Raw genomic sequence first — 56164 nt, 5'->3', positions numbered from 1 at the left:
TACGAGGAACGGGAGGAGGATGCCTGCAGCACCGAGAACCGCTCCCGCCGCAATCTGAACCGCGTATCGTCTCTTCATCGTTGCACCTGTTATGTATATCTAACATTGTGTTAGAAAAATATAACTTTATCGGTCTTGAGCGGTCAGGCTCCGGGGACGAGACGCCCGACCGGCCGTAACTACCTGTCCTGCTCACGTTTCGGGGGGATTAGCGTCCTGAAACGCTCCCGCTGCCGCGGATGTCCCGGCGGGATCGCCGCGTTCGGGCGTGCACGGCATGCGTGGGGTCTCCGGGGAACGGCGGAGCCGGGGAGAAGGGTTGACTTCCCGATCTTCGATATCTGCAATCTCTTGAGATTTCGCCAAAACCTTAATTTTGGTTGAGAATCTTTAGATGGATCATACCACGAGTGTGAACAGGGTCGAACCATGAAACGGTTACTGATAGTCTCAAACAGGCTTCCGATCAGCGTATCCCGCAAAAACGGCGATCTCCGTCTCCAGCGGAGCGTCGGCGGCCTTGCCACCGGGGTTGGTTCGTTTTACAAATCCTACGAGAGCCTCTGGGTTGGGTGGCCCGGCATGAACGTCCAGAAGCAGCAGAACGAAGAGAAAGACCGGATCGTCGATGTGCTCAGAAAAGAGCAGTGCCACCCGGTATTCCTCTCCCCGTACGACATCAGGCACTACTACGACGGGTTCTGCAACAACACCCTCTGGCCGCTCCTTCACTACTTCAACCTCCATGCAGAGTACGACCCCAGGACATGGCAGGTCTATCAGCGGGTGAACGAAAAGTTCTGCGACGCCGTGATGGAGGTGGCCCGGCCCGACGACACCATCTGGGTTCACGACTACCACTTGATGCTCCTCCCGCAGATGCTCCGGGAGCGTCTCCCCGATGCCGAGATCGGCTACTTCCACCACATTCCCTTCCCGTCGTTCGAAGTCTTCCGGCACCTGCCCTGGAGAAGGGAGATCCTCTCCGGCCTGCTTGGAGCGGACCTCATCGGGTTCCATACCTACGGCTACGTCCGCCATTTCCTCTCCAGTGTCCGGCGTCTCCTCGGGTACGAGCATACCTTCGGGGAGGTCAGGACCGGCACCCGGGTGATCCGGACCGATCTCTTCCCGATGGGCATCGATTACCACCGGTTCGCCGACTCCGCGGGCAGCGCTCCAGTCCAGAAGGAGATAGCCCGGATCCGGCAGAAATACGGGAAGCACAAGATCATCCTCTCCTTCGATCGCATGGACTACACGAAGGGGATCCCGCTCCGCCTCGAGGCGTTCGATGCGCTTCTCGAGAAGAAGCCGGAGTACCGGGGGAAGGTCTCCCTCGTTCTTGTCGCAGTCCCGTCCCGGACCGGCGTCAGCAGTTACCGGGAACTGAAGAAACGGATCGACGAGCTTGTCGGCCGGATCAACGGGAAGTACGGGACGACAGACTGGGTTCCCGTCCGCTACTTCTACAACTTCCTCCCGTTCGAGACGCTGGTGGCGTTCTACAGCGCCGCCGATGTCGCCCTGGTGACGCCGCTCCGGGACGGCATGAACCTGATGGCGAAAGAGTATGTTGCCACGAGGACCGATGGCACAGGGGTGCTCATCCTCTCCGAGATGGCAGGGGCGGCCGAGGAACTCGGCGAAGCGATCATCGTCAACCCGAACGACCAGGACGCGGTGATCGAGGCGATCGAGACTGCGCTCGCCATGCCGGAGAAGGAGCAGATCGAGCGGAACCGGACGATGCAGAGGAGGTTGATGCGCTACGACATCGAGCACTGGGTCGGCGACTTCCTCACACGCCTCGGCGACGCCCGGGCGGTCCGGGTTGAACGCTCTGAACAGGTCGTCACCCCCGCTATCAGGGACGAGCTGGTCTCCGACTACGCTGCCGGCAAGGATCGTCTCCTCCTCCTCGACTACGACGGCACCCTGGTGCCGTTCGCCGCAAGGCCGCAGAAGGCGGTTCCCGGAGACGCAACCCGGGAAGTGCTCAAGTCCCTCGCCCGGACGCCCAGAAACGAGGTGGTGGTGATCAGCGGCAGGGACCGCTCAACGCTGGATGACTGGTTCGGGGAGCTGGATATCGGGATCATCGCCGAGCACGGTGTCTGGGTCAGGGAGCGCTCCGGGGAATGGCGGATGCCCGAGCCCCTCTCGGACGAGTGGAAAGGGGAGATCTACCCGCTCCTCGAACTCTACACGGATCGCACGCCTGGCGCCTTCATCGAGGAGAAGGACTACTCGCTCGTCTGGCATTACCGGAGAACCGAGCCGCTGCTCGGTGCGCAGCGGGCGAAAGACCTCAAGGACGACCTCCTGCACCTGACGTCGAACCTGAACGTCGGGGTCATGGACGGGAACAAGGTCGTCGAGATCAAGAACAACGTCGTCAACAAGGGCAGAGCAGCGCTGAACTGGGTGTCCCGGCACGCCTGGGACTTCATACTTGCCATCGGGGACGACCGGACGGACGAAGACCTCTTCGAGGCGATGCCGCCGGAAGCCTACTCGATAAAGGTCGGGCTCGCCCCGAGCAGGGCCCGGTTCAACCTGGTCGGCCAGCGGGACGTGCTGCCCCTCTTGAAAAAGTGCATCGAGAGCGACAAGAAAGGAGTTTCCAGAAAAAAAGAGAGGCCGGGAAAGGAGAAGAGTGTTATTGAGTCGGCTGCTCCAGGATGACAGACCTGACCGTCAGGAAGACCGGGCCCCGGAGGTCCACCTTTTTGTTGTGGTCGGTGACGTAGCGCATCGCATAGTCCTCGATGCGCAGGTTGACGTCTGAAGGGAGTTTCGACATCTTCACCTGGACGTGCGTCCCTTCGCCGCACCGTGCCGCCTCCTCGATCCGGGTGGCGGCGAGGCTCGATACCGCGTCGAGGTAGGTTATCCCGGTGGAGACGCCTTCCTCCCGGACCTTCGCCCACTTCTCGATGTCCGGGACACCGAGCACCGAGCCGTCGTGAACAAAGACCTCGTTTGCGCAGGCCGGCCCGCAGAGTTTCGTGTTGGACTCGGGCTCCTCGACGATCACTTCCACCTCCCTCCCGGCGATCTCGCCTTTCCACGCGGTGAAAGCGCACGGTCCCGGCGCGGTTGCGTGCTCGGCGGCTGTGGCGCGAATGGCTTTTGCCATCTGCTTTCCGGTTGCGGACGTCGGCTCTTCGCGGAGGTGGATGGCACCGGCGATCTCGCGGTCGGAGACCTCCTTCGGGAAGAACTGCGGGTAGGTGAGCTGGCGCACGTCATTTGACTGGTAGGCGATCATCGCAAGCCGCTCCACCCCGAGGCCGAGGTTCATCACCGGCACGCCGATCCCGTACTCCGCGAGCGCCGAGGGGGAGTAGATGCCGAAGGTGGCGACCTCGACCCAGCCGAGGGCCGGGTGGCGGGCGTAAACCTCCGTCTGGGTCTCGGGCATGTAGTACTTCGACCGCTTCTCGTCGGGCTGGAACCGGAACTCAGTAAACCCGAACGCCGAGAGGAGGGCTTCGCTGATGGCTTTCCCCTCCTCGAGGGTGACGTCCTCGCCTGCGACGATGCAGGAGGCCGAGTGATAGGTCATCAGGCGGGTGGCCCCCTCCTCCTGCTCACGCCGGAAACAGCGGTCGACCGAGAAGAGCTTTATCGGGAGGTGGCGTTTCTCCCAGAGCGAGGAAAGCGTCAGGAACCAGCCGCTCGTCATGTGGCTCCGGAGGGTGTTGCGCGACGACTCGGGAGCCAGTTCCCGGAACTCGGGGAAGACCGCGTCCAGGATATGCACCACGGTGGCGTCGTCGGCCTCGAGGACGGCCGCGAGTTCGTGCGCCAGTTCGTCGCCGTCGATCGTCCCCTTCTTGTAGCCGTGAAGGGTCTCGCGGAGTTTCCCCTCGATCCCGGACGGCACCGCACGGCCGAGGATGGCCTCGATCTCATCAAGCTGCTTTCGTGCAATCCCGACGTTCGGGCGGGGAAGCCCGCCGAGGTAGAAGACCCGGTCAAGGACGGCCATTGCTTCAGGGCCGAACTGCCGGTAGATGTCCGATTCTTCAACAATCAAGGGGTTGATTGTTTCGTCGAACCCCATCGCGAGGTAGGTCTCGCGGAGCCGCTGCACGATCTCGAAGATCGGGTGCGGTGTCGCCCGGGTGTACCTCAGCCGCGGGTAACTTCCCGAGACTCCCGGCGGGGTCAGCACCGACGGCCCTTCGTGCCATGCGTGCTCGAAGTCCTCTCTCGCCCTCTTTTTGAACTCTTCCACATCGAATCTCATACATCTCGCTCCAGGCAGACGACCCGGCTCACCGGGCTCTCGTCCCTGATACTATAGTCGCAGTGCTTTGCAATAAGCTCTGAAAATGCCCTCACTTCGCGGTGTTCGGGCATCTGCGTCCTCTGCAGTCGATTTCTACTGTACCCCAGATACATATAACCCTTTACCTCCACGAACCGGGCGCCGGAGTCCTGGTAGATCGCCGCATACCGCTCGGGGGAGAAGTCGTTGTAGCCGCGCACCACCGTGGTGCGGATGGCCGATCGGCGGTCCCGAAGTCCGGCGAGGCTCTCCTGTATGCAGTCCCAGTAGTCCTCCTTCGGCCGGCAGAGGGAGAGGTAGGTCTCCCGGTCGGGAGCGTCCAACGAGACGTAGGTCTGGTAGGGCCGGCACCGGGCGAGAACGTCGGGCCGGGTGCCGTTCGAGACGAGGAAGGTCGTATACCCTTCTCCGTTGAGGCCATCGACCAGCTCCGGGAGGCGCGAGTAGCAGGTCGGCTCTCCCGAGAGGGATATCGCGACCATGGTGGGGTCGAGCGCTTCCGCGAACTGTTCCGGTGCGACGTAGGGCGAGACCTTGTAGCCCGAGAGCGCCTTCTTCTGGACGCGGCGGAGGTTTGCGACGATGACGTCCGGCGGGCACTCCTCCTCCTCCACGACCTCGTGCTCGAACGACCGCCAGCAGAAGAGACACTGTTGGTTGCACCGGAGGGTCGGTGTCATCTGGACGCAGCGGTGGCTCTCGATGCCGTAGAACTGTGCCTTGTAACACATCTCCCCGCCCTTGAGCGCCCGCTTGTTCCACATGCAGGGTTTTACGGCCGCCGAAGAGTCCGGGCTGATGAACTGATAGCCCTGTTTTTTGAGGGCTTTACATGCTTCTGAGCGCATCGATTCCGAGAGTCTCAAGCGACTCCTTTAAGGTGTTCCTGACCGCGTCCACAAGCGCGAGGCGGCTGTTCCGGGTCTCTCCCTCGCTCTTCAAGACCGGGTCATAGTGGTAGAAGGCGTTGAAGAGGTCGGCGAGTTCGCGGGCGTAGGAAGCGAGCAGGTGCGGGCGGAGTTCCTGCATGGTATGCTCGATGGCGACCGGGAACTTCGCGAGATGCCGGGCGAGCGCGACCTCGTGGTCGGTCTCGTAGTGGTAGGCCCGCTCGAACTCGCCGGCCTTCTCGAGGATGCTGCAGGCGCGGGCGTGGGCGTACTGGATGTAGGGCCCGCTCTGCCGCTCGAAGTCCAGCGCCGCCTTCCAGTTAAAGACCGTGCTCTTCTCCGGAGAGACCTTCACAATGTCGTAACGGATGGCGGCGATGGCGACCGACTTCGCGATAGCAAACCGCTCTGCTTCGGGGAGTTCCGGCCGGCGGGCGGTCACCTCTTCGTAGGCCTTCGCGGCAACCTCTTCGATCAGTTCGTCCGCCGAGATGAACTTGCCCGCCCGGGTGCTCATCGAGCCTTCGGGGAGGGAGACGAACTCGAAGAAGACGATCTCGGGCGGCTTCTCGCCGAGGAGTCCGAGGGTGGCGCGGAGCTGGGCGCCGATCAGTTTGTGGTCCGCTCCGAGGACGTCGATCATCCGGTCGTAGTTGCGCGCCTTCCAGGTGTGGTAGGCGAGGTCGCGGGTGCTGTAGACCGAGGTGCCGTCACTGCGCCGGAGGATATACTTCTTCTCGAACCCCTGTTCGGTGAGGTCGACCCAGAGCGTCTCGTCCTCGTGGGCCTGCGGCAGCCGCCGGACCTGCTCGACGATCCGGTCGACGTCGCCGATCCGCACAAAGTCGCTCTCCCAGACGAACCGGTCGTGGTGGGCATTTAAGGCAGCAAGAGTCGCCTTGATCCCCTCCGCGCAGAGATAAACGGCTCTACGGAATTTTGTGACGGTCTCGGCGTCGCCGCGCTCCACCTTCTGCATGAGGTGGTCGATCTCCTCGGTGATGATGGGGTTCTTCTCGATTTCACGGTTCGCCGCGACGTAGACCCGGGCGACGTAGTGATCCTCCTTCTCGCCCTCTTCGCGGGGGATATCGAGGTGGTCGAACCCCCATGAGACGATGGCGATCTGGCGGCCCATATCATTGAGATAATACTGCACCTCGAGCGAGTGCCCGGCCTTGCGGAACGCCCGGGCGAGGGTATCGCCGATGACGGTGTTTCGGATGTGGCCGACATGGAGGGGGCCGTTCGGGTTGGCGCTCGTGTGTTCGAGCACGACCCTGCCGGAACGGCGCTGAAGGGCCCCGTAACCAGGCTCGATCGCCTCTCTGACGGCTTCGCCGAGAAGCGTCGGGCCGAACCGGAAGTTGACGTAAGGCCCTGTCGCCTCGACACGGACGTCGCCGAGTTCGGGGTTCCCTGAGAGTTTCTCCGCGATATCGGCGGCGATCTTCTGGGGAGCCCGCTTCTCAATCTTCGCGAGTTTGAACGCTATCGTCGAGGCGAGATCGGCATGATCCCCGCCTGTCGTAAGGAGGATGTCCTCCTCGCTGGTGCATGCCCGGAGCATGCGCTCGATCTGGTGGTACTTCTCCTGATACATCATCAGTATCCTGTCCTGTAGCGCAGAATTGCAGCGATCCCGCCGAATGCGTTGGAAAGCATCGAGCCTTCTTCGAAATCGTCCGAGATGATCCTGACCACCGTGCTGGTCTGGTCGGCGAGCTCGGTCAGTTCGTCGATGATATCGGTCTCCTCGGCCACGTAGAGCGATGCACCGTCTTTGGGACAGGTGCCGAGGTCGAGGTCTTTGATATGCATGCCTGGCTCAATACTGATCGTCCGCTCCTCGGTGTAGTCATCGTTCGGGCAGGCGAGTTTCAGCCGGGCTCTCCGGAGTTTGTCGGAGAGGAGGAGGGTATCGACAGCGCCGAGCTCCAGATTCTTCCTGACACTTTCTTCCCCGTAAGCGGCCGCTCCGTCGTCCTTGACCAGTTCCTGGAGGAACCGGTTCATAATGTTCTTCTCCTTGATGATGTCGAGGCCTTTTAAGGCATCCGATGCGTTCTCGACGAGTTCGGCAAGCCCGGACTCATTCGTGTAAGATACGTCGAAGAGCCCGATGATCCTTTTTTGCAGTTCGTGGTGGAGGTAATTGCCGGCCTCGAACTCCTCCTTGGTCGGGGTCGGGCCGCCAATCAGCACGCCTTTGAACCGCTCGAAGAAGTCCTTCTCGGCAAGGAAGACTTCGCTCGCGAGGTCGCCGATCTTCTTGTAGAACTCGTTGATGGCGATCAGCCGCAACCGCTGGAAACGGGCGCTCGACTGACCACCTTTCCGCTGCTTGCCGGGGACAGTCGAGGTGACGCCGCGGATCGGCTCGATCCGGCTGCCCCGGAGAAATCCGACGTAGGCCTCTCTTCTGTCGAGGACGATGAGGCCGTAGATCTCCTTCTCCCCGAGCATCTGCTGCAGCGGCTCGAGTTCGAACGAGGAGCTGCACCGGTACGTGTAGGTGTTGAGCGGCTCGGGCGGCTCGATGATCTCGCATTCGAGGTTGGTGCGGTCACCGCCGGTGTTGATCGTGCCGCAGAAGACCGCCATGCCGTGCTCCGGCGGGCGCTTGTAGTATTTCAGGCGGGAGAGGATGGAGGATATGGCACTCTGGACGTTCGTCCGGGTCTGTTTGCTCTTGATGTTCGCGCACTGCCCGAACTCGTCGCGGAGTTGGGCGGTCACGTCGTATATCTGCTTGTCCGGAGGTATATAGAGTGTTATCAGCTCGGTGCCGCTCCCCTCCTTCTCCGCAAGCCTCTCAAGCATCTTTTTAAATTCGTAGCGCTTTCGCGCGGTATCCATCTCTTGCGTCTCTTCCATGGGGGTTTCACCAGGCCAGCTGGGTGTTGTTCATATATCGGAGCTACTAGATCTTTCGCCGGGGACGGCATAAATCTGCGCACATTCGCCGATCCCCTTCATGCCCTCACTCCAGGCACCGGCAGACCAGGCAGATCGTCTTTGCATCGACGATCCTCCCGTCCGCGACCATCGCCGCGAGCTCTCTTGCCGGGACGCGGACGACCTCGATCACCTCGTCGTCGTCCATCGCGTAGTCCGAGCACGGCGAGAGCCCTTCGGCCTGGTAGAGCCAGATCCGCTCGTCGGTGTAGCCGGGAGAAGGGTATATCCAGCCTTTCGGGACGAAGGTCTCAGCCTTCATCCCGGTCTCCTCGATCAGTTCCCGGTACGCGGTCTCGTGTGGCTCCTCACCCTCGTCGATGGTGCCTGCCGGCGCTTCGTAGATGTAGTCGTCGACGGCGAACCGGTACTGCCGGATGAGGTAACAGTCGTCCCCCTCGATCGGGAGGATTGCGACCGCGCCGCCGGGGTGGACGACGATCCGCTCCTTCTTCTTGCCGTTCGGGAGCGTAAAATCCCTCGTCTCGATACTGAGACGTTTGCCGTGGTAGATCTCCATCGTCACACCTCGTACTCGATCGGATCTTCGAACCCGAGCTCCCGGAACGCCTCCCGCCGGTAGTGGCAGGAGGAGCAGACCCCGCAAGCCCGGTCGTTGTTCTGGTAGCACGACCAGGTCAGTTCATAGGGGACGCCGAGCGCGAGCCCCTTCCGAACGATATCCATCTTCGACATCCGGACGAACGGCGTCATCAGGACGATCCGCGGGTCAGCCACCGTGCCGAGGTCGACCGCTCGCTGGAACGCCTCAATGAACTCCGGCCGGCAGTCGGGGTATCCCGGGTAGTCTCCGGTCTGGACGCCTATGAATATCGCCTCTGCCCGCCGGGCTTCCGCGAGGCTTGTTGCGATAGCGAGGAGGTTCGCGTTGCGGAACGGAACGTAGGTGCTCGGTACCTCCTCTTCCTTGCCGGCGTACTCCTCGACCGGGATGCTCTCGTCCGTCAGGCTCGATGCCCCGATCTTTGTGAAATGTTCGAGGCTTATCTCGACGAACTCAACTGCGTTGAGCCTTCTGGCGACGGTGCGGGCGCACTCGCGTTCCTTTGCTTCCGTCCGCTGGCCGTAGGTGAAGTGGAGCGCGATGATCTCGTAGCCCGCATCTTTTGCGACGTAGGCGAGCGTGGTGGAGTCCATCCCGCCCGAGAGAAGGCATACTGCTTTCTTCATTTTACCCCCAGGATTTTGTGGAGCTGCAACTGAAACCTCACCGGGAGGTTCTCTTCGACGATGTAGTCCGCGATGGCGCGGTAGTCGGATCCTTCTACCGGCGAGATGAAGACCTCGGCACGGATCTCGCACCGGCTCATCACCGCCCGGGCGTAGAGGAGGTCGTCCTCGTCCGCCACCACGAACTTGACGCAGTCGCGCGGGGTGATGTAGGTGAGGAGCGAAAGATCGCTCTTCTCGCCCGATGAAGGGCACTTGACGTCCATGCAGATGGAGGCATATGCCTGCATCTCGCGGAAGTCGCGGGTGCCGTTCGTCTCGATCTCGACGGTATAGCCGTGCAGGCTGAACTTCTCGAGGAGTTTGAGTACATCCTCCCGCTGCAGGAGCGGCTCCCCGCCGGTGATGCTGATATGCGTCCCGCGGAGCAGCCAGACCCGGTCGAGAACCTGCGTAACACTCATCTCTTCCCCGCCTTCCCGGGCGTAGGCGGTGTCGCACCAGGTGCACCTGAGGTTGCACCCGGCGAGCCGGACGAACGTACAGGGCCGCCCCTGGTTCTTCCCCTCCCCCTGGAGGCTGCGGAAAATCTCACTGACGATCATAGATACGCTCAGCGTAGCAGGTCGTCGACTCCCAGACCCGTATCTTTTTGACGCGGGCGTCGTGTCCCTGCCGCGCGGCTTCGGCATCGATCATCTCCGCGACCAGCCCCGCGAGGTGTTCGCTCGTCGGGTCGCCAGAGGTGGTGACGACCGGGTGGAACTCCTCGATGCACGCCGCCATGGGGTCGTCTTCGTTCAGGATCACCTGGTGGTCGAACTGCCCGACGACTTCTTTGATGCAGTTGTAGTCGAGAACAATTCCCGTGCGTTCGTCGGCCGTCCCTTCGATCCAGACCTCCACGCGCCACTGGTGACCGTGGAGCTGGAAACACTTCCCCCGGTAATGGATCAGGCGGTGGGTCGCCTCGAAAAAAACCTCTTTGTATATCCGGGTTGTCATCAATGAAGGTTGCCCGTCAGGATATAATATTATATCAGCTCCCGATCTAATACCTAAGGCGGAAGATCGGCGTGCAAGCGGGTTCCACAATATATAAATCCGCAACGCGCGTTGTTTTATAGCACACCAGGAGTTGCTCCTATCCACAAATTTAGCTAATTCGAGGGTATTCGATGGGAAATGGAAAATTTGCAGCCCGAAAACTGAAGCGCGACGCAAATAATAACCGGTGGCATGACACCGGCTACGCGCGCCGCCAGCTCGGGCTTGATGTAAAAGCTGACCCCCTTGAGGGAGCACCGCAGGGTCGCGGGATCGTTCTCGAGAAGGTGGGTGTCGAGGCAAAGCAGCCGAACTCTGCGATCAGAAAGTGCGTCCGCGTACAGCTGATCAAGAACGGTCGTCAGGTAACGGCGTTCGCCGTCGGCGACGGAGCCATCAACTTCATCGACGAGCACGATGAGGTCGAGATTGAGGGCATCGGCGGCAGACTGGGCAGGTCGAAGGGTGATATCCCCGGTGTCCGGTTTGTCGTGACCAAGGTAAACGATGTCAGCCTGCGTGAAATGGTCACGGGCCGCAAGGAGAAGCCGCGGAGGTAAGTGGTATGGTAGAAGCAGCAGAGGCAGGAGCAGAGCAGTCCCAGCAGCTCCTCTTTAACCGCTGGGACATGAGCGAGGTGGAGATCCGGGATCCGAGCCTTGCCCGTTACGTGAACCTGCATGCGATGATCGTGCCGCACTCCTGCGGTAAGCTTGTCGGCCAGCAGTTCAACAAGAGCAATATGCTGATCGTCGAGCGGCTGATCAACAGGATGATGCAGACTGAGAACAATACCGGCAAAAAGGAACTCACTATCCGCATTGTCCGGGACGCCTTCGAGATCGTCAACAAGAAGACCAAGAAGAACCCGGTCCAGGTGCTGGTGGATGCGGTCGCGAACACCGGGCCCCGTGAGGAGACCGTCCGGCTGAAGTACGGCGGCATCAACGTCCCGAAGTCGGTCGATACCGCTCCCCAGCGCCGTGTCGACACCGCGCTCCGGTTCATCACCGGCGGTGTCTTGCAGGCGAGCCACAAGAAGAAGAGGAGCGTGAGCGAAGTGCTTGCCGACGAACTGATCGCTGCGGCGAACGGCGACACTCGTTCCTACGCCGTTTCAAAGAAAGAAGAAAGAGAGCGTATTGCAAAGGCAGCCCGCTAAAACTCCCTATTATTTTTTCGGTGTATTTTCATGACTAGACGAAAGAAGATGGTAGAGCGGGTGACGGAGCTGATGGACAATCCGGAGCACATCCGGAACATCGGTATCGTCGCCCACATCGATCACGGAAAGACAACTCTCTCAGACAACCTGCTCGCCGGCGCAGGGATGATCAGTGAGGAACTCGCCGGTCGGCAGCTCTTCATGGACTCCGACGAGGAGGAGCAGGCACGCGGTATCACCATCGATGCGAGCAATGTCTCGATGGTCCACGAGTACGGCGGGGAGGGGTACCTTATCAACATGATCGATACCCCCGGCCACGTGGACTTCGGCGGTGACGTGACCCGGGCGATGCGTGCGGTGGACGGCGCCGTCGTCGTGGTGGACGCGGTCGAGGGCACCATGCCCCAGACGGAGACCGTTCTCCGGCAGGCCTTGAAGGAGGGTGTCCGCCCGGTTCTCTTCATTAACAAGGTGGACCGGCTGGTCAACGAGCTGAAGGTGGACGAGCAGGAGATGCAGATCCGCCTTGCGAAGGTGATTGACAAGGTCAACAAGCTGATCAAGGGCATGAACGAGAAGATGTATAACGACGGCTGGAAGCTCGATGCCGTGAAGGGCACCGTCGCCTTCGGTTCCGCGCTCTACAACTGGGCGGTCTCCGTCCCCTTCATGCAGAAGAGCGGCGTCTCGTTCAAGGATGTCTTTGAGAAGTGCAACTCCGGCGACATGAAGTGGCTGGGGAAGAACAGCCCCCTGCACGCCGTCCTCCTTGACATGGTGGTCAAGCACCTGCCAAATCCCCTCCAGGCCCAGGACCGGCGTATCCACATCATCTGGCACGGCGACTACACCTCCCCCGAGGGTAAGGCCATGGTCGACTGTGATCCGAACGGGCCGGTCTGTATGATGGTCACCGACATCTCGTTCGACCCGCACGCGGGCGAGGTCGCCACCGGCCGTCTCTTCTCGGGGACGCTCCGCCGGGGCACCGAGTGCTACATCGTAGGTGCGGCGAAGCGCACGAACCGTCTCGCTCAGGTCGGTATCTTCATGGGTGCCGAGCGGATCGAGGTGGAAGCGCTCCCAGCAGGCAACATCGCCGCCGTGACGGGCCTGAAGGATGCCGTCGTCGGTTCGACCGTTACGACTCTGCTTGAGATGGCTCCCTTCGAGTCGCTGAAGCACTACTCCGAGCCAGTCATGACCGTCGCCGTCGAGGCGAAGAGCATGAAGGACCTCCCGAAACTCGTTGAGGTTCTCCGTCAGGTAGCAAAGGAAGATCCGACGGTGCAGGTCTCGATCAACGAGGAGACCGGCGAGCACCTGATCAGCGGTATGGGCGAACTTCATCTCGAGATCATCACCGGCCGTATCAAGCGCGACAAGGGCGTCGATATCATCACCTCTCCGCCGATCGTCGTCTACCGCGAGACGGTCACGGGCGCGGCAGGCCCGGTCGAAGGGAAGTCGCCGAACCGCCACAACCGGTTCTACATCGAGCTCGAACCGATGGATCCGGCAATCGTGAAGATGATCCAGGACGGCGAGGTCTCGATGAACCAGCAGGCGATCGAGCGCCGTGACGTCCTCGCTGCAGCCGGCATGGACAAGGACGAGGCCAAGAACGTCAAGGCGATCGAGGGTACCAACATGTTCATCGACATGACGAAGGGTATCCAGTACCTCAACGAGACGATGGAACTGGTCCTCGATGGCTGGCGCGAAGCACTCCGCGGCGGCCCGCTCGCCGACGAACTGGTTCAGAACCTGAAGATCCGGCTGGTGGACGTGAAACTCCACGAGGACGCTATCCACCGCGGCCCCGCGCAGGTCATCCCGGCGGTCAGGAGTGCCGTCAAGGCAGGTATACTGATGGCCGGCGACTCGCTTCTCGAGCCGGTTCAGAAGATCCAGATCACGGTTCCGAGCGAGCAGATGGGTGCAGCGACCTCACAGATCCAGGGTCGGCGCGGTCAGGTCTTCGACATGCTGAGCGAAGGCGACACGATGACGATCGTCGGCAAGGCGCCGGTCGCCGAACTCTTCGGGTTTGCCGGCGACGTCAGGTCCGCAACCGAAGGGCGTGCGATGTGGAGCACCGAGTTTGCCGGGTTCGAACTGGTTCCGGCTGGTGTCGTCGACGAGGTCGTCAAGAGCATCCGCCAGCGCAAGGGCCTCAAAGAACAGGTCCCGCGTCCAGACGATTACCTGGCGTAACGAGTATCGATATACCCTCCCTTTTCTTTTTCGCCCGCCGATGGGCGCAATCGTAGCGGTTTTGACGAAAAAAAGTGCAGGGCCGTCCTGCCGCGGATACGTCTACTGTCTCCGTGCCGCCGCAAGCAGCCCGCAGATACCAGGAGTGACGATCGCGAGGACTCCCTGCCAGGGTCATCCCGCGCCTGATCCGGTTTGCACGCGAGAGGAAGTTTGTCTCCGGTTCAGGAGGTGTTGAGCCCGATATCGTCATCGAAGGCGTCGCCGACCTCGGGATCTTCGGTGTCCGGGGCAGGATCGTCCCCACACCGGGGCATACCCCCGGTTCCGTCTCGATTCTTATCGCCAGCGGGGTCGCCATCGTCGGCGATCTCCTCTCCACCCTTGTCCCGGGCGGGAGGCCCCGGTTACCCTTCAGGATGGACGATCCCGCGGCGGCAAGGAGGAGCATCCAGATTCTTCTTGCCTTCGGGCCGGAACGGGTCTACGCGGCACACGGGGGGCCGTGGCGGGGTGCGGTGGTTTTGAGGCGGTTCGGGAACGGCCGGTGACGGGGATGCGCAAAAGAGGGAGGTTGTTACTCGATGGTGAAGGCCATCGAGAACGTGGTCTCGTTTCCGGTCGTCTCTTCCCAGGGGCGCTTGTAGATCGCGGTGAACCCGGCGGCACCGGGCTCAGCGGCGAGGTACTGCCATACGTGCATCCCTCCCGCACCCACGAGCTCGGTCTCCGGCGTGATGTAGGTGTCGTTCACGTACTCGAGGCCGGCGGACGAGGTGATGTTCCACTCGTAGCCGGTCGTCGGGTTCTCATCGAGGCTGATGGTGATCTCGCTTCCGGTGGAGACGGTGACGATCTCGTTGTTGTTCGTCTCGTTAAAGGCGTATTCCTCAGCTGCGGCGTGCGTGGGCGTCGCGGTCGGGGTCCCCTCCTCCGTCGGCTGCGACGTGCAGCCGGCACCGAGGAGGCACAGGGCCAGCAGTCCTGCAACCAGGACGCTGGAGATGCTCTTTCTCAGAACCATGCGATAATATATCTCAGAATTGTTAAATACTTTTCTTAAACCTCTGGAAACGATATTCGGTGCCGGGCCACATCTTGCTCTATTATTTCGATATTGCTTCCAGATCTGAATTCTACACATCCCTCAAAAAGGATTCAGGTAGTTTTGCCCACCCGGTATTGCAAAAAAGCAATCTATAAATAAGAATTTGTTCAGGCAGGTCTGCCTAAGGGCATTATTATGAGAAATATCTCTCCAGCAATGATCCCGGCACTCTTTGCGCTGCTCGCGCTCTGCCTCATGGCAGCAGGCTGTACAGGTACGTCGGATACGATCGAGACGACCCCTTATGAAACCTCCTCGACAGGCACCGCTGAGGCCACGACAGCTCCTGCCGCCGCCGGCACCACCGTCTCCGGGGCTGCAGAGGGAAGCGTAGCCGCGGTTTCGTACACGGGGTTGATCCCATTCCTCCCGAATGCGCCTGCAGGGTGGTCTGCAGAAGAGCCTGTAGGGGCGTCACTGGCAGTCGAGGACGACCAGTGGACCTGGGCGTCTCGTGACTACAGCAAGGACGATGCCTGGGCGACAATCATAATTCAGGACTCGGCCTACCAGGACGTGGGCTACTGGGGGTCCTGGGACTCGTTTGTTTCGTTCGAGACGACCGAGGGCTACTACAAGCAGCGCACGGTCAGCGGCCACCCGTCCAGGGAGTTCTTCAGCAAACCCGACTCCTACGGAACCTGGGTCGGTGTGAACGAGCGGTTCATGGTCTACGTCAATGTCGAAGGCGGATCCAAGCAGGATCTCGACGCACTCGTGAACGCCGTCAACTACGGCGGCATTGGATACCTGAAGTGACCCCTAGTTCCCCTTTTTTATCCTCCGGCACGGCCGTGACGGTGTAGTGATACGGTCCTGACTCCGCAACCGCCGTAACCCGGAGCCCTGCCTCCACCATCAACGCCGCTGCGTACTCCAGGCTGAACTTCTTTGCAGTCGGCGGGCCGAGAGGGAGCGGCTCCTTCTTCCAGTCCACGTCGACGATCACGCCGGACCCGGATACCATCCGGTTTGCGTTCCGGAGCACCTGGACCGGGTCGACAAAGTCGTGGAGGTCGATGCCGAAGAAGACGATGTCTGCACAGCCCTTGCAGAGAACAATCTCCTCGGCCATCCCCTTATGGAGGACGACGTTGTCGAACCCCTCGCGAAACGCCTTCTCCTGCAGGAGGTCGAGAGCCTCAGCATCGATATCGATCCCGCAGACGCGACCGTGCGGCCCGACCATCCGCGCAGCCGGAAGCGCGAAGAACCCCTCCCCGCACCCGACGTCGATGAAGGTCGAGCCGGGCTTGAGCCCGACTCCTTCGAGGATAGACTCGGGGTGCTGCCAGCGCCGCCGGGCGGCTTCATCCTCGGGCAGGTGTCTTTTGGAATGCGGATGTTGCGCCATACGATGTCACGGTGCGTCCACCCTGATGAACCTGCCGTCCCCCGGCGAGAGCGCCGGAGTTCTCTCTGTGGCAGGGTTTCAGGGGTGTTCGACGCCGAAATCCGGAAAAGAGTTTCGGGAGCACGATGCTCCCTCACTTCATCGCTTTGCGGATCTTCTCCTGCACTTCCGGCTGTTCCAGGTTCATCTGGTGGGCGGTCTGAACATGCCCCTCGACCCGCTTCATCAACTCGTTCTCGTTCTCCGCCTTCTCCTCGAACTCGCACTCAAGACCGAGATCTTTGCACCTGAATGACTTCTGTTCCTGCATGCCTCTCACCGGCCGGGGTTGTATGCTGGGTTCGATATAAAAATATCGGTGCCGTTTTTTTCAGCCTGACCCGTGAGGCTGGACGCATCCTCGTATTCGGGGGCTGGTGCCGGGCCGCTCACGTTATGGAGGGTTCTGGCCCCTCCTGCACTCCACCATTTCCTCGATCAGTCCGTCCCGCAGGGTGACGATCCGGCAGAAGTACTCTTTGTGCCAGTCCTCGTGCGAGACCATCACGATCGTCTGGTCAAGTTCCTCGTTTAACCGTGCAAAGAGGTCGAGGATACTCTTCGAGGTCTGGCTGTCCAGGTTCGCGCAGGGTTCGTCGGCGAGCAGGATGCTCGGATTGTTCACGAGCGCCCGGGCTATCGCGACACGCTGCTGCTCGCCGCCGGAGAGTTCGCTCTGCCGGTGATCCATCCGATCACCGAGGCCTACCCGGCGGAGGATATCGGCGCTGCGTTCGAGGTACTCGTCCTTCGATGCGCCCCGGACGAGCGAGGTTAAGTAGACGTTCTCGAGCGCCGTGAGTTCCCCGATGAGCGCGTAGTCCTGGAAGACGTAGCCGAGCCGGTTCAGCCGAAAGAGGGTTCGCCGACGGTCGGAGAGGGACAGGACATCCGTCCCGTCGATCGTGACCGAACCGGAGGTGGGGCGGTCGAGAAGCCCGAGGATATGGAGGAGCGTCGATTTGCCGCTGCCGCTCGCCCCCATGATCCCGACGAATTCGCCTTTCGCGACCTCGAGCGAGACGCCCGCGAGGGCCCGGACTTCCACCCTCCCCATCGTGTAGACCCTCATGAGGTCTTTTGCGACGATCATTCCTTCACCCCCTGATTGCGGTGAGGATATCCTCCCGCGCGATCCGCCATGCCGGGATGTAACCCGCCACCACCGAGACTCCAAAGAGGCTCGCGATGCTCCGGAGGATGGCCGACGCCTCCACGTCCGGGTAGACCGGGCCGCCGGGGAAGACGAGCGGGTAGGCAGTCAGGTAGGTCGTCACCCCGGTGTTCAGCCCGATCCCGACGAGCGCCCCGACGGCGGTGATGAAGAGCACCTGGAGGACGTAGGAGTTGATGATGATCTGCTGGTCGATCCCGATTGCTTTCAAGATCCCGATCTGGCGCCGCCGGTTCACGGTGTTGATGAAGATCACGATGAAGACCACCACGATGGCGATGATCAGGCTGACGAGCGTCGAGATGGCGTTGATGATGTTGAAACTCTGGATCGCCTGCTCGACGAACCCTCCCGACTTCTCCCGGAACGTCAGGACATCCTCCTGGATGCCGTAGGAGAGGATCTCCCTCTTGTATTCCTCCTCCCTGCCGTTGACCGCGGTCTTGACCAGGATCGCAGACGCCTGGTTGTCGAGTCCGAGCACCTCGCTCATCTCGCGGGTGGTGACGAACGCCGCCGTATCGACGCCGAAGGACTGGGTCTCGAAGATCCCCTTCACCCGGTAGGTCCGCGTCTCGCCGTTCGGGTAGGCCACCTTGATCGAATCGCCGACATCGACCCCCTGGAGTGAAGGGAGACCTCCCTCTTCCTCCCCTTCCATCCCCGCGAGGGTCGCGCCGATGATGATCGCACCGGTATCGCCGCCCGAGAGGAACTCTCCCGCGGTCATGTATTCGGCGATCCTGGTCACCGATCGCTCGCCCTCTGGATTTATGCCGTAGAGCGTGCTCGCGGCGTTGTGGCCCCGGTAAAAGAACGTTGCCCCGGCGGTTATGCGGGGCGACGTGCCTGTGATTCCCGGGATCTGCTCGACCTTCCTCTGGAGGCTGTCCACGTCGTCGATGTACTGGTTGCCTTCCCGGGGCTCGATGACCAGGTTTCCGACGTCGAAGTCGATTGACTGGGTATCGAAGGTCACGACGACCCCGGAGATGATGGAGGGAAGGAAGACCAGGTTCACGAAGATGAGGGCGATGATCATGATGGTGAGGGCGAGCGTCCCCCTGCTCCCGCGCTGGATCGACTTCCACGCCAGGAACGCGGAGACCTTGAGGCCTGAAAGCACCGCGGTCACTCCTCCTTTCGTCGCCGGTACCAGTAGATCGCGATCGCGGCGGCGACGATGAGAACGGCTACCGCGGCTGCGATCATCGGGACCGGGCTCTGTCCGGTAACGACGACCTGCAGGGCCTGCCTGACCGTATGTTCACCGTAGTCGTCGGTATACCGGACGACGAGGGTGTAGCCGAACTCCCCCGCCTCGTCGGCATCAAGGGAGAAGATGGCGGGGCCGTCGTTCCCCGGCTCGATCGTCCCGAGGAACGCCTCTTTTGAGCCCGGGAGAGCGAGATCCTCGATCGTCGCCCTGACCGACTCCGCGTCCGCCGTCCCGGTGTTCTCCAGCCGGATCGTCAGGTCGACCGTGTCCCCGGCGGTTATCCGGGCGGGCTCGGTTCTGATGGAGGCGACGCCCATCTCGGCGCTGCCGACGACGGGGATCCCGATCGTCGCGATCTGCCTGGACGGCGCGAGATCGGCGCCCCGGTAGTCGACGGTGACGAGGATCGGGGTAAGCCCGAGCGGTGCGCTTGTATCGGTCTCGAAGGCCAGGTTCAGGACGGCGTTTTTCCCCGCCTCGATCTCGGGGATGTAGTAGTTCTCCGAGTTCCGCGGCGCGATCCCGCCGGAGGTCGCGTTGACGCCGACGGAGATGTCACTTGCGGTGGCCTGGCCATCGTTATGGATGGTCAACGTGACGTTGAAGGGCTCGCCCGGGTCAACGGACGCCGGGACGGTTCTCTCCACCCGGAGCGCGGGCCTCTTGATCAGGGCGTGTGCGGAGTTGACGTTCACCGGTACGGGATACCGTACGTTGGCGCCGTCCCGCACGCTGACCCAGACCTCCGGGAAGTAGATCCCCTCTTCGCCCGGGGCGCGAATCCGGAACGTGAGCGGGAAGGATTGGCCGGGGCCGATCTCGCCGATATCCTGGAAACTTCCGCTCATGACCTCGACGTCCGTACTGTGCAGGAGCACATTCTCGATGTAGGCGTTCTCCTCCGTCTCCGGAGAGGTGTTCATCTCCCCGGTGCCGGGGTCGAGCCGGATGCTGAGCGGCGATCCCGTGGCCGGCAGGGCCGTGCTCGTGAGCACCACGGTGATCGTCCCCTCGTCGCCGGGCATCAGGACAGCAGGGGTGACGGTGTAGTTGGAGACCATCACCGATGGAGCGGCAGCGGACGCCGCTGCCGGGATGAGCACCAGGATGAGAATGAGTGCGCCTGTGAAGCAACCGCTCGTTTGCCTTTTTATGCACCTCTGGGGCGCAGCCGTGGATACCTGGATCATCCCCCATCTCTCCCGGACAGATCGTCGGAGTCCTGGAGTCCCTGGTGTTTATATATAATCGTTGTGCATGGCTGCTCCCGCCTGTTCAGGGTGGTGCGTTACGCCGGGTATCGCGAAAACATTTTTATTGCCTGCACAATATATTGTGCTCGGGATGCGGGTGAGCCGGTACGGACAGAATGCGTGACTGCAACGATACCTCCATTCGTGATGCAACGCTTAACACCTCTCTGTACGTTCTCATAACGCCGTGCTGCTCTCCGTTCTCACTCATCAGTCCACCATTTTTCGCCATTCTCGCCGCAAGGGATATCCGACATACAACCTCCCCGGTCGTGAGCTGCCTTTATGACCCGGCGACGGTATACTCCGTCCACATTGTGAGGGGGGAGAGATGGAGACGACCCAATGGCTGGTGACGCTGACGTTTCAGGTGACGGTAAGCGGCGTTCGTTCGAAGGACGACTCGGTGGCTGCAGGCCTGGAACAACTCAAATTCGGGCTTTGCAGCGGAAAAGATATGCCAATGGAAGCGAGCGTCCGAAGGATCACGAACCTCGTCGAGGAGGAGCCAATCTTCGGTGTAAGGTGGTGATAGCGGCCGTGGCGAGCCTGCAGGCGCTAGGCGGCGGGGAGTAAATTCCGGTGGGAAAACGCTTTTTACCCTACCGCTCTCTTCGGCACCATGCATGAACTTCCCGAAACGATCGCCGTTGATGTTGTCTTCCTTCCGCCCGGCCCGATCATGGATATAGCGATCGGTGCGAACCGGACACTGCTCGCCGGCAACCCGGATGGAGGGATACGCCTCGACAGGGAGGGTTGCCTCCCGCATATATCGGTCGCGATGTTCCCGGCAAAGCGCAGGGATATTACGGATATCGCCGCGAAGATTGAGCAAATTACGCGGCGCTGCTCCCCAATGTCCCTGACGATCGACGCCGTTGCAAAACACCGTAAAAACGCGGGTGAGACCGTCTCCACGTTCCACATCCTCAAGGCGGAGATCCTCCAACTCTTTCACAAGACCGTGATGAACGAGGTAAAGCCGTATCAGGCACCCCCGGCGGGGCCTTCGATGTTCTCCGGGGAAGCGTCCGCGCCGTCCGTCGACTGTCTCCTGCGGTTCCCGAAGACTTCCGCGTACGAACGCTACTCGCCGCACATCACGCTCGGGTTCGGCGACCTCCCGGAGATCATCCCCGGGATCGACTTTCCCGTCCGGTTCGAGGTGACGAAGGCTGCTCTCTGTCACCTTGGGAGCCATTGCACCTGCCACCGGGTTCTTGCAACGTTCGATCTCGGTCTTCGGGCACACGGGGGGCGCGGCGGGACGGCGGCCCGCCGGTAGTCCGGGGCTACAGCAGCAGTGCCTTCACGTACGGCCGTGTGCAGGCGACGCACCCCGAGTAGCGGTTGAGCGTCCCGGTTTCGAGAACCTCGACTGTCGGGGGCTCCCGGTGCATGCACTCCGAAAACTCCGGATCCCACTCCGCGATCGTCCGAAAAAAGACCGTGAGCGGCATGAACGGCCGGGCCTGCACCGGGACGATCCAGAAGTCCGCATAGTCGGCGTCAAGCGTCGAGTTCCGGGCGAGGTCTTCGTCGAAGTAGAGGATGACCTCAACATCGCGGTGTTCCTGCAGGTCTTTCAGGCGATCGAGCCCGAGTTGCATCCCGGCTGCGAGGCCGACCCGTTTGAGTTCCGCCGGTTCTCCGGGGAAGAAGGTCTCATAACCTGATTCCATCACGTACTCCTCCTTCATAGCGTTTCGCGGGGAGAGGCTTCTTTTCTTCGGCAGCCGCAGGATACTTTCTTAATCGCGGAGTCCCCAGTATCTGCATGGATTCGTTTGCGGCCGAAGCAGCGCCCCGGATGATCCCTTTCGCGGCTACCTGCCGGAGGTGCCGCACATGAGGTTGACCGTCCTCGTGGATAACGCCACCCTCACCGACCGCTACTTCCTCGCGGAACCCGGGCTCTCTATTTACATCGAGGACGGTGGAACCCAAGTTCTCTTCGACGCAGGCTACTCGGACATCTTCGTCACCAATGCCCGGAAGATGGGGATCGACCTTCTCCGTGTTGATGACGTCGTCATCTCCCACGGCCACCTCGACCACACCTGGGGCCTCGACGCTCTCATCCGGCTCCATACCGAGGCTATCCTCGAAGGCCATGAACGTGTCGAACCCACGTTCATTGCCCATCCGGATGCGTTCCTCACCCGGAGCTGCGACGGCGTCGGGGAGATCGGGTGCCATCTCTCGGTCGAGGAACTCTTCCGGCACGGGAACGTTCTCCTGACCGCGCCCCCTCTCTGGCTGACCGAGAACCTGGTCTTCCTGGGCGAGATCGAGCGGCGGTTTGAGTTCGAGAAGGCGCCCCCGTGCGGCTACATCTACACGCCGGACGGTATCCGGGACGACACCGTCCCTGACGATACCGCGCTCGCCTGCAAGACCGAGGAGGGGCTCGTTGTCATAACCGGCTGTTCTCACTCAGGGATCTGTTCGATCGTCGAGCAGGCCCGGGAGGTCTGCGACGAAGACCGGATTGCCGACGTCATCGGCGGGTTTCATCTCCTCGATGCGCCGCCGGAGCAGATAGAGGGTATCCTCGACTATTTCGCGGAGGTGCGACCGGCTGCTCTCCACCCCTGCCACTGCACCGACCTCGCGGCGAAGATTGCCCTTGCAGGGGTAGCGGACGTCCGGGAGACCGGCGTCGGGCTGCACCTGGAGTTCGGGTGAGTCAGGGGGCGGGTTCCCGGAGGGCCGGTATCTGTAGACGCCTTTTTCCTGAGATCGAATCCCCTCCCAATGATCCATGCATTACTGGCTCACGCGAAGATGCGAAGAGGAGTTCCTCTCAGCGACATACCGAACTTCGCGCTCTTCGCGGCTTCGCGCGAGGTTGTCATCGGGATGGCAAATAGGCCTCACGCGAAGAGCGCGAAGCCGCGAAGGGATGTATCAACACGCTCCTATGCTCCGGGTTGCACCTGCCATTGCGAACGGCTCTCCCTCCCCGTCTTGAGGGTTTTGAAGTGATTTCAGGAGTTGGACCCCCCGAGGGCCGGGATCGTTCCGTGCTCCACCTCGTAGGCCCGGACTGCCTCCGGGGCGCCGAGGAGGAAGCGCCGGGCGTTGTTGTAGACCGCGGGTTGCGCACCGGGATCGAGGCCGGCAAGGAGATCCGCGAGCACCGCGACCGCCGGAACCCGGTGGCGGGGCTCCATTGCATCGATGAATGCAAACGCATCGAGAGCCCGGACGGTGCTGTACTCGTTGACCGGGGCGAGCCGCCGGAGCACCTCAGTAAGGTAGGCCCGCCCTTCCTCGGTCTCGAGCGACCGTTTCCTGTTCAGCGCGAACCGCCCATAGAGCGCCCGCTGCTGGTCGGCCTGCTCGGATACGAAGGTGGGCGAGGACTCGATCCGCTCCAGAATGGGGACGAGGTCGTCGCAGTCGCTTCCGGCGACGGCGGCGAGGAAGGATTCCCACGCGACGGGGCTCTTTGCTGACTCTACCGCGAACGATTCGAGGATCTCCTGCCGTTCCGGAGCGCTGCTTTCGAGGATCAGCGAAAACGCGGTGAGCCGGTCGGTTGCGGCCGTTGCTTCCTGGAACTGGCGAAGGAGCAGCCGGTGAATCTCGGGGGTGTCCCGGGTCGCGAGGATCGAAAGGCAGGCGTTTTTGCGCTGCCGGCGCCGGATCGCCGCGGCCTCTTCCTCCAGGCTGCCTGGCGCGGCGGGGGACGCGTTTGCCGCCTGCCGGTAAACACGAAGGAGGGCCTCGCCGCCGCCCCGTGCGGCGGCGGCATAGATCGTCTGCCGGACGTCATGGAGTGCCCGGTAGTGGTGGGCAAACCGCTCGTCCTCCACCGAGGGGAAGATGGTCAGGAACTGTCCGCCCGCCTCCTCCATAAGAGATTCGTCGGCGAGGAGGGCTGCGCAGAGGTCGGCGAACCGGTCGGAGACGGCTGCACCCGGATCCTCGAGGAGCCGGAGCATCTCCCGATCGGCGAGCGCGAGGAACGCGGTGAATCGGCCGACGATATCAGGGTCTCTCTCGACCTGGAGGTAGAGTTCGTCCTCCGGCGCCCGGTATGCGGTCCTGCCGTAGAAAGAGTAGCCACGGTTGAGCGAGAGGAACGCGGGCCGGTCGACGCCGTCGAGGACGATCTCTCCGGTTTCGTCCGCGATCCGGACGGTCACCTCCCTGATATCCCGGCCTTCGGCATCGACGAGCGCGAACCGGAACGGGAACTCCCAGAGACGGCCGCCGGGCGAGCGACTCTGGCGGTAGGTGAGGGTGAACCGGCGGCCGGCCGGGTCATACGCGGGGGATACCGTGAGAACCGGGTACTCCTTCTCCTTCAGCCAGACCGCAGCCATTCCTGTGAAATCCTGCCCCGCGACCTCCTCCATGCAGCGTATCCAGTCGTCGCGGGAAGCGTTTGCGTGCCGGAACCGGTCGTGGTAGCGGGCGAGCGCTTCGGCGAATGCCTCCTTCCCCATCAGTGTCTCGATCATCCTGACGAACTCGGGGGCTTTCACGTAGGTGACGCCCGTGATGAGGTCGTTCGGATCATTGAACCCGTCCGGCTCGATCGGCATCGAGCCCGCGCCCCTATCGAGCGTGAGCGTCCCGGCCGCGGGGTCGAGGAGGTCGAGCACGGTCTTGATGCGGGAGTAGGCCTCGCCGAAGAGGAAGGCGTGGTGCTGGTTCTCGATGTGGACGGTCACGGCCTCGTTCAGCCAGATCTCGAACGGGCTCCACCCGGTCACCTCGGAGCCGTTCTCGTTGTGGTAGTACTCGTGGACCTTCACCCGGATCAGGTACTCGAAGGCCGGGTCGGTGGTATCGGGTCCGGGCATAAGCCGGTTCGCGGCGATCGTCGTGTTCCCGACGTTCTCCATCCCGCCGAAGTCGGAGTTCTGCATGGCGATCTCCCGGTAGACCGCCCCGGTGTAGGCGTAGCCCGGTGTGATAGTCGAGATGAGGTCTTTGAGCATCTTCCTGGTCTCTCCGAGCGTCTGAGCGTCGCCGGTGCGTTTTGCCTCATCGCGCACCCGCACAAGCCGCCACACCTCCTCCCGGGTCTCGCGGTCGCGGTACTGCGCCGGGCCGGTGAAGAGGTGGACCCACATCACCGCGTCCGCGAGGATATCGAGCGCACACTCTGCACCCTCCGGGTCGGATCCGGGTTTTGCGAGGATTTCGAGGGCGAACGTCCGTCCGTCGGGGTACTCGAACTCGCGCTGGTAGGTGTCGTAGCACCCCACCCCGAGGAAGAAGAGGTAGGGTGCCATCGGGGTTTTGGTGTTCTCGTACCTCTGCACGGAGCGCCCGGGAGCGCAGGGGATCCGGGCTCCTGCAGGATCCCCGTTCGATATGGTGGCCGTATACCCGTTATCCGCGACGATTGTCGTCGTGTAGGTGCACTTCGCGGTCATGTCGTCGAGACAGGGAACCAGCCGCTGGAACCCCCACTGCTGGCACTGGGTGATCTGGGTGGGCGGCCCGCCGGGGCAGACCCCGTCATAGTAGAGGCCTTCGAGGACGTGGGTGCTCGGCCGGCAGATCGTCTCGGTCTCGAGGGTGAACTGTGTCCGGGGCGGGATGGGGGGATCGAAGGTGACGGTGAGGAGCGCGGCGTCCCGGTCGTAGGTATGGGTGACGGCGTATCCGGCGGACTCCACGCGGAGGATGTCCAGGTCGCGGGCGTTCAGGGAGAGCGATGAGAGCGGCGTCTCAGGGGTTTCGGCGGTGAGGGCGGAGACGACCCGGGTGTGGCCGTCGTAGACGTCGAAGACGAGATCCATGTGGACGATGCGGACAGGGAGTGCCCCGAAGTCCTCCGGGTAGTAGCGGAAGAGCCTCTGCTCTCTGCTTACTCTCCCGGTCAAAATCCCACCTCGCCGGTGATCTCGCGGAGAGCGCGGCGGATCGCCGTCCGGACCTCGGGTTCCTCCTCTCCCTCGAGCGCGGCGGCAAGGGCGTCTACCGCCCGCCGGTCGCGAAGTTTCCCGAGCGCGTCAGCGGCGGCAGCCCTGACGTCCTTCTTTCTGTCGGCAAGAAGGGGGAGGAGGGGCTCGACCGCGCGCTGATCGCCGAGTTCACCGAGTGACCAGGCGGCGCCGCGCCGTGCCCACCGGTCGCGGTCACCGAGGAGAACAAGGAGCGGTTCGACCGCCCGTCCGTCACGGAGTTTCCCGAGTGCCTGCGCAGCGACCCACCTGACCTCGTTCTCGCAGTCCGCGAGGGCGGCGATCAGCGGCTCGACTGCACGCGGATCGGCGCACTCCCCAAGCGCCTCCGCTGCCCGCAGCCGGTAGGGCGTGCTCTCGTCCAGGAGTTGTTCGATGTACCTGCCGATGTTCTCCTCGCGCCGCTTCTCCCTGTCCTCCATGAGGCGTTTTACCGAGCGCTCCATCTCAATCCCTCCAGATTTTTGCCGCACACCTGATGTCGTTTACGGTATATAGCACCTGGCACGGCATCTTCCTGTCCTGCCGGCGGAGGATCCGCCGTCCCCCGCGCCGGTTACGCGGACGTTTCTTCTTCCTCGCCGACGACGTCGAACGCGACGATCCTGTAGTTGTAGTACCGGCCGTCCGGGGCGGTGAAGAAGAGAAAGACCATCAGCCCGTGCTCGTCCGAGATCCAGAGTTCGGCATCTTCATCGACGCTGTAGTATTCAAAGCCGAACCCGGCAAGCGCATCCTCGATGGCGCTGCCTGCACCCATTTCCCTGACCATCTCGAACGTCGCGGCCAGGGGGTACTGCCGCTCCTCGAGTGCAGATACCTGGAGCCGCGCCTGTTTCTCCGCAAGGAAGAGGCTGTCCAGGGTAACCATGATCTCCTGCACGACCGAATCCATTCCGTTCGGCTCCATACCCGTACCTTGGATCTGCGGTTATATGGATGTTGGGCGCTTGCGCCGGGGAGACGGTAAAAGCCTCTGCGGGATGGCGGAGCAATCATTTCCCTTCTATCGGCGCACGAAGGAAATTATCTCTCACAGCGGTAGCCGGTTCGTCGTTATCATCGTCATGGCACCGCAATAGCGAAACCCTAAAACATCCTGGTGCAAATAAAAGTTTAATGGCAGAAGGCAGGCTCAAGATTGTCGTTTTCGGTTCCTTCAATGCGGGCAAGTCCAGCTTCATCCAGGCGCTCGACCCCCGCAGCCGTCATATCGAGGCGTCCTCGGAAGAGGGGCACACGACCGTTGCATTTGATTTCGGCAGATTGACGGTAAGAGACAAGGCCGTCTTCCTCTTCGGGACACCGGGACAGGAGCGGTTCGAGTTTGTCCGGCAGATCCTCTCGCGGGGGATGGACGGGGCGATCATCGTCGTGGACGCCACTACGGGAGTGGACGCGATGACGAGGCACCTCTACGATCAGTTGAAAGCCCTCAAGGTGCCGCTCGTGTTCATGGCGAACAAGTGCGACAGTCCCGGTGCGGTGCCCCAGGCCGTCAGCCGGGATCTCCCGGGGGAGATGGTACATCCGATCTCAGCGCGGAACGGTGAGAACGTCCATGCGGCTCTTGACGCCTTTGTCGCAACCCTAACCGCGCGGTAGCGATCATTTTTACTGCCTCGAAGTCGTTCTTCTCTACAGACAATGACCCGCAAAGAGACCCATATCAAGGAGGTTGCCCGGCTGCTCACGGGTTTTTTCTCGAGCGGCGATGCCGGGGATCTGCTTGCCTACCTTGTCGCGGAGAGCCGCCTTCCCGGACCCCGGGCAAACCTGGAACTTGCGGCGGCGTTTGCCGAAACCGTGCAGGAGTTTGCCGTTGCTGATCCCCACGACCTGCACCTGCTGTGGGACCTCTGCGTCGAGCTTGCCTTTGTCTCGCCGGAAGATGCTCCAACAGGCGATCCGCATGAGGTCCTCGGGATCTGCGGCGTCAGGGGGATCGGGGTGATCGGGTCGGTTTCGCCGGCATGCGTCGAGACGGCGCTCAAGCACCTCGGGGAGGCCTCCGCCGATCCGCGGTGGCGGATCAGGGAAGCGGTGGCGACGGGGCTTCAGGACCTCCTCTCCCGGCAGCGCGGTACGACGGTTCCGGAGCTGGAAGGCTGGGTGGAGGGGGGTTCCTGGCTTGCCATGCGGGCCGCGGTCGCGGGGATTGCCGAACCGGAGCTTCTGGATGAGCCCGATCTTGCAGCGGCGGCGCTCCGGTTCCACAGGAAGATCCTGATCCGGATCTACACCGCAGAAGAGCGGCGGTCCGAGGCCTTCCGTGCACTCCGAAAGTCGCTTGGCCACACGCTCAGCGTAGTCATCGCCGCCCTTCCCGCGCCTGGTTTTGAGTACCTGCGGCAACTTGCGACCCTCGACGATCAGGATATTCGGTGGATCGTGAGGGAGAATCTCAAGAAGAACCGGCTCGAGAAGCGGTATCCCGAGACGGTGCAGCACATCCGGGCGCAGATGGGGTGATAGCGGTTCGCTACCGCTCGCGGGACCCCTGCGAAACCCGTGCCGCTGCTATGTTGAATGCCGCGTTTGTATCGGCATGACCAGTATACCGGCAGTGTGGGCAGAGGAATCGTTTGCCCTTGCGAGCGCCCCGCTTTCCGCACCGGCTGCAGCGCCGGGACGTGAGCGCCGGATCCACGAGGGCAACCGGAACCCCGGCGTCGTGAGCCCGTCCCTCGATGAGGTTCTGGAGGTGGTAAAACGACCCGTCGCGCCGGGAGAACGGGAGGGGGGTGCCCGGCTTCTCCCGCCCGGTAAAACCTGCGCCGGCGAGGTCTTCCAGTTTGATGCCGCACTGAAGTTGCCGGGCCATCCTTACGATCTCGCTTGCGACTCTTCTGTTCTGGTCGCCCCGGATACGGCTCTCGCGATCCCGTTCAGTCCTGTACCTTTTGCCCTTCAGGGCGCTGCCGCGCTGCTCCCGGTGTTCGGCGTCATCGGGGAACTCACCGAGCGTCACCACGCCCCCGCTCGCCGGGTGGGCCACGACGGCAAGGTGATCGGTGGTGTTCAGGTCGACCCCGATCCAGTCACCGGACGGGGTGTTATCCGCAAAAACCGGCATCACCCTTCCGACTGTGAAACATCTCCATGATCTTGCGTGAAGAGGAATGGTAGACCGGGTACCATATACCCACCGGGCCCGCTGTATCAGACGCCGTAGCGCCTCCATGCCTCCTCGACATGCAACGCCTGCATCCCGATCTTCCGGGGAGCATCGATGTCATTCTCGGCGTTGTCCCCGATGAACAGGACTTCGGGGGTGGGAAGCCGCATCCGCCCGAGCGCCGCTGCGTATATCCGGGCATCCGGTTTCTGGTAGCCGAGGTCTGAAGAGAAGATGACGAAGCCGAGACGGCCGTAGAGGCCGAGCATCCGCATCTCCTGCTCCGAGAAGACCCGCTGACCGTTCGAGACGACCCCCGTCTTCGTCGCGCTGAAGAGGTCGAGCAGTTTTTTGCTTTTTCTGATGACGCCGAGGCGCCTGAGCGACGCGGCCCGGAACGCCCGGGCCGACTCGGCGCCGAGCCGGGCCGTATCGATCTCCCAGACGGCGTGTTCGGCGCAGATGCCGGCAAAAACTTCCTCGACCCGTACCTCCGGGTGGGGTTCCCCGGTCTGTTCGAGACCCTCCCTGACCCGGCAGGTGTAGAGATCCCGCAGGTCTCCGGGAGCGATCCGGACCCCCTGGTAGATGAGCCACCGGGAGAGGCACCGGTAGGTCTCGATATCGTGCTCGTCGGTCAGGACGTCGATGAGCGTCCCGTAGCAGTCGAAGAGAACCCCCGCTATCGATGGATCGCGCCGAGACACGCCTCCGCCTCCGCTAAAAGCCAGTCGCGTTCCGCCGCCCGCCAGGGCAGCCGCGCGATCCTGAGGTAGCCGAGCGCCATGAAGAAGGGGAGGACGGCAGTATGATGCCGGAACTCCTCCTCACTACCACTGTAATGCCAGAGCAGATGGCCGATGTAGTCTTCGGCAGTCGTAGTGCTCCCGCCCGATGCCTTGAGTTCTGCGGCCAGGATGCCGAGGTCACGGACCGGGTGGACGTGGTTCCGGGCTCCCTCGAAGTCGATCGCGCAGATCTCGCCGTTGAAGAGATAATTGCCGAGCGTGGCATCGCCGTGAACCATGCACCCCTCCCGGCCGAGCCGTGTGCTGTGCCACCACGCCCCGAGCAGGCGGTCGAACCGCTTCCTCCGGGATCCCGGGAGGTTGTTCTGGTCGAGGATCGCGTGGAAGTAAGCGAAATCGCGCTCCCGTTTGCAGGAAGTTCGTGTGCCGTCGTGGAGCCGGCGGAGCAGGTGCGCGATGCCGGTCAGGGGGTCGTACAGGGATACCCCTGCATCGAGGAGTTCCCGCACGGTCGGGCCGGGGACGTACTCGGTCACGAGAACGGATTGAAACCGGCTGTTCGTGGCGATGGCACGGGGGACGCGGATCCAGCCGGACGCCTGTCGGAGCCTGTGAAACTCGTTTTTCATCGCCGCATCCGTGTTGTAGCGGGTCTTCGCACCCGTCGGCGCACCGAAGAATTTGCCGACCACAGAGAGTCCTGTCCCGAACTCATAGCGGCAGACAACGTGGGAAGCGGGCTCTATCCGGTAGACCCGGATCTCCCCGTGCCACCCGGCTAGCCGGCCGGCGAGGACGCCCGCGAGCCAGTCCCCGAACGCATCGTCGGTCTTCAGGTATCCTTTCCTGGTGATCACCTGCTGTACCACTGAACGACACGGGGGCCTGCAGGGCAATGAAGATACCCCCGGCACCAGACCCACACCTTTTTACCGTCCGGGCGTCTTAACCGGGTGCACCGGCATCAGCGTGAGTGATGAGCCATGATACCGTTTCGCGAGTTCCTCGAGAGGATACGTCCTGCAGTCAATCGCCGTATCGCGGAGACGGCAGGAGGCGAGGCCGATATCGATCCCGGTGTCTTCCCTCTCCTCCTGAAGGGGAAGCGGATGCGGGCGGGACTCCTCCTCTACATCCACGCCGGTCTCGCCCCTGCGGCGGCGCCCACCCGGCAGGCACTCGACCTCGCCTGCGCCGTCGAGCTTGCGCACGCCGCAAGCCTCATCCTTGACGACATGCTGGACGGGGATACCACCCGGCGGGGAGCCCCGTCCCTCCATCTCACCCGGGGAAATGGGCGGGCGGTTCTCGATGCCGTCGGCATTCTCGCCCTCCCCTACGGGCTCGCCGCCCCGTACGGTGCCGGATACGTGACGATGCTCGCGTCGGCCCAGCGGAGGATGGCGCGGGGCGTGGCCTGGGAGATGCTCGGGGGGCCTGACCTCCCGGCGGCTGAACTCTACGACGCGGTCGTCGCCAGAAAGACAGGATGCCTCTTCTCGCTCGCGGCCGCCTGGGGAGCTATGGCGACGGGAAAGGAACATGCGGCCGTCGCCGCGTTCAGTGAGTTTGGTCTCGCCGCCGGGAAGGCGATGCAGGTCGCCGACGACATCACGGATCTCCGCGCACCCGGCACGGGGGCCCGGGACTCCCGGCCGGGGTCGGAGGCGCTCCTTCTCCGGTGCGTCCCGGAAAATAACGGAACCCGGCAGGCGCTGGGACGGATACTCGAGCGGGAGGTGAGCGGTGCGGCTGCCCGGATCGCGGACGCCGGACGGCGCCGGGTTCCGCCGGAAGCGTGGGAGCCGTTCGGGAAGGCGGTCAGGGATATCGTGGGGCTCACGATGGGGGAGGAAGTGCTGGTCGGATGACGACCTGCGCAACGATAAATACCGTCCCGCCCTACCCTCTTCTGAGAGATCATGCCGGTAATAACCATTCGTATGGGCGAAGGTCGGACGCTTGAGCAGAAACGGGTACTCGCAGACGAGATCACCGCCGCGGTCACGAAGACGTTCGGTGTCGACCCACAGGTGGTCACCATCTTCTTCGAGGAACTCAGCACCGAGAGCATCGCCCGGGCGGGAAAACTCCTCTCGGAGTCGTAACTGCAAACACTTTTTTTGCTAAAAGATGCCTCCCATGAACGGGGAGAACCATGGCACGCGAACTTGACGAGAAGGACTTTGCCATCCTGAGAAAACTGGCTCCCGAGTACAGCGGTATCCTCTGCCCGGAGTCGGGCCACGAGTTCCACTCGATCCTCCCGCCGGTCTCCAACCACATCGCAGTGAACGAGGAGGATTTTGCAAAACGGGTTGCCCGGCTCTCGGACGAGGACTGGAGATACCTTGCCGACCAGATCTTCGCCGGCCGGGAAGACCTCGGGTGCATGCCCGAGGAGGATATCGAGACCATCATCGTTCGCATTCGGCAAGCGGTATCGGAGGAGGCGGCCGAACGGGTCGAGCGGCTCTACCACCTCTCCGGGTGCGGGTTGCTCTAATACTTGGCCGCATCCGGAAACGGTATATGCCGCGGCGACAACCAGACTTTCATGGAATTAAAAGAGCAACTTTCCGGTGTCCCCGGGATGCTCCGGCCGTTCAAAGCGTACCTCCGCGAGGCAGGACTCAACGAGAGCGACCAGGTCGTCTACTACGGCTGCCCCGGAACCTGCACCCCCTTCATCGAACTCCTGGGGTTCGCCGTCCGGGATCTTTCCCTTGAGCAGGTCTACGTGCCCTACGTGGACGAGGCGGCGGCAAAGGCGGTCCGCCCTGTCGAGGGCGTCGGGATGCAGATCTCCGGCGACGCGGTCAGCCTCGACCCGAAGGTGATCGTCCTGATGGGCGGGCTCTCGATGCCGGGCGTCCCGGTCGAGAAAGAAGCAGTGCAGGCGGTCGTCGCCGCCCATCCCGGGGCCAGGGTAGTGGGCATCTGTTTCATGCAGATGTTTGAGAAGATGGGCTGGCTCGACGTTTTCGACTTCGACCTGATCATCGACGCCGCCATCGACCCGGTCAAGGTCTGGCAGTGATCATCCGGCAGGCCGGCGGCGGTGCGGGAGGAGCCGGCGGCTTCTGTCTCGAGCCTGATTGGAGGAGGGTGAACCGGAACGCCGCACCGCACTCGGGACGCCCCGGTACCCGGTCATCGACCCATACTCGACCGCCGTAGCGTTCGATCAGGGTGCGGGTGATGTAGAGCCCGAGCCCTTTCCCGCTCCTGCTGCTCGTCCCCCGCGCAAAACGGGTGAAAAGGATTGGTTTGACCGTATCGGGCACCCCCACCCCGGTATCCTCGATCGAGACCAGCATCTCACCGTCCTGCTCCTCGATCCTGACGGTGATCTCGACTCCCGGATCCCCGAACTTGATGCTGTTGCCGATGAGGTTTGCAAAGACCTCGGAGAGGAGGTCGTCGGCCATGACCCTGACCGGTTTTCCCCTGTAGGCGATCCGGGCACCGGGATGGTGGGCAATCTCGGTCCTGATGACAGCGTCGAGGTCGACGGGCTTCGTCGCCGTCTCATGGGAGTGCAGCCTTCGTATCGTCGTGACGTTCTGGATGATCTCGATGCTCCGGCCGACGCCGTTCCTGAGTTTTCGGATCATCTCCTGTTCCCCCCCGTCAAGCGTCGCTTCAAGCAGGTCGGCATACCCGAGAGCGACGGCGTTCGCGTTGTTGATATCGTGCGTCATGATGTCGAGGTAGAGGTTCGCCTCGTCGTGGGCCTCCCGCTGTTCCTCTTCGGCCCGGATGCGGTCGGTGATGTCGGCTCCCGACCCGATGATCCCGATCGGCCCGCCGTCGTCACCGGTAAGCACGGTGTCCTGCCACGCGAGGATCAGTTCGTCGCCGCTCCGCGTGACGACAGGGTGCTCTCGCTGTTCAGGAAGGGTGTTTTTCCGGGCAATCGCCTCGTTAAAGGTCTGCCGTCGCGCCTCCCGGAACGCTCCGGGAACGACCGTATCGAACCAGTCTTTCCCGAGCAGTTCCTCTTCCCGGTAGCCGAGCATCTCGCACCCGTGACGGTTGACGAGCCGGATGGTATGGTCGGTGCCGATGGCGACGAAGAGGACACCCGCCACGTCCAGGTAACGCTGTACGAGATCCCTCTGTCTCTTCACCTCCTGCTCCCGTCCTTTGAGCTGCTCGGAGAGGGACGCGACGACGAAGGCGATGACGACGAACATCAGCGCGCGCCCGTAGTCGTTCAGGGTCAGGAGTTCGGGTCGATAAAAGAGGCTGCTGATGACGACGAGCCCGCCCAGGAGGATAGCGACCAGTATGCTCCGCTTCTCCCACCAGAGTGCGGTCAGGATGATCGGGATGTAGAAGAAGTGCGAAAAGACGGTCCCGAGCATCAGGATGGCGTGGAAGTAGTAGGTCAGGAAGACTGAGATTGCAAGGAGTGCCATGATGACGGCCACTCGCTGGTATTCGGTACGGGTAGTCACGGGGTGCTCACCTCGACGGACAAATATATGGTCGTAATAATATAAAATTATGAGTATGAATAGATCCGGGGGATTCCGGTGAGTTGTTGAAAATCGGGGTTAATGGGATGAGTTCAGGCGGGATCCGGCACAGGAGATCCGGCGGGGATGTGGTCTCCCTCCCCCGCAGAGGGTGCAACGGAACGCCTCCCCGATACGAGAGCATTCTGCCGGATGCGGCCGGTTTTCTGCAAACTGCCTATGTTTAATAGGTCGTAGAGCGAAACTATTCTAACTGCCTGCTTCACTGATGCGGCTGCCTGCAGGGCCGCGTCGCGTGGCGCGGTATCGCACCGTGCACCACGAGAAGAATCCACCCACTGGTGAATCCGTGTCAACAGACCTTACCAAAGCACTCAAAGCCATAGGCTATGCAGATGCCGAGATTCCGGTTCTGATGGAGTCGTTTCCTCCCGCCGTCACCGAGTACCTGCGGGACTTCCGGCTGCAGGAGGTTCGCGACATCGTCGAGACGCTCCTCTACATCTACATCGCCCAGAACAGCGCGTCGTCCCGGGGAGAAGGGGCGGGCGTGGTCGAACAGAGCTGTTATGCCTACACGTCCGGGCCGCTCTTTGCGCTCAGGCAGGTCGGCCTCATCGAGTCCGCTTCCTGCCACGGCACGACGGTGTTAAACGCGACCTCTACCGGCGAAGCGATAGCCCGGCCGCTGATGGAGGCACGGCTCCGGGCGCTCGATATCGGTGGGCTGGCCCGCGAGATCCACGAGGTCGTGCCGGCGCTTCTTGCAGGGACGGTGAAGGGATCGTTTGTCAACAAGACCTTCCCGTCCATGCTCCCCCGCACCGAAGAGACGTTCATCAGTTTCCTCCTCAATAACTGTCCGGGCCTCTTTCTCGAGTGCGAACGGTTTGCTTCCCGGCTCAGGGCCGCCGGGTGTGCGGTTCTCGCCTACGCTTACGACCTCGACGGTGCACGGGCCGACGGCGTCGTCTACACCTTCCCGCCGGAGTTCGCGTACATCCTCAAGGGGGTGCTCGAGCGGATCGATCCGGCGATCAGGGAGCACTACGACATGCTCCTCGAGTCGTTCTACTCGACGTTCACCGTTCTGCGCTACCTTGCCTGCGGTGAGGACTACGACCGTATCCGCGCATCGGCCGCCCACCGCCGCGAACTCGCGAGGGTGCTCGCGGAACTCGACGACGCGATCTACGTCCTCGAAGGGGTGCGTGAGGAGGACGGGGTCGACCTCGCCCGGTTCATCGTCAAGGACCGGAACCTCTACGATATGCACCTGCGTGATCTCGGGCGGGCGCTGATGGCCGAGGTCGCCGAGAAGATCGTCATCGGCCGCTCTGTTCCGGCGGAGGAGCCCTCCTCCCCCATCTCCGAGGAACCGTCTCTCGATGCGGAGGAGACCCCCGTCCTGACGCCCGTACTCCCGGTTGAGGACGAGTGGGAGGAACTCATCTCCCCCGACGAAGAGGAGGATGAGGAGACGATTGAGGAACCGCTCCCGATCACGCCGCCGCCCACACCCCGGGCGTCTCAAACTCCAACCCCTCGACCCGTCGTTCCCGTTGAAACGTCGTCACTCGCATCTGACAGTACTCAAACCCCTGCTTTGAAACCTACAGTTTTCTCTGGTTCTGACAGACCGTCGCGCGTGCCGGCAGACGTTCCCCGCGCGGGGGGGTTCGACATCTTCCTCGGGCATGCGCAGGACGGGCAGCAGGTCAACTGGTCGCCCGGCCGGCTCAACAACGGCCACATGATCATCCTCGGCGGTTCGGGCGCCGGCAAGACCGAGACGATCCGGTGCGTCGCCTCAGAACTCGCGGCAAAGGAGATGCCGGTCGTCCTGATCGATTTTCACGGGGACATGGCCGCGAGCGACGGAGATATCCGGTCGTACAAGATCCGCGAGGGCGGTGAGTACTACTTCAACCCGCTGGAACTCGATTCCGATATCGACGAGATCACCCCGCTCCGGGCGACCTCGGATTTCGTCGACGCCATCTCGATCAACTTCCCGACGCTCGGGATCCAGCAGCGCAGAAAGATTAAGAACATCATCAAGGACTGCTACCGGACGTCCGGGATCACGGGGAAGACCGAGACCTGGACGCGGGTGCTCGACTTCGACGACATCGAGGGCGAGATCATGAACTGCGAGGACGAGGCGATCCCGGCCTACCTCGAGGACATCTTTGACTACAAGCTCTTCTCGGGCGAGGAGAAGATCTCGATTCCCACGATCCTCTCCGGCGGGATCACCCATATCAACCTAAACGCCCTCCCGGAGAACCTGCGCTACCTCTTCGCGGACCTCTTCCTGCGGCGGATCTACTATACCCTCCAGGCGACGGGCGAGATCCCGCGTGGAGCGGAGGACGAGCGGGCGAAGTTCCGGCTCTTTGTCATCGTCGACGAGGCGAAACTCCTGGTGAGCCAGAAGAGCGGTTCGAAGACCTCGATCAAGGCTGTCCTGAACAAGTACGCGACCGAGATGCGGAAGTTCGGGGTCTCGCTGATCCTCGCATCGCAGCTGATCGCCCACTTCAACGAGGAGATCCTCGCGAACATCGCCGTGAAGTTCTGCATGCGCTCCGAGAACAAGAAGCAAGCCCAGGAGAACGCCAAGTTCTTCGAGGTGAGCGAGAAGGATCTCCTCAACTTCCAGCCGGGGGAGGGGATCCTGATCATTGGTTCGGAGAAGATGAACATCCGGATCGTCCCGGCGTCCGAGCGGAACCATTAGTGAAGCAGTGCACGTTGCTCCGGTGATTCCCAATGCGCGGGGAGGATTGTCATCTCTCGCGAAGTGCGAGCCGCGAGGGACGGTAGAGGGTTATCTGTAACTCCCTTCGCGGCTTCGCGTTCTTCGCGTGAGGCCATATCATCGCTTATAAACCGTTAACTCACGCGAAGCCGCGAAGAACGCGAAGACCTGTTTGGTTACGAGTTGCCCCGCTTCGTGCGAGGGGGGTCGCTGGTTTGACCCCCGGCGGGTTTCCTCGGAGGCTCCAGCGAAGCACCGGGACCGGGAAAACCCTTATCTCAGGCCGTGCCGGAGTTCTGGTATGACCGGCCCTGACACGCTCGATGAGTATCGCGAGAAGAGGGATTTCTACCGGACGCCGGAGCCGTCGGGAGAGCGGGAAGCGGCTGCCCATCCCATCTTCGTCATCCAGAAGCACGCAGCGAGCACGCTCCACTACGACTTCCGCCTGGAGGCCGACGGGGTGTTGAAGTCCTGGGCGGTTCCGAAAGGGCCGTCAATGAGCCCGAAGGAGAAGCGCCTCGCCGTGCCGACGGAGGATCATCCGCTCGACTACGCCGATTTCGAGGGCGTCATCCCGGAGGGGAGTTATGGGGCCGGGACGGTTCTTGTCTGGGACCGGGGAACCTACCAGAACCTCACGGAGAAGGAGGGGGAGAGGGTCGGGGTTGCCGAGGCCCTCCGGCGGGGTCACGTGTCCTTCTGGCTCGAGGGGGAGAAACTCCGGGGCGGGTACGCCCTCACCCGTTTCAGGACCGGGAAGGGCGAGGCCTGGCTGCTCGTGAAGATGGACGATGCCGAGGCTGACCCCGGCAGAAACCCGGTCGCGACGGAGCCGCGATCGGTTGTCTCCGGCCGATCACTCGAAGAGATAGCGGCGGAGGAGAGCATGTGACGGGTGAACCGCCACGGAGGAGAAGGCCTCCCGATATCCCGGTGGAGATGGGCGAGTTCATCTGTCCGTTCTGTGGCAGGCACTACCCCACGATCGAAGCCCTTCATGCCCACGTCCGGCGCACGCACCGGCAGCCCCCGGAGGTCCGGTGAAGGAATCCACCTGCGGCAGGTCGTGCCCAAAAACCCCGGCGAAGTGCATGACGGGAGGCCGGGGGTGCGCGTCGCCCGGCAGAGATGCTCTAATTTCAGGTGCCGGGAGAGGGGTTCCGTAGTCGTCGCCCGGCTGCTTTTCGGTCGGGATCGAGGCCGGTGCGAGGGCGGATATTTCCTATCTCCAACTTATTGGTTTTTCACATCCGAAATGATATCGGGAAGCCGTGCTGAAAAAAGATCTGTCTTTTAAGGCCCCTTCTGCCTGAAAACCCCCGGAGCAAAGTCCGCGGAAAAAATTTGCCGACAGGGTTTATTCATACTTGGTATGAATCTTGCATTGGCTTTTGACTACTAAATGATGAATTGGTCGAGTAAAGGCACCGATTTAAAAATCTGTCAAGAATGTGCCTTAGAATTTTGGATAACTCGGAATTGCTCACGCCTAACCGGGAAATAAGGGCTATTTTTCATTAGCAGCATGGATAGGTTTAAAATCAGAACTATCAAAATCTACAGAGATCATTCGATCAGAGTTTGTCTCGAAGGTGAGATCATGGCTAGTAAAGTAATGGCAAACAACGCTGCTGCAAGCAACGTTATGGCAGAGACCGTAAGCGACGTAGAGATCGTTGCACAGTTCAAACAACGCGGGTGCTGGGGGCTGTACACGAGCGTGGACCTGAAGGGGTGCGATCCGGCAACGATCAGGGACGCAGAGAAGATCCACCGGTTCATCGTCGAACTGTGCGACCTCATCGACATGAAGAGATTCGGCGAACCACAGATCATCCACTTCGGCCCGAACGAGAGGGTCGCAGGGTTTTCCATGACCCAGCTCATCGAGACATCGCTCGTCTCCGGTCACTTCGCGAACGAGACCAACGCAGCCTACCTCGACATCTTCAGCTGCAAAGAATACGAGCCTTCGAAAGCAGCGGAGTTTTGCAGGGACTTTTTTGGAGCAGAATCGGTAACGCACCAGGTACTGTTCAGGGACTGAATACGAACATAATACCCGGAAAACACTTCAACGGTAACGTACGACAGTAGAGAGCCACTGCCATCTCCCGCCGGTCTGACCGGATAACCGCGGCGAGGCGGCCCCCACCCTCGATTTTTCCTGGAGAAAATAGCCTGGACCTCCGGGTCTGTAGACCCGCCCGGCTGGATAATCCTGACGGGTCTATTCTGTAAAACCCCGTTGCACGGATTCCGTGGTGGCTATCGCCATTGGGGGAGGGGCTGACGGGGAGTGCGAGCGAGAGCGAGCTTGAGCACCGATAGGTGCGAGGGGGGAGCATCCCCCCTCCCCTGTCTCCACCATACTATAGCGATGTCTGAAAACCCCACCCCGCCCGGCCTCCGGCCTCCTCATTCGCACCTGCGGTGCTCATGCTCCGGCCCCATGGCCCGTCGCACCCCACTCCAAGGGGCGGGGGCAGTGCGTGGCGATATCCCCACAGCCCACTGCATGGTGATATGCCAATCAGCGACGACCAGGGCAGTTTGACCGAGGTTGGGCGACCGATTTCACGTAAACCCGGTAAAACTCAGTCAACGGAGATATTCGATTGAGGGGAGGCCGAACCGACCGAAAAAAAAGTGTTTCAGGGGGACTCGTAGGGGTTCCGGAGACCCTTGGGGGTTCCGTCCGCCTTGAGGCCCATTGTCTTGCGTGCATCCACGTTCTTCTGGTTCTTCGTGATCTTCTCCGTGGCGAGTTTCGTCACGAGGTCGAGGCCGGGCTTGACCTGATCCATCGGCTTGGTCTCGAAGAGACCCGCGGCGATCGCGCCGTCCCAGACGGCGTTACCCTTCATGCTCCGCACGAAGACCGTGCTCCAGCCGTCGGGGCTGCCCACGGAGCCGCTGGAGATGTCGGCGAGGTTCGCGACGTAGTCCAGACAGACGTTGCAGCCGGGCTGCACATACTTGTGGATCAGCTTCAAGGGCATCTGGCTGACTGCACCGCGTTCGGTGTAGACCGTGAACTTGCCCTTGCCGATGTCCATCTTCTTGACGGACTCCATCTTCTGGTTGCAGTGGTCCTCGACGATTGCTTCGAGCGCCTGGTAGGGGAGGTTCTCCATACAGTAGATGCCGAGCGCGAGGGCAATCTTGTCGTCAACGTCACGCATGCCGATCGGGTAGAGCTGAGCCTTCCGGACAGCCTGAATCTGGCAGGGCACACCGACGATACCGACGCGGTCGAGACCGTAGCTGCGGGTCGCCTCCTTGATCAGGGCGAGGTTCGGGCTGATGGTGTAGCGCGTTCCAGCGGCGGCCAGAAGTTCGGCCTTCGTGGTCACGACCATAGGCTCCGGCTTCCAGGGCTCGTCGCTCGGCCCTGCGACGATGGCACCGTCGATGATACCCTCTTCGAGCGCATACGCGAAGAGCGTCGTGATGATGCCGCCGTCCTGGGACTTCTTTGTGATGTCCTTGTCGGTCGAGCGCGCCGAGATTACGGACTTGTAGTTACCGAGTACGTCCATCTTTCTCACCTCACTCCATGGCTCCCTTGATGGCATCCATGATGCCCTCGTAGTTGTTCATGACGTCGAAGTTGAACCAGCTCCTGGGGCACTGCGCGTAGCAGGCGCCACACTTGATACAGAGGTCGCGGTTCACGTTCGGCTTTCCGTACTCCATGGTGATGGCACGGACCGGGCAGGTGCCGGCGCAGGTTCCGCATCCCATGCAGAGACCCTGGTTGATGACATCATACATCAGGTCGCAGCCGCATGCCTCGTTGCCGCGCTGTGCAAGCTGCATCAGCGGCGTCAGGTAGGCGGTCGCGAGGTTCTTCTGTTCGTCGTTGCCGCGAAGCAGCAGGTAGGCCATGACGGCGACGTTCCTGACTTGCTGGGGGCACGGGGGACACGACGGGATGTAGAGATCGACGTCGACGACTTCGCTGATCGGCACGAACGCTTCCTGACCGGGCTGGTTCCACTGACCGCCACGGCAGAACCGGGTGATGTTGCCGTAGGCCGCACAGCCGCCGTAGGCGACGAGCACCTTCGACTTCTCCCTTGCTTCCTTCAGTTCCTCTACTGAGATCTTGTCGTTCAGACAGCACGAACCCTCGACCAGGCACACATCCATCTCGGGCACGTGGCGTACGTCGACCAGGGTCAACGCGTAGACCAGGTCCGCGTAATCATCGAGCAGCTTGAAGAGACCCTCGTAGTTATCCGCAAGCGTAACGAGGCATCCCGTACATCCGCTCAGGTGTAATTCACCTATCGTAATCTTTTCTGCCACAGGCTTTTCCTCCTTTTGTACAACTTCCACCTTTTCTTCTACAATCACATCAGAGGGCTTCACCGCGGGCTTTTCCTGCGGCTGAGTTGCCGCCGGCTTCGCCTCAGGCCTTTTCTCAGGGGTTCTCCCCGGCATCTCCGGTGGCTTCTCCCGGCGACGCCCAAAGATGCGTTCCTTGATGGTTGATAGTAGCCCCATATTCTACCCCAATCTCTTCCAGTACGATACGCACTGTTTTGGGAATGGCACCCTCAACCTCCTCAGTGAGCCCCAGTTCAAACTCATGGCTCGCGACACGCTTGGGCTGACACCCGATGATCGTGATATCGATAACGTCTTTCAATCGTTGTAGCGGTTCTGAGAGATCCCACGAATGGGCGTCCCGGTAAGTGCCCGGCGGCAGGTCCTCGGGCCGGAGTTTCGTCACATCACCGGGGTTGGCGCCGAAGTCGGCGATATCGATGATGATCAGCTTCTTGACCGGCACCTCTGCATCTTCCATCAGGGTAAAGAGGAAGTGAGGGGCGCCAAGGCCGGCATCGAACACCTTGACGTTGTCGGGCAGTTGTAGTTTCTGGAGTTCCTCGACGACTGCAGGACCGAACCCGTCGTCTGCATAGAGGGGGTTGCCGCATCCTGCGATCACGATCTCACGGAATAGCATGCGTGTACGCTCACTGAATGAGTTTCTGGGCCACCAGTCTCTTGTCTTCGTCGATCACCAACATGTGCGTCGCACAGGAGACACAGGGGTCGTATGCACGCATGATGACTTCCGCAAGCCGCCAGGGTGCACCGGTCAGTGCACGGCTGCAGGTGGGGAAGTTCCAGGTCGTCGGGACGAGCATGCCGAAGTACTCCACCCGGCCGTCCTTGACCTTGGCCATGTGGACGTCGGTTCCACGGGGAGCCTCGTTCGCGGCCCATCCGAAGGATCCGTCGCCCTGCGGGATCTCGTCCGCGAGCACCGATCCGGACGTGTCGAGCGCGTCGAGCGCGTCGATGATGCCGTAGGCGGTCTCGGGGAACTCCATCTGGCGTGCGATCTGCAGGCCCATGGCGCCCTTCTCGTCGTAGTTCTTGAACTGGACGAGACGTGCACGCGGTCCGACCTCGACGGGCTGTCCGTCGTAGAGCGGGACGCCGGTGCAGGCCTCCATCTGGGGCCAGGCCTTGTTCCCTACGGGGGTGGTGCCGCCGATCGGGTAGTTCGGGTCGGCCTCGCTGATCTCAACCTCGCCCATGTACCAGTCCCAGGGGCGGACTTCGGTGAACCGGTCGGGGAACCACATCGGGGTCTCGTCGAGGCTCGAGCTGCCGTAGACCGGCGCGGTGGCCATGTAACCCTGTCTGTGGTAGCCGAGATCGTCGGGGATCTGGACTTCGACGCCGCCGACTTCGGTGGTGCCGCGTGTCTGGAAGTCCCGGAAGACCGCGATCATGAACTCCATGTGCTCCTGAGTGAGCACCCGGGCTTCCTTCGCGAGGTCGTAGATCTTCGCCTTCGCCCGCGGGGAGATGTTCTTGTACATACCGCCGACCCGGGGGTTGCTCGGGTGGATGGCCTCTCCGCCGACGATCTCGCCGATGGTCTGACCGATCTCACGGAGCCGCTGGATCCGGAGAGCAACGCTCCTGACTGGTTCTTCCTTGGTGAACGGGTTGATCTTCACGTCGGTTCCGGGGATGTACATGTCCGGGAGGGACAGGATGTTGTGGATGGCGTGGCTGTGCATCCTGTTGGCACACTGCAGGATGTAACGCAGCAGTTTTGCGTCCTCGGGGATCTCGCACCCGATGGATGCTTCCATCGCCTCAATGCCCGCCAGGGTGTGCGCGATAGGACAGATACCGCAGACGCGCGATGCGATCTTTGGAACCTGTTCCATCGTCTTGCCGATGGCGAGTTTCTCGACTCCCCTCACCGGGGTGATGCTAAGCCAGTCTCCGCGCTCGATGATGCCTTCATCATTGACCTTCAGAACGAGCTTAGAATGGCCTTCATGTCTCGTAGTTGGGGAAATCTCTACAACTTTCGACAAATATATCGCCTCATTCCGATATTTTGGTGTTCTGAACACTATACTGGTGTTACCACACAATTCTGTACTGAAAACGTACATGAGTACGTTAACAAGGATTATGAAGAAAACAGAGTTTATATCTTTCGCTTCAGGTCATTCACTGATAATACGATGTTGTAAAATGGTAATACTTAATGTCAGGACGTTCCGGGCACGTATAAAAATGTGGGATTATATCTGATTTACAGTGTGCCCTTGTCCATCTCTGAGACGAGTTCGGCTATCGTTGCTTTTCGCTCCGCGTACGCATTATGCTGGTGGATACTCTCCTCGTTCGTCTGTTTTATGGTGACCACGGAGTCTCCGGGCAGCTCGCGGAACTGCGCGATCACCTTGCGAGCCATCTCACGTACGCAGTCTTCGACGAACCGGGGGTTCTTGTGAGCTTCCATCACCACGTAACTCTCGTCACCCCGCTTGAGGAGCTCGTAGATACGTGCACTCATGGAGTCCTTCAGGATCTTGATGATTTTTTCGAGACTGATGTGCTGGTCGTCGTCGATCTCGATGCAGAGGAAGCCCCGACCACGCTGGTTGTGTGTGGCCATCGGCACCTCTTCCAGGAACGTCGCAATCTTATCCTCCTCCACCCCGAGATTCTCGAGGACATGCAGGGCATGATCCTTCATGATGTTCTGGGCGCAGGGGCAGGCAGTCATTCCGGTCACTTCGGCGCCGATGCTCTTTCGGATGATCGGGTTCCCTTCGTTCCTCTGGGCTATTGCGCGTGCGTGGACGTTCACGACCTCATGGCAGCCCGTCTCGCTGACAGGCGTCTCCCGCCGGACCATGAACTTACTCCGCATCCGGACCTCGGTCCGTTCCGCGTATTCATGCCGGTCGAGGAGTTTCCTCGCCACTGCGCTGCAGAGTTCCTCGATCTCGTTTACATCCCCATCGATGGCCTGCTGCAGCACGTCGTCGATCACCTCGAAGTTCCGGGAGAGGTTCGCCCCTTTGAGGCTTCCCGGGAGGTCGACGAAGACGTCGAAGTTGGAGATGAAGATGACCGGCCGCTTACCGGGCCGGGCGACTTCAACGAGTTTTTGGACGTTTTTGACACCCACCCTGGTCAGGTTAATCCGGACTTCCGGCAGGCTGGACTGGACATCTGGCAGTTCCATTACAAATCCTCAATAGCGTATTGAGAGTAAGGTTTCTCTTCATCAACCTTAAAATGACCCTCAGTGCACCACCCGGGTTCTTTGATATAATGTTTATCTGGTTTGCTACCCAATCGGGAGTGAGAACCTATGGTGCAAAAATACTATGAGTCCGATGCGGACCCTCGCACCCTGGAGGACAAGACCGTCGCCGTCATCGGTTATGGGTCCCAGGGTCGTGGCCAGGCGCTGAACCTGCGTGATTCCGGGTGCCGGGTCGTCATCGGCCTGAGGCCGGGCGGCAGCTGGCAGAAAGCATCGGAAGACGGTTTTGAAGTGTACTCCGTGGCCGAAGCGGTCAAGCGCGCCGACGTCATCCAGATCCTCCTCCCCGACGAGAACCAGGGGGCTATCTACCGCGCCGAGATCAGCCCCAATATCAGAGAGAACGCCTGCCTGATGTTCTCTCACGGATTTAACATTCACTACGGCCAGATCGTTCCCCCACCCACCGTCGATGTGGTCATGGTCGCCCCGAAAGGCCCCGGTCATATGGTCCGCCGGACCTACGAGGAGGGGAAGGGCGTCCCGGCCCTCATCGCCGTTCACCAGGACGCAACGGGCGGTGCGCACGCCATCGCGCTCGCCTACGCGCGGGGGATCGGTGCGACCCGCGCGGTCGTGCTCGAGACGACGTTTGCCGAGGAGACCGAGACCGACCTCTTCGGCGAGCAGGCGGTTCTCTGCGGCGGCGTAACCTCACTCATCAAGGCCGGGTTTGAGACCCTGGTGGACGCCGGGTATGCCCCCGAGATGGCCTATCTCGAGGTTCTGCACGAGATGAAACTCATCGTGGACCTGATCTACGAGGGTGGGTTCACACAGATGCGTGACTCGATCAGCAACACCGCCCAGTACGGCGACCTGACCCGCGGTCCCCGCGTCATCGGGCCCGAGACCTACATGGCGATGCAGGAGATCCTCGAGGAGATCCAGAACGGCAAGTTCGCGAAGGAGTGGATGCTTGAGAACATGGTGAACCGCCCGGTCTTTAACGCGCTGACGAGGGCGGGTGAGGAGCACCTGATCGAGCAGGTGGGCGCCGAGATCCGCGGGTTCATGCCGCAGTTCCGGAAGTAAGGCCCTCCTCTTTTTTCCGTCCTTCGCGTGAAACTACATCGCCGTCCTTGAACCGGTAACCTCACGCGAAGGCGCGAAGGGAAGTTGCCGGTACCTGCGCCGGAGTTCGTGTGAGGGCCGTGAGCATTGCTCCACGCGGCCCCACCCGATACCCGTTTATACCCGGCCGCGTCACCCTCCGGTATGTCCGTCTGCATCATCTATCACTCGGAGACCGGCAACACCCGGGCGGTCGCCGAACAGGTCGCCACTGCGTCCGGCGGCGATCTCATCGGGGTCAGGGACCTTGCGAACTACTCGAAGGTGGGGATGTACCTGAAGGGCGCTCGCCGGGCCATGAGGGGAGATTCTGCCGATATCGAACCCGCGGCTATCGACGTCTCCGGCTACGAGACAGTCGTCGTCGGAACCCCTGTATGGGCAGGAAACCCTACTCCCGCGATCAACGCCGCGGTCAACGCCCTCCGGGGCATCGAGGGGAAACCCACGGTCGTCTTCTGCACGTCGGGCGGGTCACCGCGAAGGACGCTTGATACGCTGACGGTGATGCTCGCGAAGAGGGGTGCCGACGTCAGGGGCGCGGTCCCGCTCACTGCACGCACCGCGAAGAGACCGGAGGCGGTGAAACCGCTGATCGATCTCGTCCGGCAGTCGCGAAGAGAGATGGCTGCTCAGTAACGCACCGCACGGTCTTCTGCCGGCAGCATATTGAAGACCTGGTGGGCCGCCCACCTGCATACGTGTGCGAGTCCCGGTGCAAGGTAACCACTTTTTGACGTCGCGCGATCAATAGTGAGGTATGAGCCCGTCATACGAAGACCTTCTGAAGAAGGCGTATACCAATATCACGGAACCGACGGAGTTCGAAGACCGGTTCACGGTTCCGACCGCCCGCGCCTTTATCGAGGGGAAGACCACGGTTCTCGAGAACTTCGCCGAGATCGCGAGTACCCTCCGGCGCGACCAGGATCACCTGATGAAGCACCTCCTCGGCGAGCTCGGCACCGCCGGCAAGGTGGAGGGGACACGGGCGGTCTTCTCCGGGAAGTTCGAGCGGGAGCAGATCAACACGATCATCAAGGGCTACGTCGACGACTACGTCATCTGTTCGGAGTGCGGGAAGCCCGACACCCGCCTGGTCAAGACCGACCGTATCCTGACGCTCAAGTGCGACGCCTGCGGCGGTCACCGGCCGGTGCGGAAGCGAAAAGCAATCGTCGACCCCTCTGCAGCGTCGAAGCCGACCGAGGGCGCGATCATGGACGTCACCCCACAGTTCCTCTCGAAGCGCGGTGACGGTGTGGTGAAGATTGATCGCTACACGATGTACGTTGCAAATGCAAAACCGGGCCAGACGGTGAAGATAAAGATCACCCGGATCGCCGGGACGATCATCTTCACCGAGCGTGTTGACTAAAAAGAGATCAGTCTTTCCTGATCTCCACCCAGAACCCTGCTTCTTCTTCCCGTATCCGGGAGCTGGCAACAGCGCTTGCCGCGAGCTCCCGGCGGAGCAGATCGGGAGTCGCCCGCCCGCTCCTCCGTGCGACGTCGCGGTCCCAGCTCGGGTTGCGCCGCCGCATCTCGGCAAAGATTTTGTCCCGGAGCTCGGCGGTCCCAAAGCTGCCGCCGACGAACGCGACCCCGCCGGGCCGGAGGACCCGTTCGATCTCCCGGAACGCCTGCACCCGGTCTTCCCAGAAGAAGATCGAGCCGCGGCTGACGATGAGTGATGCGGCGTCATCCCTGACCGGCATGCAGTGGACGTCGCCGATGACCGGGGCTACCCGGTCAGTACGTCCGGCGGCAGTCTCCTGCGCGATCCGCGCCATCGCCGGCTCGGCATCGAGCGCGATGACGGAGAGGTCGCTCTTCTCTGCAAGCGCGACCGAGAGGAGGCCGGGGCCGCTCCCGAGGTCGAGTGCGAGACCGTCCCGTATCCCGGACCACGCAAGCACCTGCTCAGCGATGACAGGGTAGATGGGGGCAAAGACTTCCCGGGCAATCCGGGTGAAGCCTTCAGCGCTCTTCTTCATGGCTCTCTACGCGGTCTCGAGGGCTTCCATCTGCTGGAGGAGTTCGCCGGCGTAGCCGGAGAGCCGTTTTGCCGCATCCGTAACTGCAAGAAGAGGGGGCCGGCCGCCGATCGTGGTGACGACGAGTTCGGGGTCGGAGAACTGGAATGCCTGCTTGTGGTGCGCCACGTCCACCCCGGGATCGTTGATGAGCTCGGCGGCGAGCGCGTTTACGTAGGTGTTGCCTTCGCCTTCAAAGAGGATCCGGGCCTTATCGTCGGTTAACTCCAGGAGTTTGAGTTTCATGGCCATACGCAACTATGTTTGGTTTTGTGAGGAGTATATAGGTATGGGTGGGTCCGGATCATCCTCCGCTGCGTCAGTGCTTCAGGAGCGCTGTGGCCGGGGAGCCATGCCGCGTGATGATCCCTCCCGGTCCTTATGACCCGTGCACGTCCGGCGCGACCAGGTCGCGGAGTTCCCTGCGGTCGCGCGATGTGTCCCAGACCCCGGGTTCATCATCTGCCCGCGTGATGATCATGGCCTCTGGATAATCTTCGAGATCCAGAAAAATTATCACCTCGTTTACCGTGACCACCTTCGGCGACCCGTCAACGAGATAACCTGTCTCAAACGTCGTGGGGATCGGGAAGTTCATCGCGACGTAGGTGCCGTTCTGTTTCATGGCCTCCAGTTCCTCCGGCGAGAACCCCGTCTTGTACTGAGCAGAGATGCACCGGATCTGCTCGCCGCATTCTGCTTCGATGGCGGGATACCCGGGGTCTTCCGGGTGGAGGAAGACGCTCAGGCCTCCTGCGCGGTGAATCTCGATGTAGGGGGTATCCTCCCCGGGGTTGTCTGCCGGACGAGGCGTCCAGTCCCCCGGCATTCCCGGCAACGCCTCGCCATGATCCAGTCCGAGGAAGAAACCTCTCCCAACCTCCCATCCCACACCCTCCATCCAGACAACGATCGCCTCTGCCGGCATGGTTCGATTGTCCAGGGCGGTAAGGTGCATCTTGAGGCGTGCCTTCTCCCCTATCCGAAGGGTGAAGGTGTCCGGGACATAGGAGACGCATACATCATCGGGCAGCCCGTCGGTCCGAACGACCCTGACATCAACACCGGTATCGGCTTCCGAGGAGACGACGATCGGGAGGGTTGCCGATGCATTTGATCCCAGAATGAGTGTCGGCGCTCCCGGGTGGTCGGCCCTGACTTCCTCGAAGCCCGAGGAGTTCCCTGCATCGAAATCAAAGAGGAAAGGAGGAGCGCCTTCCTTTCCAGGGGGAGCGTTGATGATCGGCTTATCCAGGATATCGGGCTGGAACGTGGGAGGGGTCGGTACTGGAGTCGCACTGTCAGGTCCTCCCTCGCTCGTACACCCGGCCATAAGAAGGAGACACCCTAGAATTGCAAGAGAGAGCAAAGGGGCCGACACTATCGTTTTAAGCCTGCTCCTTTCCTTTTCCATCATCTCTTCACTCATCCCGCTACGGGAACGTGCATTACGTCCCCCAATTTGCTTCCGGCACTCGCTACTACAGCCTAAAACTGACTTGCCGTCAGGCAATATGTCCATAGAACTGCCGAACCCGCGCTGTCCTGCCGCCTCTCTTCGCAGATACCATAGATAGACTGTGTTCCTTCATAACTTCCAACCCAGTCAACCGCATACTTCCCGGCGTTTCCCACCCGGCATTCACCCGGTTTCGGCCTGATCTTGCCCTGGTGCAGGATGAAGTCCTTGCTGATGTTGTGGCAATCCGGACCCGAAAACTCGAGTCCGAACCGTAATGTAACTGTATTTTCAACACCACGCATATCCCCATCGGGGGCGTACCATAGCAAGTTTGATGTGGAATTTTCGAACTCTACCCGGCTCCAAAAGTTCCGAAGGTTTGAGTCGTCGCCTATCCAGGTATCCTCGCGGTTTTTCGCAGCGCCCCACTGCCACCAGTAGTAATGATCTCTGCCCTGCTCGTCGGTCAGGTCTAACGCATAGAGAACCAGTGCATTGTCGGAATCTGCCAGGACCACGCCGTCATTGTTCCTGATCTCCAGACTGCCGCTCCATGCCGACACATACCGGATATTCGGCGTCGCACCCGCCCCCTGAGATGGACCGCGGGTTTCGTCAGGGATGTGCAGTCTTAATGCGCTCACGGCCTCCGAACCGTATTTCTGCTCCATTCTCCCGGCGTAGGCCATAAATTCATCTTCAGACATGCCTGAACTATTGGGGGCAATTCGCAGCGTTTCCTGAGCAGTACTCGTAGAGAGAACTGCCTCGGCACCCACCGCCAGCACGAAGGCTGCGCCTGCGATCATCAGCGCCGCAAACATTGCGCCGATTCCGGAAAGGAATTTTGGTTTCATGGTTCCACACCTCGATGCGTGCTCCGGGAGGCCGTGGAACCGCAACGGCTATCTCTGATGATAGCCAACAGCACCATTAGCCTCCGGGCACGCGGTGGGGGCCGGGGCACGACGCCAATCGAGACACCCGGCTCCCGCGGGATACCGCGTGCGGTATCACCGATGGAGACTTCGCTGTTCTTCTTTATACCGTTTCTCGGACAAACACCGATTCATCCGGGCGTTCATAGGCCTCAAGTCCAGGGAAAAGAGCGGGAGTGCAGGTATCAGAGCCTGATACTCCAGTGCTTTCCCCGGGGTCCAGGTGCAGGCAGAGTGCGTGCAGGGTGGGCCGCTCCCCGCTCTCACCGGATATCCATCCGCATGAACTTCCCGTACGCGGCGGCGAAGAAGACCGACGGGAAGACGATCAACGCCGCAACACCCCGCCAGATCTGGTCTTCGGCATCTTCCAGTGGCATACCCGAAGGATCGGCGACCGGCCAGACCACCGCATGATAACTCACTATTGGGGAGAAGAGGTTGACCGTATCAGTGACCACCTGTCGTCTGCCCCGGTATTCTTCCATCTCCCCGGTATGCTGCCTGCACTCCTCCTCGTATGCCATCCATACCGCTTCATCAACCGGACGCCCGTCCACGGTCACCGGCATCTCTGGTCTCTGCGGCGGGTCGCCCGCGACCACATCCCCAAGAGCCGTCCCGAAGACCGGCAGCAGGAAGGCGATAGCGAAGAAGAGTGCCAGGCCGTAGATCACCGCATGCCCGCTCTCCTTTGTGACGACCGAGAGGGCGAGAGCGAGGGCGAAGAACGCCAGCAGGTAGAGGAGCGAGGCGAACCCAATGACCCCGATAGCGGCAACCTCGCCCGCCGTCGGCACGATCGAGCAGACGAGGAGCACGGCAAGAGTGAGAGCGAACGCGGTGACGAGGGCAACCCCGAGAGCCGCAACCCCGCCGAGCGCCTTGCCGTTGATGACCTCGTCCCGGTAGACCGGGTGTGCGAGGAGGGTTTTGAGCGACCGGGACTCCTTCTCCTTTGATATCAGGTCAAACCCGGTCGCGATCGCGAGCATTCCTCCGAACGGCACCAGGGAGCTGACCAGATACCCGAAGACGGAGAGGATCGACGGCCGCTCAGGCATCATGCCGGGTCCTGCGGAATCTCCCGCTTCCTGTAACTGCTGGTTATACGACTCGAGGTTCTTGTTGTACTGGTCGATCCCCTGGTGCATGCCGAGCAGGGCAAACATCAGGAGCAACGCAAGGATCACCAGGAATTTCCGGCTGGTGAGGTGGTCGGTGAATTCCTTCCCGGCCACGGTGAAGACTCGTTCTGCTGCCATATCATTACCTCTTGTGTGTCATATGATCGTTCATTCTGCCTACCGCCTCCGCGAGATGAGGTACCCGACGGCAAGGAGCGAGGCGGCGACCGTGCATGCGACCGGGACCAGGGGGAGCGGGTCCTCAGGGGCTTGTGCCTCCCGCACAGCGCTGTTCTGGATGTAGTAACGCATAGGGTCGTCATACAATCGTCTGACGAGATACGTCGTCTCGTCATACCCTACGACATCCCCGCCAGCGACCGCCGCCACCTCGTAGCGGTGGAGCCCCGAGGCATGGATAATGGTATGCCCCCCCTCAAGCCCGGTGATCCAGATACCGTCGACGTAGCCGTCGACTCGGGTCTCTGGGTCTTCCTCTCGCGGGCCGTCGTAGGAGAGGGAGACAAACGGGGTGCCATAATGCTGCATTCCATACTTCTCGCGGTCTTCTTCCGTCCGCTTCCAGGGGATGCTGATACCCCCCGGCTGATGGTCGGACCCGGGGGTGTCGCGGCCGGTACCAGGCACGTCGGCCTCCAGGTCCAGGACGCCCCGGTTCCCGGCCGCATCGTAGGCAATGACCCGGACGCTATGCTGGCCCGGCGGGAGGGTGACCTGCCCTGATGTGAGGGCGCCAAAGTCGGTCCCGTCGACGATGAGGTGCGTCACCGCGGGTTCGGAGACGGCGTACCGGATCGTCCCGTCCTCCTCGACCGACCCTTCCACCGCCGGGGGCGTCGTGTCGTCTGCGGCGGCAAGGGTCCGGACCATGCCGGTCACCGCTTCGGTGCAGGACGCCGCCAGGGAGAGGTTCAGGGTCTCGGGGGTATCGTCCGGGGTATGCCGCAGGGTGTAGCCGCTGTTGTCGGTTATCAGGGCGGCGGGGATATGGTGCTCCCAGAAGCGCCAGTGGTCGCCCCCGAGACTCGATCCAATCAGATGGTTGATCGCCGGGGATTCGGGGACGGTGTCCAGTATCCAGCTGTACTGGGGGAGTGTATCGACATGGAGTTCGTCGCCGCGTGCAACGCAGTCGAGGTTGACGGCCGCGATGATATCCCCGGCAAGGTCCGCGTGGCGGTCCAGCCAGTCGGCGCTCCCCTGCAGCCCGACCTCCTCGCCGGAGAAGGCGATGAAGTAGACCGATCGGTCCAGGGATTCCGTCCGGAGCGCCCGTGCGACCTCAAGCATCACGGCGACCCCGGCGGCGTTGTCGTCCGCTCCGGGGCAGTCGGGACCGTAGACATCGTAGTGGGCGCAGACGACGACGATCCCCGGCCCGGAGCCCTTCTTGATACCGATGACGTTCTGGGTCGTGGCCGGTCCCGCATCCGTCTCGACGGCAAAGACCTCCTGCTGTACGTCATATCCGTCCTCCTCCAGTCTCCCGGCGATGTAGTCGGCAGCCGGTCCGTCGTCGAAGCCGGGGACCCGCTGGTAGTCGGTGAGCACCCCGATGATCTCGGTTAATGAATTCATATCCTCGGCACAGGCCGGGGTAGGTATCGTCGTGCCGAGGAGGAGCAAAGCGGCGATGATCGGGATCCCGGCAATGAGGGGGCCAAAAAGTTGGGAAGAGGAGGAATCTGCCGCCATTGTGGGTTATCCTTACACCAGGATGAGGTCCCCGCGAGCCGAGGCGCTCTCGGAACCTTCACTGCACGTGATCTCCCAGTGGTACGAACCGGGACTGGCGGGCGTAAAAGGTACCGACAGCTTGCCCTTCCAGTTGTTGTTGATGAGCGGAACGTCGAAAATGGACTTCGTGGCTACGGAACCATCCGGCCCTTCCAAGCGGAATTGGGCCGTTTGTCCAACTACCTCATTATAATCCCTGTATTCACAATCCACGTCGATCTGGTAGGTTACCCCGGGTATATAGGAGCCGGCGTACGTATCAGCTGAAGCAGTGCAGTCGATGCCTCCGTCCTCATTGATCAGGAGCGAGCCCCCATTAATGGCCACGGCATGCAGCCCGTTCTCAGCGCTGACCGACGCCACCGTCATACAGACGAGAAGCAGGCCGATGACGGCAACGGCACACGGTCCGAACATTTTTTTCTGTTTCATGATGTTTTTACCTCCGTTCATGCGTACCCGGGAGGCCGTGGAACCGCAACGGCTATCTCTGATGATAGCCAACAGCACCATTAGCCTCCGGGCACGCTGTGGGGGTCGGGGCACGACGCCAATCGAGATACCCGGCCCCCGCGGGATACCGCATGCGGTATCACCGATGGAGACTTCGCTGTTCTTCTTTATACCGTTTCTCGGACAAACACCGATTCATCCGGGCGTTCATAGGCCTCAAGTCCAGGGAAAAGAGCGGGAGTGCAGGTATCAGAGCCTGGTACTCCGGTGCTTTCCCCAAAGACTGGTGTGCAGGCAGAGTGCGCGCACCTTCCCACCGTAGTGAGCGTCACGGCGAACGATCGCCAACACGGGAGACCGAGGGAACACCGATAACATTCAGGGGTCTCTGAAACTCACCTACCGGGAGGGAACACCCCCGGGGCTGATCCATCCAGCGGGATCTGCCGCGCTCCGGGCCGGTTTAAGGCGGGTCCGCATATCCATCAGTATACGAGAATAGTTCTCGGCGAGAGTATACCGCACACATCGCCCATCCCTCTCTGCGATCACAACACCCAGATCTTCCAAGTATCGTAGGTGCTCATAAACTGTAGTTCCTGATAACTCGACGTTTTCTGCAATCTCTTCGTTGCATGCGCCTTGATTGAGATAGATTTCTGTTATAATTCTCCGCAGACTCTCGTTCCTCAGTGCGATGATGAGGTTCTCCTCCTCGGCCGAGTATGGGGCACCTGCAACAAAATAATGAACCCTCCCTCTTTCCAGTATCGTCTTTAAGAGACCCACGGATTCCATCGTTTTCATATGGTAATCAAGCGTCCCTCGCGTCAGAGGCACACGCCTCAATATCTCCCTGAAGTACAATCCCGGGTTCCTCTTGACAAATCTCAAGATCTTGCGTCTCTGCGGACTCTCAAGGGCGTTTTCTTTGCAAATCCGTTTGTACCCGAGGTATCCGGCGGCCTTCAACGGAATGAGGGTCTCGATCGGGGCTGCCGTCAACTGGGGAAATACAGACAGCAGCAGAAAGAGCCAGAGCGGTATCGGGTCTACCTCCTGCACCTTCTCGCCCGATATGGACATGCCGGGCTCTTGCCCGACGTTTCTTGAGGGCCGGACCGTGTATTCGGTGGCATCGGCAACCGCTACCAGCAGCACCAGAAAAAGGATCGAGAGGATAAGCAACCGGAGATGTCCACCGGGCCTAGTATTGGTAGAGGTTGAGGGTGTATGATCTCTCTGATGATACCTTCTCGCCGTATACATCGAACGTCCAGGTTCCATGGTCCACATAATTGCCATCTGGGTCAATGTCGATATGAATCTTGCCATCCATCATTCCGTCGCTACTGTCGCGGAACGTGCCGATCCTGCTTCCCGATGGGGCGTAGATGGTCAACGCCAGAGAATCGGAGGTCGAACCCCAGTTCAGGTATATTTCAAGGTATGCGACCTCACTCCCGACATAAAATTGGTGCCTGTTGGTCTCGCCCTGGCCGACGGTGTCGGAGAGCCCTAGCGTCGTCACCGGGTCATCCGATGTTGAAGGGCGGACCGTGTATCCGACGCCTTCGTTCGCCGATACAGGAGGCACGGCAAGGAAGGCAACGGCGAGCAGCAGGACAAAAGCCCCGTATTTTCTCTTTGCCGATGTCATAATGGATTGTTGTGACCTGTGTTTTATGAGTTTTATGGGACAAACACCGATTCTATTCTCGTCTCCGTCCGCTTCGAATCCCGGGAACATCACGGTATTCACCTCTCCGCCGGAACTGGTCTTCGGTCCTCGAATGCATTCTCCCTGGTGGATGCGCCTGTGCGGTGCACCATGAGGGGGGCCTGATCCCCGGCCCCGCATCCCCCACGAACCCCCACGGTTTATCACCCGCCGCTGCCATACCTACAGGAGAGGCTACATCATGGAGATCGCGTTCACCAAACTGCAGGGAAACGGCAACGACTTTATCCTGATCGATGAGCACAACGGCGAGGTCATCCCCGAGGACATGAAAGGAGCATTTGCGGTGCTCTTCTGCGACCGCAGGTTCGGCATCGGAGCCGACGGCATCCTCTTCCTCCAGGCATCCAAGACGGCCGAGATCCGGATGCGTCTCTTCCAGCCCGACGAGAGCGAGGCGGAGATGTGCGGGAACGGTATCAGGTGCCTCGCGAAGTACGCGTATGACGCCGGCTACGTGAAAGAGTCCTGCTCGGTCGAGACCGGGGCGGGGATCGTCCAGGTCTCGGCAGGCTACGCGGATGACGAGTTCACCGCGACGATCACTATGCCGACGCCCGCGTTCGAGCGGGGCGGTATCCCGGCCGTCGGGAACGGTGAATACATAGAAGAGATCCGCAACTTCACCGTGTATGCCGCGAACACCGGCGTTCCCCACGCGGTTGTCTTCGTTAAAGAGATCGGTGCAATCGATATCGCCGCCATCGGCCCGGCCATCAGGAACCACCCCTCCTTCCCTGAAGGCGCGAACGTCAACTTCGTCGAAGAGGCCGGCGGCGACACGCTCCGGATCCGGACGTTTGAGCGCGGCGTCGAAGACGAGACCGAGAGTTGCGGCACCGGCGCAACCGCATCGGCGGCGGTCGCCCATAACCTCGGCAAAGTTGGGGATACGGTGCGGGTCGAGACGAAAGGCGGCCCGCTCGTGATCCGGTTCGGAGAGACCGTCACGATGGAAGGCCCCGCCGAGACAGTCTTTGCGGGCGTTATACCGTTCTGA

The 56164-nt window shown here is 61.5% G+C and carries 61 protein-coding genes (2 of these 61 running past the window's edge); 23 read left to right on the top strand and 38 right to left on the bottom strand.

The genetic code is table 11. The annotated features are described in order from the left end of the window. Positions 1-78 carry the beginning of a hypothetical protein gene (locus FGW20_RS06135; RefSeq protein WP_301677202.1) on the bottom strand. The gene continues 309 nt to the left of window position 1, outside the view, so only the first 78 of its 387 coding nucleotides appear in the window; its start codon is at positions 76-78; its stop codon lies beyond the left edge, outside the window. Positions 79-429: 351 nt separating this feature from the next. Between FGW20_RS06135 and FGW20_RS06130 the strand changes: the two genes are divergently transcribed. After that, positions 430-2688: a bifunctional alpha,alpha-trehalose-phosphate synthase (UDP-forming)/trehalose-phosphatase gene (locus FGW20_RS06130; RefSeq protein WP_301677201.1), complete on the top strand. Its 2259-nt coding sequence runs from the start codon at positions 430-432 to the stop codon at positions 2686-2688. On the opposite strand, the gene sepS is transcribed toward FGW20_RS06130, so the two are convergent. From sepS to FGW20_RS06090, 8 genes are all read right to left on the bottom strand, one after another. Continuing rightward, complete coding sequence (sepS, locus tag FGW20_RS06125; protein WP_301677200.1) at positions 2663-4258, bottom strand: O-phosphoserine--tRNA ligase; 1596 nt, start codon at positions 4256-4258, stop codon at positions 2663-2665. The two genes, FGW20_RS06130 and sepS, sit on opposite strands and share 26 nt — an antisense overlap. Then, on the bottom strand, positions 4255-5148 hold the full coding sequence (gene twy1, locus FGW20_RS06120) for a 4-demethylwyosine synthase TYW1 (RefSeq protein WP_301677199.1): 894 nt from the start codon (positions 5146-5148) through the stop codon (positions 4255-4257). The genes sepS and twy1 overlap by 4 nt, the downstream gene beginning before the upstream one ends. After that, the gene (gene argS, locus FGW20_RS06115) at positions 5129-6793 is read right to left on the bottom strand and encodes an arginine--tRNA ligase (RefSeq protein ID WP_301677246.1); all 1665 of its coding nucleotides are present in this window, start codon (positions 6791-6793) and stop codon (positions 5129-5131) included. The genes twy1 and argS overlap by 20 nt, the downstream gene beginning before the upstream one ends. 2 nt (positions 6794-6795) lie before the next feature. After that, positions 6796-8067, bottom strand: coding sequence for a peptide chain release factor aRF-1 (prf1, locus tag FGW20_RS06110; protein WP_301677198.1), 1272 nt, complete (start codon positions 8065-8067; stop codon positions 6796-6798). Positions 8068-8173: 106 nt separating this feature from the next. Further along, positions 8174-8668: an NUDIX hydrolase gene (locus FGW20_RS06105; RefSeq protein ID WP_301677197.1), complete on the bottom strand. Its 495-nt coding sequence runs from the start codon at positions 8666-8668 to the stop codon at positions 8174-8176. A gap of 2 nt (positions 8669-8670) precedes the next feature. Further along, the gene (queC, locus tag FGW20_RS06100) at positions 8671-9339 is read right to left on the bottom strand and encodes a 7-cyano-7-deazaguanine synthase QueC (RefSeq protein ID WP_301677196.1); all 669 of its coding nucleotides are present in this window, start codon (positions 9337-9339) and stop codon (positions 8671-8673) included. After that, complete coding sequence (locus tag FGW20_RS06095) at positions 9336-9944, bottom strand: 7-carboxy-7-deazaguanine synthase QueE (protein WP_301677195.1); 609 nt, start codon at positions 9942-9944, stop codon at positions 9336-9338. Before FGW20_RS06095 ends, queC begins: the two co-directional genes overlap by 4 nt. Then, on the bottom strand, positions 9931-10344 hold the full coding sequence (locus FGW20_RS06090) for a 6-pyruvoyl trahydropterin synthase family protein (RefSeq protein WP_301677194.1): 414 nt from the start codon (positions 10342-10344) through the stop codon (positions 9931-9933). Before FGW20_RS06090 ends, FGW20_RS06095 begins: the two co-directional genes overlap by 14 nt. Before the next feature lie 173 nt (positions 10345-10517). Here FGW20_RS06090 and FGW20_RS06085 point away from each other — a divergent pair, with 173 nt between their 5' ends. The 4 genes from FGW20_RS06085 to FGW20_RS06070 all read left to right on the top strand — a co-directional run bounded on the left by FGW20_RS06085 (position 10518) and on the right by FGW20_RS06070 (position 14322). After that, positions 10518-10946, top strand: a complete 429-nt coding sequence (locus tag FGW20_RS06085) for a 30S ribosomal protein S12 (RefSeq protein WP_301677193.1) — start codon at positions 10518-10520, stop codon at positions 10944-10946. A 5-nt stretch (positions 10947-10951) separates the two neighbouring features. After that, on the top strand, positions 10952-11548 hold the full coding sequence (locus tag FGW20_RS06080; RefSeq protein ID WP_301677192.1) for a 30S ribosomal protein S7: 597 nt from the start codon (positions 10952-10954) through the stop codon (positions 11546-11548). A 30-nt stretch (positions 11549-11578) separates the two neighbouring features. Beyond that, a complete protein-coding gene (locus FGW20_RS06075) occupies positions 11579-13771 on the top strand; it encodes an elongation factor EF-2 (RefSeq protein WP_301677191.1) in 2193 nt (730 codons plus the stop codon). Positions 13772-14046: 275 nt separating this feature from the next. Continuing rightward, positions 14047-14322 carry an MBL fold metallo-hydrolase gene (locus FGW20_RS06070; RefSeq protein ID WP_301677245.1) on the top strand — a complete coding sequence of 92 codons (276 nt, stop codon included), beginning with the start codon at positions 14047-14049 and terminating at the stop codon, positions 14320-14322. A 26-nt stretch (positions 14323-14348) separates the two neighbouring features. Here the strand turns inward: FGW20_RS06070 and FGW20_RS06065 are convergent, their stop codons facing one another. Next, a complete protein-coding gene (locus tag FGW20_RS06065; protein ID WP_301677190.1) occupies positions 14349-14795 on the bottom strand; it encodes a protease inhibitor I42 family protein in 447 nt (148 codons plus the stop codon). Between the two features lie 219 nt (positions 14796-15014). Between FGW20_RS06065 and FGW20_RS06060 the strand changes: the two genes are divergently transcribed. Then, entirely contained in the window at positions 15015-15638 is a 624-nt protein-coding gene (locus FGW20_RS06060) for a hypothetical protein (RefSeq protein WP_301677189.1), read from the top strand. On the opposite strand, the gene FGW20_RS06055 is transcribed toward FGW20_RS06060, so the two are convergent. The 5 genes from FGW20_RS06055 to FGW20_RS06035 form a co-directional block, all read right to left on the bottom strand. Then, entirely contained in the window at positions 15607-16233 is a 627-nt protein-coding gene (locus tag FGW20_RS06055) for a class I SAM-dependent methyltransferase (RefSeq protein ID WP_301677188.1), read from the bottom strand. The genes FGW20_RS06060 and FGW20_RS06055 overlap by 32 nt on opposite strands. A gap of 133 nt (positions 16234-16366) precedes the next feature. Further along, on the bottom strand, positions 16367-16543 hold the full coding sequence (locus tag FGW20_RS06050; RefSeq protein ID WP_301677187.1) for a DUF1059 domain-containing protein: 177 nt from the start codon (positions 16541-16543) through the stop codon (positions 16367-16369). A 123-nt stretch (positions 16544-16666) separates the two neighbouring features. Beyond that, complete coding sequence (locus FGW20_RS06045) at positions 16667-17365, bottom strand: ABC transporter ATP-binding protein (RefSeq protein ID WP_301677186.1); 699 nt, start codon at positions 17363-17365, stop codon at positions 16667-16669. 4 nt (positions 17366-17369) lie between these two features. Further along, positions 17370-18572 (bottom strand): ABC transporter permease, encoded by a 1203-nt coding sequence (locus FGW20_RS06040; protein WP_301677185.1) that lies wholly within the window; start codon positions 18570-18572, stop codon positions 17370-17372. A gap of 5 nt (positions 18573-18577) precedes the next feature. Beyond that, positions 18578-19768: a COG1361 S-layer family protein gene (locus FGW20_RS06035; protein WP_301677184.1), complete on the bottom strand. Its 1191-nt coding sequence runs from the start codon at positions 19766-19768 to the stop codon at positions 18578-18580. Between the two features lie 481 nt (positions 19769-20249). Here FGW20_RS06035 and FGW20_RS06030 point away from each other — a divergent pair, with 481 nt between their 5' ends. After that, the gene (locus FGW20_RS06030) at positions 20250-20450 is read left to right on the top strand and encodes a hypothetical protein (RefSeq protein WP_301677183.1); all 201 of its coding nucleotides are present in this window, start codon (positions 20250-20252) and stop codon (positions 20448-20450) included. 90 nt (positions 20451-20540) lie between these two features. Then, complete coding sequence (locus tag FGW20_RS06025) at positions 20541-21206, top strand: 2'-5' RNA ligase family protein (RefSeq protein WP_301677182.1); 666 nt, start codon at positions 20541-20543, stop codon at positions 21204-21206. A gap of 7 nt (positions 21207-21213) precedes the next feature. On the opposite strand, the gene FGW20_RS06020 is transcribed toward FGW20_RS06025, so the two are convergent. Next, a complete protein-coding gene (locus FGW20_RS06020) occupies positions 21214-21603 on the bottom strand; it encodes a hypothetical protein (RefSeq protein ID WP_301677181.1) in 390 nt (129 codons plus the stop codon). 166 nt (positions 21604-21769) lie between these two features. Between FGW20_RS06020 and FGW20_RS06015 the strand changes: the two genes are divergently transcribed. Further along, positions 21770-22609: an MBL fold metallo-hydrolase gene (locus FGW20_RS06015; RefSeq protein WP_301677180.1), complete on the top strand. Its 840-nt coding sequence runs from the start codon at positions 21770-21772 to the stop codon at positions 22607-22609. Between the two features lie 302 nt (positions 22610-22911). On the opposite strand, the gene FGW20_RS06010 is transcribed toward FGW20_RS06015, so the two are convergent. The 3 genes from FGW20_RS06010 to FGW20_RS06000 all read right to left on the bottom strand — a co-directional run bounded on the left by FGW20_RS06010 (position 22912) and on the right by FGW20_RS06000 (position 26761). Further along, complete coding sequence (locus tag FGW20_RS06010; protein WP_301677179.1) at positions 22912-25770, bottom strand: M1 family metallopeptidase; 2859 nt, start codon at positions 25768-25770, stop codon at positions 22912-22914. After that, positions 25767-26297: a HEAT repeat domain-containing protein gene (locus FGW20_RS06005; RefSeq protein ID WP_301677178.1), complete on the bottom strand. Its 531-nt coding sequence runs from the start codon at positions 26295-26297 to the stop codon at positions 25767-25769. The genes FGW20_RS06010 and FGW20_RS06005 overlap by 4 nt, the downstream gene beginning before the upstream one ends. Positions 26298-26407: 110 nt before the next feature. Then, the gene (locus FGW20_RS06000) at positions 26408-26761 is read right to left on the bottom strand and encodes a hypothetical protein (protein ID WP_301677177.1); all 354 of its coding nucleotides are present in this window, start codon (positions 26759-26761) and stop codon (positions 26408-26410) included. A gap of 209 nt (positions 26762-26970) precedes the next feature. Here FGW20_RS06000 and FGW20_RS05995 point away from each other — a divergent pair, with 209 nt between their 5' ends. Then, positions 26971-27456, top strand: a complete 486-nt coding sequence (locus tag FGW20_RS05995; RefSeq protein ID WP_301677176.1) for a GTP-binding protein — start codon at positions 26971-26973, stop codon at positions 27454-27456. Between the two features lie 42 nt (positions 27457-27498). Then, entirely contained in the window at positions 27499-28323 is an 825-nt protein-coding gene (locus FGW20_RS05990) for a hypothetical protein (protein WP_301677175.1), read from the top strand. A gap of 10 nt (positions 28324-28333) precedes the next feature. Here the strand turns inward: FGW20_RS05990 and FGW20_RS05985 are convergent, their stop codons facing one another. From FGW20_RS05985 to FGW20_RS05975, 3 genes are all read right to left on the bottom strand, one after another. Continuing rightward, positions 28334-28927: a zinc ribbon domain-containing protein gene (locus tag FGW20_RS05985; protein ID WP_301677174.1), complete on the bottom strand. Its 594-nt coding sequence runs from the start codon at positions 28925-28927 to the stop codon at positions 28334-28336. 86 nt (positions 28928-29013) lie between these two features. Continuing rightward, positions 29014-29676 (bottom strand): HAD family hydrolase, encoded by a 663-nt coding sequence (locus FGW20_RS05980; protein ID WP_301677173.1) that lies wholly within the window; start codon positions 29674-29676, stop codon positions 29014-29016. Beyond that, positions 29652-30587 (bottom strand): phosphotransferase, encoded by a 936-nt coding sequence (locus tag FGW20_RS05975; protein ID WP_301677172.1) that lies wholly within the window; start codon positions 30585-30587, stop codon positions 29652-29654. Before FGW20_RS05975 ends, FGW20_RS05980 begins: the two co-directional genes overlap by 25 nt. Before the next feature lie 114 nt (positions 30588-30701). Between FGW20_RS05975 and FGW20_RS05970 the strand changes: the two genes are divergently transcribed. The 4 genes from FGW20_RS05970 to FGW20_RS05955 are packed head-to-tail and all read left to right on the top strand — an operon-like array spanning position 30702 to position 32758. Next, positions 30702-31589 carry a polyprenyl synthetase family protein gene (locus FGW20_RS05970; RefSeq protein WP_301677171.1) on the top strand — a complete coding sequence of 296 codons (888 nt, stop codon included), beginning with the start codon at positions 30702-30704 and terminating at the stop codon, positions 31587-31589. 51 nt (positions 31590-31640) lie between these two features. Continuing rightward, on the top strand, positions 31641-31826 hold the full coding sequence (locus FGW20_RS05965; RefSeq protein ID WP_074370114.1) for a tautomerase family protein: 186 nt from the start codon (positions 31641-31643) through the stop codon (positions 31824-31826). 50 nt (positions 31827-31876) lie between these two features. Beyond that, the gene (locus FGW20_RS05960; protein ID WP_301677170.1) at positions 31877-32224 is read left to right on the top strand and encodes a hypothetical protein; all 348 of its coding nucleotides are present in this window, start codon (positions 31877-31879) and stop codon (positions 32222-32224) included. A gap of 51 nt (positions 32225-32275) precedes the next feature. Continuing rightward, positions 32276-32758, top strand: coding sequence for a DUF2124 domain-containing protein (locus tag FGW20_RS05955; protein ID WP_301677169.1), 483 nt, complete (start codon positions 32276-32278; stop codon positions 32756-32758). Here the strand turns inward: FGW20_RS05955 and FGW20_RS05950 are convergent. After that, entirely contained in the window at positions 32742-34181 is a 1440-nt protein-coding gene (locus FGW20_RS05950) for a sensor histidine kinase (RefSeq protein WP_301677168.1), read from the bottom strand. The genes FGW20_RS05955 and FGW20_RS05950 overlap by 17 nt on opposite strands. Positions 34182-34551: 370 nt before the next feature. Here FGW20_RS05950 and FGW20_RS05945 point away from each other — a divergent pair, with 370 nt between their 5' ends. From FGW20_RS05945 to speD, 4 genes are all read left to right on the top strand, one after another. After that, positions 34552-36945 carry an ATP-binding protein gene (locus tag FGW20_RS05945; RefSeq protein ID WP_301677167.1) on the top strand — a complete coding sequence of 798 codons (2394 nt, stop codon included), beginning with the start codon at positions 34552-34554 and terminating at the stop codon, positions 36943-36945. A gap of 322 nt (positions 36946-37267) precedes the next feature. Beyond that, entirely contained in the window at positions 37268-37861 is a 594-nt protein-coding gene (locus FGW20_RS05940) for a DNA polymerase ligase N-terminal domain-containing protein (protein ID WP_301677166.1), read from the top strand. Beyond that, positions 37858-38013, top strand: a complete 156-nt coding sequence (locus tag FGW20_RS05935) for a hypothetical protein (protein ID WP_301677165.1) — start codon at positions 37858-37860, stop codon at positions 38011-38013. Before FGW20_RS05940 ends, FGW20_RS05935 begins: the two co-directional genes overlap by 4 nt. A 556-nt stretch (positions 38014-38569) precedes the next feature. Beyond that, positions 38570-39016, top strand: coding sequence for an S-adenosylmethionine decarboxylase (gene speD / locus FGW20_RS05930; RefSeq protein ID WP_301677164.1), 447 nt, complete (start codon positions 38570-38572; stop codon positions 39014-39016). A 607-nt stretch (positions 39017-39623) separates the two neighbouring features. Here the strand turns inward: speD and frhB are convergent. The 5 genes from frhB to mptA form a co-directional block, all read right to left on the bottom strand. Beyond that, entirely contained in the window at positions 39624-40511 is an 888-nt protein-coding gene (gene frhB / locus FGW20_RS05925; RefSeq protein ID WP_301677163.1) for a coenzyme F420 hydrogenase subunit beta, read from the bottom strand. 10 nt (positions 40512-40521) lie between these two features. Then, positions 40522-41283, bottom strand: coding sequence for a coenzyme F420 hydrogenase subunit gamma (gene frhG, locus FGW20_RS05920; RefSeq protein WP_301677162.1), 762 nt, complete (start codon positions 41281-41283; stop codon positions 40522-40524). A 115-nt stretch (positions 41284-41398) separates the two neighbouring features. Next, positions 41399-41947: a coenzyme F420-reducing hydrogenase, FrhD protein gene (gene frhD / locus FGW20_RS05915; RefSeq protein WP_301677161.1), complete on the bottom strand. Its 549-nt coding sequence runs from the start codon at positions 41945-41947 to the stop codon at positions 41399-41401. A gap of 10 nt (positions 41948-41957) precedes the next feature. Further along, positions 41958-43325, bottom strand: coding sequence for a coenzyme F420 hydrogenase subunit alpha (frhA, locus tag FGW20_RS05910; RefSeq protein ID WP_301677160.1), 1368 nt, complete (start codon positions 43323-43325; stop codon positions 41958-41960). Between the two features lie 224 nt (positions 43326-43549). Further along, on the bottom strand, positions 43550-44491 hold the full coding sequence (mptA, locus tag FGW20_RS05905; RefSeq protein WP_301677159.1) for a GTP cyclohydrolase MptA: 942 nt from the start codon (positions 44489-44491) through the stop codon (positions 43550-43552). A gap of 129 nt (positions 44492-44620) precedes the next feature. Between mptA and ilvC the strand changes: the two genes are divergently transcribed. The 3 genes from ilvC (at position 44621) to FGW20_RS05890 (ending at position 47027) form a co-directional block, all read left to right on the top strand. Continuing rightward, positions 44621-45610, top strand: coding sequence for a ketol-acid reductoisomerase (ilvC, locus tag FGW20_RS05900; RefSeq protein WP_301677158.1), 990 nt, complete (start codon positions 44621-44623; stop codon positions 45608-45610). Positions 45611-45793: 183 nt separating this feature from the next. Then, positions 45794-46288, top strand: coding sequence for a flavodoxin family protein (locus tag FGW20_RS05895; protein WP_301677157.1), 495 nt, complete (start codon positions 45794-45796; stop codon positions 46286-46288). A gap of 121 nt (positions 46289-46409) precedes the next feature. Continuing rightward, the gene (locus FGW20_RS05890; RefSeq protein ID WP_301677156.1) at positions 46410-47027 is read left to right on the top strand and encodes a translation initiation factor IF-2 subunit beta; all 618 of its coding nucleotides are present in this window, start codon (positions 46410-46412) and stop codon (positions 47025-47027) included. Positions 47028-47034: 7 nt separating this feature from the next. Here FGW20_RS05890 and FGW20_RS05885 read toward each other — a convergent pair whose 3' ends face one another. The 9 genes from FGW20_RS05885 to FGW20_RS05845 all read right to left on the bottom strand — a co-directional run bounded on the left by FGW20_RS05885 (position 47035) and on the right by FGW20_RS05845 (position 55083). After that, positions 47035-47646, bottom strand: a complete 612-nt coding sequence (locus FGW20_RS05885; protein ID WP_301677155.1) for a class I SAM-dependent methyltransferase — start codon at positions 47644-47646, stop codon at positions 47035-47037. 6 nt (positions 47647-47652) lie between these two features. Further along, positions 47653-47937 (bottom strand): DNA-directed RNA polymerase subunit L, encoded by a 285-nt coding sequence (locus tag FGW20_RS05880; protein WP_281768719.1) that lies wholly within the window; start codon positions 47935-47937, stop codon positions 47653-47655. 127 nt (positions 47938-48064) lie between these two features. Beyond that, positions 48065-49018 carry a hypothetical protein gene (locus FGW20_RS05875; RefSeq protein ID WP_214166484.1) on the bottom strand — a complete coding sequence of 318 codons (954 nt, stop codon included), beginning with the start codon at positions 49016-49018 and terminating at the stop codon, positions 48065-48067. 155 nt (positions 49019-49173) lie between these two features. Next, positions 49174-50004 carry a hypothetical protein gene (locus tag FGW20_RS05870; RefSeq protein ID WP_074174875.1) on the bottom strand — a complete coding sequence of 277 codons (831 nt, stop codon included), beginning with the start codon at positions 50002-50004 and terminating at the stop codon, positions 49174-49176. Between the two features lie 344 nt (positions 50005-50348). Further along, positions 50349-51350, bottom strand: coding sequence for an ABC transporter permease subunit (locus FGW20_RS05865; RefSeq protein WP_011844997.1), 1002 nt, complete (start codon positions 51348-51350; stop codon positions 50349-50351). Between the two features lie 39 nt (positions 51351-51389). Then, positions 51390-52928, bottom strand: a complete 1539-nt coding sequence (locus FGW20_RS05860; RefSeq protein ID WP_011844996.1) for a M20/M25/M40 family metallo-hydrolase — start codon at positions 52926-52928, stop codon at positions 51390-51392. 12 nt (positions 52929-52940) lie between these two features. Next, complete coding sequence (locus FGW20_RS05855) at positions 52941-53402, bottom strand: hypothetical protein (protein WP_011844995.1); 462 nt, start codon at positions 53400-53402, stop codon at positions 52941-52943. Positions 53403-53822: 420 nt separating this feature from the next. Beyond that, positions 53823-54611 carry a winged helix-turn-helix transcriptional regulator gene (locus FGW20_RS05850; RefSeq protein WP_301677154.1) on the bottom strand — a complete coding sequence of 263 codons (789 nt, stop codon included), beginning with the start codon at positions 54609-54611 and terminating at the stop codon, positions 53823-53825. Positions 54612-54630: 19 nt separating this feature from the next. Then, on the bottom strand, positions 54631-55083 hold the full coding sequence (locus FGW20_RS05845; RefSeq protein ID WP_301677153.1) for a peptidase: 453 nt from the start codon (positions 55081-55083) through the stop codon (positions 54631-54633). A gap of 262 nt (positions 55084-55345) precedes the next feature. Between FGW20_RS05845 and dapF the strand changes: the two genes are divergently transcribed. Next, positions 55346-56164 carry a diaminopimelate epimerase gene (gene dapF, locus FGW20_RS05840; protein WP_301677152.1) on the top strand — a complete coding sequence of 273 codons (819 nt, stop codon included), beginning with the start codon at positions 55346-55348 and terminating at the stop codon, positions 56162-56164. After that, positions 56151-56164, bottom strand: the final stretch of a protein-coding gene (gene radB / locus FGW20_RS05835) for a DNA repair and recombination protein RadB (RefSeq protein WP_301677151.1). 664 nt of this gene lie beyond the right edge of the window; 14 of the gene's 678 nt are visible here — the last part of the coding sequence; the start codon falls outside the window, past its right edge; its stop codon occupies positions 56151-56153. The genes dapF and radB overlap by 14 nt on opposite strands.

It is taken from the genome of Methanoculleus methanifontis (assembly GCF_030464365.1).
Lineage (GTDB): Archaea > Halobacteriota > Methanomicrobia > Methanomicrobiales > Methanoculleaceae > Methanoculleus > Methanoculleus methanifontis.
This window is presented reverse-complemented; position numbering and strand designations above follow the sequence as displayed.

Coding starts and splice junctions, on each gene's coding strand:
- FGW20_RS06130 (WP_301677201.1), top strand. CDS start 430: ATGAAACGGTTACTGATAGTCTCAAACAGGCTTCCGATCAGCGTATCC.
- sepS (WP_301677200.1), bottom strand. CDS start 4,258: ATGAGATTCGATGTGGAAGAGTTCAAAAAGAGGGCGAGAGAGGACTTC.
- twy1 (WP_301677199.1), bottom strand. CDS start 5,148: ATGCGCTCAGAAGCATGTAAAGCCCTCAAAAAACAGGGCTATCAGTTC.
- argS (WP_301677246.1), bottom strand. CDS start 6,793: ATGTATCAGGAGAAGTACCACCAGATCGAGCGCATGCTCCGGGCATGC.
- prf1 (WP_301677198.1), bottom strand. CDS start 8,067: ATGGAAGAGACGCAAGAGATGGATACCGCGCGAAAGCGCTACGAATTT.
- FGW20_RS06105 (WP_301677197.1), bottom strand. CDS start 8,668: ATGGAGATCTACCACGGCAAACGTCTCAGTATCGAGACGAGGGATTTT.
- queC (WP_301677196.1), bottom strand. CDS start 9,339: ATGAAGAAAGCAGTATGCCTTCTCTCGGGCGGGATGGACTCCACCACG.
- FGW20_RS06095 (WP_301677195.1), bottom strand. CDS start 9,944: ATGATCGTCAGTGAGATTTTCCGCAGCCTCCAGGGGGAGGGGAAGAAC.
- FGW20_RS06090 (WP_301677194.1), bottom strand. CDS start 10,344: ATGACAACCCGGATATACAAAGAGGTTTTTTTCGAGGCGACCCACCGC.
- FGW20_RS06085 (WP_301677193.1), top strand. CDS start 10,518: ATGGGAAATGGAAAATTTGCAGCCCGAAAACTGAAGCGCGACGCAAAT.
- FGW20_RS06080 (WP_301677192.1), top strand. CDS start 10,952: ATGGTAGAAGCAGCAGAGGCAGGAGCAGAGCAGTCCCAGCAGCTCCTC.
- FGW20_RS06075 (WP_301677191.1), top strand. CDS start 11,579: ATGACTAGACGAAAGAAGATGGTAGAGCGGGTGACGGAGCTGATGGAC.
- FGW20_RS06065 (WP_301677190.1), bottom strand. CDS start 14,795: ATGGTTCTGAGAAAGAGCATCTCCAGCGTCCTGGTTGCAGGACTGCTG.
- FGW20_RS06060 (WP_301677189.1), top strand. CDS start 15,015: ATGAGAAATATCTCTCCAGCAATGATCCCGGCACTCTTTGCGCTGCTC.
- FGW20_RS06055 (WP_301677188.1), bottom strand. CDS start 16,233: ATGGCGCAACATCCGCATTCCAAAAGACACCTGCCCGAGGATGAAGCC.
- FGW20_RS06050 (WP_301677187.1), bottom strand. CDS start 16,543: ATGCAGGAACAGAAGTCATTCAGGTGCAAAGATCTCGGTCTTGAGTGC.
- FGW20_RS06045 (WP_301677186.1), bottom strand. CDS start 17,365: ATGATCGTCGCAAAAGACCTCATGAGGGTCTACACGATGGGGAGGGTG.
- FGW20_RS06030 (WP_301677183.1), top strand. CDS start 20,250: ATGGAGACGACCCAATGGCTGGTGACGCTGACGTTTCAGGTGACGGTA.
- FGW20_RS06025 (WP_301677182.1), top strand. CDS start 20,541: ATGCATGAACTTCCCGAAACGATCGCCGTTGATGTTGTCTTCCTTCCG.
- FGW20_RS06020 (WP_301677181.1), bottom strand. CDS start 21,603: ATGGAATCAGGTTATGAGACCTTCTTCCCCGGAGAACCGGCGGAACTC.
- FGW20_RS06015 (WP_301677180.1), top strand. CDS start 21,770: ATGAGGTTGACCGTCCTCGTGGATAACGCCACCCTCACCGACCGCTAC.
- FGW20_RS06005 (WP_301677178.1), bottom strand. CDS start 26,297: ATGGAGCGCTCGGTAAAACGCCTCATGGAGGACAGGGAGAAGCGGCGC.
- FGW20_RS06000 (WP_301677177.1), bottom strand. CDS start 26,761: ATGGAGCCGAACGGAATGGATTCGGTCGTGCAGGAGATCATGGTTACC.
- FGW20_RS05995 (WP_301677176.1), top strand. CDS start 26,971: ATGGCAGAAGGCAGGCTCAAGATTGTCGTTTTCGGTTCCTTCAATGCG.
- FGW20_RS05990 (WP_301677175.1), top strand. CDS start 27,499: ATGACCCGCAAAGAGACCCATATCAAGGAGGTTGCCCGGCTGCTCACG.
- FGW20_RS05985 (WP_301677174.1), bottom strand. CDS start 28,927: ATGCCGGTTTTTGCGGATAACACCCCGTCCGGTGACTGGATCGGGGTC.
- FGW20_RS05970 (WP_301677171.1), top strand. CDS start 30,702: ATGATACCGTTTCGCGAGTTCCTCGAGAGGATACGTCCTGCAGTCAAT.
- FGW20_RS05965 (WP_074370114.1), top strand. CDS start 31,641: ATGCCGGTAATAACCATTCGTATGGGCGAAGGTCGGACGCTTGAGCAG.
- FGW20_RS05960 (WP_301677170.1), top strand. CDS start 31,877: ATGGCACGCGAACTTGACGAGAAGGACTTTGCCATCCTGAGAAAACTG.
- FGW20_RS05955 (WP_301677169.1), top strand. CDS start 32,276: ATGGAATTAAAAGAGCAACTTTCCGGTGTCCCCGGGATGCTCCGGCCG.
- FGW20_RS05940 (WP_301677166.1), top strand. CDS start 37,268: ATGACCGGCCCTGACACGCTCGATGAGTATCGCGAGAAGAGGGATTTC.
- speD (WP_301677164.1), top strand. CDS start 38,570: ATGGCTAGTAAAGTAATGGCAAACAACGCTGCTGCAAGCAACGTTATG.
- frhB (WP_301677163.1), bottom strand. CDS start 40,511: ATGGACGTACTCGGTAACTACAAGTCCGTAATCTCGGCGCGCTCGACC.
- frhD (WP_301677161.1), bottom strand. CDS start 41,947: ATGCTATTCCGTGAGATCGTGATCGCAGGATGCGGCAACCCCCTCTAT.
- mptA (WP_301677159.1), bottom strand. CDS start 44,491: ATGGAACTGCCAGATGTCCAGTCCAGCCTGCCGGAAGTCCGGATTAAC.
- ilvC (WP_301677158.1), top strand. CDS start 44,621: ATGGTGCAAAAATACTATGAGTCCGATGCGGACCCTCGCACCCTGGAG.
- FGW20_RS05895 (WP_301677157.1), top strand. CDS start 45,794: ATGTCCGTCTGCATCATCTATCACTCGGAGACCGGCAACACCCGGGCG.
- FGW20_RS05890 (WP_301677156.1), top strand. CDS start 46,410: ATGAGCCCGTCATACGAAGACCTTCTGAAGAAGGCGTATACCAATATC.
- FGW20_RS05885 (WP_301677155.1), bottom strand. CDS start 47,646: ATGAAGAAGAGCGCTGAAGGCTTCACCCGGATTGCCCGGGAAGTCTTT.
- FGW20_RS05880 (WP_281768719.1), bottom strand. CDS start 47,937: ATGGCCATGAAACTCAAACTCCTGGAGTTAACCGACGATAAGGCCCGG.
- FGW20_RS05875 (WP_214166484.1), bottom strand. CDS start 49,018: ATGGCCGGGTGTACGAGCGAGGGAGGACCTGACAGTGCGACTCCAGTA.
- FGW20_RS05870 (WP_074174875.1), bottom strand. CDS start 50,004: ATGAAACCAAAATTCCTTTCCGGAATCGGCGCAATGTTTGCGGCGCTG.
- FGW20_RS05865 (WP_011844997.1), bottom strand. CDS start 51,350: ATGGCAGCAGAACGAGTCTTCACCGTGGCCGGGAAGGAATTCACCGAC.
- FGW20_RS05860 (WP_011844996.1), bottom strand. CDS start 52,928: ATGGCGGCAGATTCCTCCTCTTCCCAACTTTTTGGCCCCCTCATTGCC.
- FGW20_RS05855 (WP_011844995.1), bottom strand. CDS start 53,402: ATGAAACAGAAAAAAATGTTCGGACCGTGTGCCGTTGCCGTCATCGGC.
- FGW20_RS05845 (WP_301677153.1), bottom strand. CDS start 55,083: ATGACATCGGCAAAGAGAAAATACGGGGCTTTTGTCCTGCTGCTCGCC.
- dapF (WP_301677152.1), top strand. CDS start 55,346: ATGGAGATCGCGTTCACCAAACTGCAGGGAAACGGCAACGACTTTATC.